Annotated in this window: 65 protein-coding genes and 5 tRNA genes (2 of these 70 cut by a window edge); 64 read left to right on the top strand and 6 right to left on the bottom strand. The window is 39.4% G+C overall.

Features of this window, described 5'->3' with window-relative positions; all coding sequences use genetic code 11:
• From SH603_RS09245 to SH603_RS09220, 6 genes are all read left to right on the top strand, one after another.
• A protein-coding gene (locus tag SH603_RS09245; protein ID WP_321533879.1) for a deoxynucleoside kinase crosses the window boundary here: on the top strand, window positions 1-502 show its 3' portion. It extends 140 nt beyond the left edge of the window; the window shows 502 of its 642 coding nt (coding positions 141-642); the start codon falls outside the window, past its left edge; the stop codon is at window positions 500-502.
• A gap of 65 nt (window positions 503-567) precedes the next feature.
• Window positions 568-640: transfer RNA gene (locus tag SH603_RS09240), tRNA-Val, on the top strand.
• A gap of 7 nt (window positions 641-647) precedes the next feature.
• Window positions 648-730: transfer RNA gene (locus SH603_RS09235), tRNA-Leu, on the top strand.
• A gap of 90 nt (window positions 731-820) precedes the next feature.
• Window positions 821-892 (top strand) — tRNA-Gly (locus SH603_RS09230).
• A 5-nt stretch (window positions 893-897) separates the two neighbouring features.
• A tRNA-Arg gene (locus SH603_RS09225) sits at window positions 898-971 on the top strand.
• Between the two features lie 45 nt (window positions 972-1,016).
• Window positions 1,017-1,090: transfer RNA gene (locus SH603_RS09220), tRNA-Pro, on the top strand.
• Window positions 1,091-1,227: 137 nt separating this feature from the next.
• Here the strand turns inward: SH603_RS09220 and SH603_RS11390 are convergent.
• A complete protein-coding gene (locus tag SH603_RS11390) occupies window positions 1,228-1,833 on the bottom strand; it encodes an alpha/beta hydrolase (protein WP_225436710.1) in 606 nt (201 codons plus the stop codon).
• Entirely contained in the window at window positions 1,781-2,188 is a 408-nt protein-coding gene (locus tag SH603_RS11385) for an alpha/beta hydrolase (protein ID WP_225436709.1), read from the bottom strand. The genes SH603_RS11390 and SH603_RS11385 overlap by 53 nt, the downstream gene beginning before the upstream one ends.
• A gap of 292 nt (window positions 2,189-2,480) precedes the next feature.
• On the opposite strand from SH603_RS11385, the gene adhP reads away from it, so the two are divergent.
• The 8 genes from adhP (at window position 2,481) to SH603_RS09175 (ending at window position 17,772) form a co-directional block, all read left to right on the top strand.
• On the top strand, window positions 2,481-3,509 hold the full coding sequence (gene adhP, locus SH603_RS09210) for an alcohol dehydrogenase AdhP (protein WP_019253136.1): 1,029 nt from the start codon (window positions 2,481-2,483) through the stop codon (window positions 3,507-3,509).
• Between the two features lie 166 nt (window positions 3,510-3,675).
• Entirely contained in the window at window positions 3,676-4,143 is a 468-nt protein-coding gene (locus tag SH603_RS09205) for a CtsR family transcriptional regulator (RefSeq protein ID WP_003664589.1), read from the top strand.
• 14 nt (window positions 4,144-4,157) lie between these two features.
• On the top strand, window positions 4,158-6,650 hold the full coding sequence (locus tag SH603_RS09200; protein WP_321533878.1) for an ATP-dependent Clp protease ATP-binding subunit: 2,493 nt from the start codon (window positions 4,158-4,160) through the stop codon (window positions 6,648-6,650).
• Window positions 6,651-6,936: 286 nt separating this feature from the next.
• Entirely contained in the window at window positions 6,937-7,539 is a 603-nt protein-coding gene (locus tag SH603_RS09195; RefSeq protein WP_169472423.1) for a TetR/AcrR family transcriptional regulator, read from the top strand.
• Between the two features lie 227 nt (window positions 7,540-7,766).
• Window positions 7,767-11,384, top strand: a complete 3,618-nt coding sequence (locus tag SH603_RS09190; protein WP_321533877.1) for a DNA-directed RNA polymerase subunit beta — start codon at window positions 7,767-7,769, stop codon at window positions 11,382-11,384.
• Window positions 11,385-11,427: 43 nt separating this feature from the next.
• On the top strand, window positions 11,428-15,063 hold the full coding sequence (rpoC, locus tag SH603_RS09185) for a DNA-directed RNA polymerase subunit beta' (RefSeq protein ID WP_321533876.1): 3,636 nt from the start codon (window positions 11,428-11,430) through the stop codon (window positions 15,061-15,063).
• A gap of 69 nt (window positions 15,064-15,132) precedes the next feature.
• On the top strand, window positions 15,133-16,308 hold the full coding sequence (locus SH603_RS09180) for a DUF998 domain-containing protein (protein WP_153700587.1): 1,176 nt from the start codon (window positions 15,133-15,135) through the stop codon (window positions 16,306-16,308).
• A gap of 177 nt (window positions 16,309-16,485) precedes the next feature.
• Window positions 16,486-17,772: an ISL3 family transposase gene (locus SH603_RS09175; protein ID WP_321533875.1), complete on the top strand. Its 1,287-nt coding sequence runs from the start codon at window positions 16,486-16,488 to the stop codon at window positions 17,770-17,772.
• Window positions 17,773-17,868: 96 nt separating this feature from the next.
• On the opposite strand, the gene SH603_RS11330 is transcribed toward SH603_RS09175, so the two are convergent.
• Genes SH603_RS11330 through SH603_RS09165 form a run of 3 tightly spaced genes read right to left on the bottom strand, consistent with a single transcriptional unit; the run spans window position 17,869 to window position 19,622 of the window.
• On the bottom strand, window positions 17,869-18,327 hold the full coding sequence (locus SH603_RS11330; RefSeq protein ID WP_328518095.1) for a prepilin peptidase: 459 nt from the start codon (window positions 18,325-18,327) through the stop codon (window positions 17,869-17,871).
• A gap of 44 nt (window positions 18,328-18,371) precedes the next feature.
• Complete coding sequence (locus tag SH603_RS09170; protein WP_003668074.1) at window positions 18,372-19,340, bottom strand: IS30 family transposase; 969 nt, start codon at window positions 19,338-19,340, stop codon at window positions 18,372-18,374.
• A 42-nt stretch (window positions 19,341-19,382) separates the two neighbouring features.
• Complete coding sequence (locus SH603_RS09165; protein WP_321533874.1) at window positions 19,383-19,622, bottom strand: prepilin peptidase; 240 nt, start codon at window positions 19,620-19,622, stop codon at window positions 19,383-19,385.
• Window positions 19,623-19,889: 267 nt separating this feature from the next.
• On the opposite strand from SH603_RS09165, the gene rpsL reads away from it, so the two are divergent.
• From rpsL to fusA, 3 genes are all read left to right on the top strand, one after another.
• Window positions 19,890-20,309, top strand: a complete 420-nt coding sequence (gene rpsL / locus SH603_RS09160; RefSeq protein WP_003664576.1) for a 30S ribosomal protein S12 — start codon at window positions 19,890-19,892, stop codon at window positions 20,307-20,309.
• 20 nt (window positions 20,310-20,329) lie between these two features.
• Window positions 20,330-20,800: a 30S ribosomal protein S7 gene (gene rpsG / locus SH603_RS09155; RefSeq protein ID WP_003668788.1), complete on the top strand. Its 471-nt coding sequence runs from the start codon at window positions 20,330-20,332 to the stop codon at window positions 20,798-20,800.
• A 138-nt stretch (window positions 20,801-20,938) separates the two neighbouring features.
• Window positions 20,939-23,026 carry an elongation factor G gene (gene fusA, locus SH603_RS09150; RefSeq protein ID WP_113897338.1) on the top strand — a complete coding sequence of 696 codons (2,088 nt, stop codon included), beginning with the start codon at window positions 20,939-20,941 and terminating at the stop codon, window positions 23,024-23,026.
• Between the two features lie 171 nt (window positions 23,027-23,197).
• Here fusA and SH603_RS09145 read toward each other — a convergent pair whose 3' ends face one another.
• A complete protein-coding gene (locus SH603_RS09145; RefSeq protein WP_321533873.1) occupies window positions 23,198-24,484 on the bottom strand; it encodes an ISL3 family transposase in 1,287 nt (428 codons plus the stop codon).
• Window positions 24,485-24,835: 351 nt separating this feature from the next.
• Between SH603_RS09145 and SH603_RS09140 the strand changes: the two genes are divergently transcribed.
• From SH603_RS09140 to gatB, 47 genes are all read left to right on the top strand, one after another.
• Window positions 24,836-25,966 (top strand): IS30 family transposase, encoded by a 1,131-nt coding sequence (locus SH603_RS09140; RefSeq protein ID WP_013923736.1) that lies wholly within the window; start codon window positions 24,836-24,838, stop codon window positions 25,964-25,966.
• A gap of 135 nt (window positions 25,967-26,101) precedes the next feature.
• Window positions 26,102-27,067 (top strand): IS30 family transposase, encoded by a 966-nt coding sequence (locus SH603_RS09135; RefSeq protein WP_321533872.1) that lies wholly within the window; start codon window positions 26,102-26,104, stop codon window positions 27,065-27,067.
• Between the two features lie 278 nt (window positions 27,068-27,345).
• On the top strand, window positions 27,346-27,654 hold the full coding sequence (rpsJ, locus tag SH603_RS09130) for a 30S ribosomal protein S10 (protein WP_003664569.1): 309 nt from the start codon (window positions 27,346-27,348) through the stop codon (window positions 27,652-27,654).
• A gap of 48 nt (window positions 27,655-27,702) precedes the next feature.
• Window positions 27,703-28,362, top strand: coding sequence for a 50S ribosomal protein L3 (gene rplC, locus SH603_RS09125; RefSeq protein WP_003664567.1), 660 nt, complete (start codon window positions 27,703-27,705; stop codon window positions 28,360-28,362).
• Window positions 28,363-28,383: 21 nt separating this feature from the next.
• The gene (rplD, locus tag SH603_RS09120) at window positions 28,384-29,007 is read left to right on the top strand and encodes a 50S ribosomal protein L4 (RefSeq protein ID WP_003664566.1); all 624 of its coding nucleotides are present in this window, start codon (window positions 28,384-28,386) and stop codon (window positions 29,005-29,007) included.
• Window positions 29,007-29,303, top strand: coding sequence for a 50S ribosomal protein L23 (rplW, locus tag SH603_RS09115; RefSeq protein ID WP_169471686.1), 297 nt, complete (start codon window positions 29,007-29,009; stop codon window positions 29,301-29,303). Before rplD ends, rplW begins: the two co-directional genes overlap by 1 nt.
• A 24-nt stretch (window positions 29,304-29,327) precedes the next feature.
• Window positions 29,328-30,173: a 50S ribosomal protein L2 gene (gene rplB / locus SH603_RS09110; RefSeq protein ID WP_003664563.1), complete on the top strand. Its 846-nt coding sequence runs from the start codon at window positions 29,328-29,330 to the stop codon at window positions 30,171-30,173.
• 40 nt (window positions 30,174-30,213) lie between these two features.
• Complete coding sequence (gene rpsS, locus SH603_RS09105; protein ID WP_003664560.1) at window positions 30,214-30,492, top strand: 30S ribosomal protein S19; 279 nt, start codon at window positions 30,214-30,216, stop codon at window positions 30,490-30,492.
• A 17-nt stretch (window positions 30,493-30,509) separates the two neighbouring features.
• On the top strand, window positions 30,510-30,857 hold the full coding sequence (gene rplV, locus SH603_RS09100; protein ID WP_003664558.1) for a 50S ribosomal protein L22: 348 nt from the start codon (window positions 30,510-30,512) through the stop codon (window positions 30,855-30,857).
• A gap of 12 nt (window positions 30,858-30,869) precedes the next feature.
• On the top strand, window positions 30,870-31,535 hold the full coding sequence (gene rpsC, locus SH603_RS09095) for a 30S ribosomal protein S3 (RefSeq protein ID WP_003664556.1): 666 nt from the start codon (window positions 30,870-30,872) through the stop codon (window positions 31,533-31,535).
• 3 nt (window positions 31,536-31,538) lie between these two features.
• Complete coding sequence (gene rplP / locus SH603_RS09090; protein ID WP_003664555.1) at window positions 31,539-31,973, top strand: 50S ribosomal protein L16; 435 nt, start codon at window positions 31,539-31,541, stop codon at window positions 31,971-31,973.
• Window positions 31,963-32,169: a 50S ribosomal protein L29 gene (rpmC, locus tag SH603_RS09085; RefSeq protein ID WP_003664552.1), complete on the top strand. Its 207-nt coding sequence runs from the start codon at window positions 31,963-31,965 to the stop codon at window positions 32,167-32,169. Before rplP ends, rpmC begins: the two co-directional genes overlap by 11 nt.
• 24 nt (window positions 32,170-32,193) lie before the next feature.
• Window positions 32,194-32,460, top strand: coding sequence for a 30S ribosomal protein S17 (gene rpsQ / locus SH603_RS09080; RefSeq protein WP_003664551.1), 267 nt, complete (start codon window positions 32,194-32,196; stop codon window positions 32,458-32,460).
• A 69-nt stretch (window positions 32,461-32,529) separates the two neighbouring features.
• The gene (gene rplN, locus SH603_RS09075; RefSeq protein ID WP_003664550.1) at window positions 32,530-32,898 is read left to right on the top strand and encodes a 50S ribosomal protein L14; all 369 of its coding nucleotides are present in this window, start codon (window positions 32,530-32,532) and stop codon (window positions 32,896-32,898) included.
• A gap of 35 nt (window positions 32,899-32,933) precedes the next feature.
• Complete coding sequence (gene rplX / locus SH603_RS09070) at window positions 32,934-33,242, top strand: 50S ribosomal protein L24 (RefSeq protein WP_003664549.1); 309 nt, start codon at window positions 32,934-32,936, stop codon at window positions 33,240-33,242.
• 28 nt (window positions 33,243-33,270) lie between these two features.
• Window positions 33,271-33,813, top strand: a complete 543-nt coding sequence (rplE, locus tag SH603_RS09065; protein WP_003668784.1) for a 50S ribosomal protein L5 — start codon at window positions 33,271-33,273, stop codon at window positions 33,811-33,813.
• Between the two features lie 15 nt (window positions 33,814-33,828).
• Entirely contained in the window at window positions 33,829-34,014 is a 186-nt protein-coding gene (locus tag SH603_RS09060; protein WP_003664547.1) for a type Z 30S ribosomal protein S14, read from the top strand.
• 32 nt (window positions 34,015-34,046) lie between these two features.
• Window positions 34,047-34,445: a 30S ribosomal protein S8 gene (rpsH, locus tag SH603_RS09055; RefSeq protein WP_003664546.1), complete on the top strand. Its 399-nt coding sequence runs from the start codon at window positions 34,047-34,049 to the stop codon at window positions 34,443-34,445.
• Window positions 34,446-34,474: 29 nt separating this feature from the next.
• Window positions 34,475-35,011: a 50S ribosomal protein L6 gene (gene rplF, locus SH603_RS09050; RefSeq protein WP_321533871.1), complete on the top strand. Its 537-nt coding sequence runs from the start codon at window positions 34,475-34,477 to the stop codon at window positions 35,009-35,011.
• 62 nt (window positions 35,012-35,073) lie between these two features.
• A complete protein-coding gene (gene rplR / locus SH603_RS09045; RefSeq protein WP_003664543.1) occupies window positions 35,074-35,430 on the top strand; it encodes a 50S ribosomal protein L18 in 357 nt (118 codons plus the stop codon).
• A gap of 21 nt (window positions 35,431-35,451) precedes the next feature.
• Window positions 35,452-35,961, top strand: a complete 510-nt coding sequence (rpsE, locus tag SH603_RS09040) for a 30S ribosomal protein S5 (protein WP_261296139.1) — start codon at window positions 35,452-35,454, stop codon at window positions 35,959-35,961.
• Between the two features lie 15 nt (window positions 35,962-35,976).
• Window positions 35,977-36,159 carry a 50S ribosomal protein L30 gene (rpmD, locus tag SH603_RS09035; protein WP_003664541.1) on the top strand — a complete coding sequence of 61 codons (183 nt, stop codon included), beginning with the start codon at window positions 35,977-35,979 and terminating at the stop codon, window positions 36,157-36,159.
• A 31-nt stretch (window positions 36,160-36,190) separates the two neighbouring features.
• Window positions 36,191-36,625 carry a 50S ribosomal protein L15 gene (gene rplO / locus SH603_RS09030; protein ID WP_003664540.1) on the top strand — a complete coding sequence of 145 codons (435 nt, stop codon included), beginning with the start codon at window positions 36,191-36,193 and terminating at the stop codon, window positions 36,623-36,625.
• A 1-nt stretch (window position 36,626) separates the two neighbouring features.
• Window positions 36,627-37,943, top strand: coding sequence for a preprotein translocase subunit SecY (gene secY / locus SH603_RS09025; protein ID WP_003664539.1), 1,317 nt, complete (start codon window positions 36,627-36,629; stop codon window positions 37,941-37,943).
• A gap of 5 nt (window positions 37,944-37,948) precedes the next feature.
• Window positions 37,949-38,602, top strand: coding sequence for an adenylate kinase (locus SH603_RS09020; protein WP_306038491.1), 654 nt, complete (start codon window positions 37,949-37,951; stop codon window positions 38,600-38,602).
• Between the two features lie 133 nt (window positions 38,603-38,735).
• Window positions 38,736-38,954, top strand: coding sequence for a translation initiation factor IF-1 (gene infA, locus SH603_RS09015; protein WP_003664537.1), 219 nt, complete (start codon window positions 38,736-38,738; stop codon window positions 38,952-38,954).
• A gap of 36 nt (window positions 38,955-38,990) precedes the next feature.
• Window positions 38,991-39,110 (top strand): 50S ribosomal protein L36, encoded by a 120-nt coding sequence (gene rpmJ, locus SH603_RS09010; protein WP_003664535.1) that lies wholly within the window; start codon window positions 38,991-38,993, stop codon window positions 39,108-39,110.
• A gap of 31 nt (window positions 39,111-39,141) precedes the next feature.
• Window positions 39,142-39,507, top strand: a complete 366-nt coding sequence (gene rpsM, locus SH603_RS09005) for a 30S ribosomal protein S13 (RefSeq protein ID WP_003668778.1) — start codon at window positions 39,142-39,144, stop codon at window positions 39,505-39,507.
• Between the two features lie 34 nt (window positions 39,508-39,541).
• Entirely contained in the window at window positions 39,542-39,931 is a 390-nt protein-coding gene (gene rpsK / locus SH603_RS09000; protein ID WP_003664532.1) for a 30S ribosomal protein S11, read from the top strand.
• Between the two features lie 85 nt (window positions 39,932-40,016).
• Window positions 40,017-40,961 (top strand): DNA-directed RNA polymerase subunit alpha, encoded by a 945-nt coding sequence (locus SH603_RS08995; RefSeq protein ID WP_003664530.1) that lies wholly within the window; start codon window positions 40,017-40,019, stop codon window positions 40,959-40,961.
• Window positions 40,962-40,995: 34 nt separating this feature from the next.
• Window positions 40,996-41,379, top strand: a complete 384-nt coding sequence (gene rplQ, locus SH603_RS08990; RefSeq protein ID WP_003664528.1) for a 50S ribosomal protein L17 — start codon at window positions 40,996-40,998, stop codon at window positions 41,377-41,379.
• Between the two features lie 219 nt (window positions 41,380-41,598).
• Complete coding sequence (locus SH603_RS08985; RefSeq protein WP_169471754.1) at window positions 41,599-42,426, top strand: energy-coupling factor transporter ATPase; 828 nt, start codon at window positions 41,599-41,601, stop codon at window positions 42,424-42,426.
• Window positions 42,402-43,265: an energy-coupling factor transporter ATPase gene (locus SH603_RS08980; RefSeq protein ID WP_169471755.1), complete on the top strand. Its 864-nt coding sequence runs from the start codon at window positions 42,402-42,404 to the stop codon at window positions 43,263-43,265. Before SH603_RS08985 ends, SH603_RS08980 begins: the two co-directional genes overlap by 25 nt.
• Window positions 43,262-44,065 (top strand): energy-coupling factor transporter transmembrane component T family protein, encoded by an 804-nt coding sequence (locus SH603_RS08975; RefSeq protein WP_169471756.1) that lies wholly within the window; start codon window positions 43,262-43,264, stop codon window positions 44,063-44,065. Before SH603_RS08980 ends, SH603_RS08975 begins: the two co-directional genes overlap by 4 nt.
• Before the next feature lie 21 nt (window positions 44,066-44,086).
• Window positions 44,087-44,857 (top strand): tRNA pseudouridine(38-40) synthase TruA, encoded by a 771-nt coding sequence (gene truA, locus SH603_RS08970; RefSeq protein ID WP_321533870.1) that lies wholly within the window; start codon window positions 44,087-44,089, stop codon window positions 44,855-44,857.
• 105 nt (window positions 44,858-44,962) lie between these two features.
• The gene (gene rplM / locus SH603_RS08965; protein WP_003672672.1) at window positions 44,963-45,406 is read left to right on the top strand and encodes a 50S ribosomal protein L13; all 444 of its coding nucleotides are present in this window, start codon (window positions 44,963-44,965) and stop codon (window positions 45,404-45,406) included.
• A 7-nt stretch (window positions 45,407-45,413) separates the two neighbouring features.
• Window positions 45,414-45,815, top strand: coding sequence for a 30S ribosomal protein S9 (rpsI, locus tag SH603_RS08960; protein WP_003668771.1), 402 nt, complete (start codon window positions 45,414-45,416; stop codon window positions 45,813-45,815).
• Between the two features lie 115 nt (window positions 45,816-45,930).
• Entirely contained in the window at window positions 45,931-46,704 is a 774-nt protein-coding gene (locus SH603_RS08955; RefSeq protein ID WP_035157140.1) for a (S)-acetoin forming diacetyl reductase, read from the top strand.
• A 149-nt stretch (window positions 46,705-46,853) separates the two neighbouring features.
• Window positions 46,854-47,480, top strand: a complete 627-nt coding sequence (locus SH603_RS08950) for a glycoside hydrolase family 73 protein (protein WP_318635932.1) — start codon at window positions 46,854-46,856, stop codon at window positions 47,478-47,480.
• 17 nt (window positions 47,481-47,497) lie between these two features.
• The gene (locus SH603_RS08945; RefSeq protein ID WP_065867966.1) at window positions 47,498-48,073 is read left to right on the top strand and encodes a xanthine phosphoribosyltransferase; all 576 of its coding nucleotides are present in this window, start codon (window positions 47,498-47,500) and stop codon (window positions 48,071-48,073) included.
• Between the two features lie 16 nt (window positions 48,074-48,089).
• Window positions 48,090-49,223, top strand: a complete 1,134-nt coding sequence (locus SH603_RS08940) for an ATP-grasp domain-containing protein (protein WP_003668764.1) — start codon at window positions 48,090-48,092, stop codon at window positions 49,221-49,223.
• Window positions 49,224-49,379: 156 nt separating this feature from the next.
• Window positions 49,380-51,653, top strand: coding sequence for a DNA helicase PcrA (gene pcrA / locus SH603_RS08935; protein ID WP_003664509.1), 2,274 nt, complete (start codon window positions 49,380-49,382; stop codon window positions 51,651-51,653).
• 18 nt (window positions 51,654-51,671) lie between these two features.
• Complete coding sequence (gene ligA, locus SH603_RS08930) at window positions 51,672-53,714, top strand: NAD-dependent DNA ligase LigA (RefSeq protein ID WP_169472748.1); 2,043 nt, start codon at window positions 51,672-51,674, stop codon at window positions 53,712-53,714.
• A 3-nt stretch (window positions 53,715-53,717) separates the two neighbouring features.
• Window positions 53,718-54,833: a CamS family sex pheromone protein gene (locus SH603_RS08925; protein WP_019253117.1), complete on the top strand. Its 1,116-nt coding sequence runs from the start codon at window positions 53,718-53,720 to the stop codon at window positions 54,831-54,833.
• A gap of 151 nt (window positions 54,834-54,984) precedes the next feature.
• Window positions 54,985-55,302: an Asp-tRNA(Asn)/Glu-tRNA(Gln) amidotransferase subunit GatC gene (gene gatC / locus SH603_RS08920; protein WP_003674852.1), complete on the top strand. Its 318-nt coding sequence runs from the start codon at window positions 54,985-54,987 to the stop codon at window positions 55,300-55,302.
• Window positions 55,302-56,774 (top strand): Asp-tRNA(Asn)/Glu-tRNA(Gln) amidotransferase subunit GatA, encoded by a 1,473-nt coding sequence (gatA, locus tag SH603_RS08915; protein WP_169472747.1) that lies wholly within the window; start codon window positions 55,302-55,304, stop codon window positions 56,772-56,774. The genes gatC and gatA overlap by 1 nt, the downstream gene beginning before the upstream one ends.
• 1 nt (window position 56,775) lies before the next feature.
• On the top strand, window positions 56,776-57,671 hold the 5' portion of the coding sequence (gene gatB / locus SH603_RS08910) for an Asp-tRNA(Asn)/Glu-tRNA(Gln) amidotransferase subunit GatB (RefSeq protein ID WP_003664499.1). Its footprint extends 529 nt past the window's final position; 896 of the gene's 1,425 nt are visible here — the first part of the coding sequence; the start codon lies at window positions 56,776-56,778; its stop codon lies off the right edge, out of view.

Here is a 57,671-nt window from a genome sequence, read left to right as displayed (position 1 = left end):
ATATGGCTTCTTATTACAGATTTACTTTTTAAACAAACGTCTTGCTGAGATTAAAGATTCATACTCAAATGACTTAAATGTTTTGGACCGTTCAATCTTTGAAGATGCTTTATTGTTCAAGTTAAACGCGGATATGGGCCGGGCTACGGAAACGGAGTCAAATATTTATTCTTCATTATTAGGTAATATGATGGAAGAATTGCCAGAGCAACCACACCAAAAAGCCCCTAACCTTTTAATTACAATTAGGGTTTCGTTTGAAACAATGCTTGAACGGATTAAGAAACGGGGACGTTCATTTGAACAAATTGCTAATGATCCTTCCTTATATTCATATTATAAAAATTTAAACGAACGTTATGTTCAATGGTATGAGGATTATAATGAAAGCCCTAAGATGGTTATTGATGGCGATAAATATGATTTTGTTGAAGATCCGGCTGCAGCTAAGAAGGTCTTAGCCATGATTGATGAAAAATTAATTGAATTAAATCTTAAATAGAATTTGACAAAAAAGTATATAGATGATATATTAAATAGGCTGATTTATATAGCAAGCCTATTTATGGAGGATTAGCTCAGTTGGGAGAGCATCTGCCTTACAAGCAGGGGGTCACAGGTTCGAGCCCTGTATCCTCCATTAATTTGCGGATGTGGCGGAATTGGCAGACGCGCAAGATTTAGGATCTTGTATCATTTTGATGTAAGGGTTCAAGTCCCTTCATCCGCATTTAATATTTTTTGAAAATTCTTGTTGACATTGATGAGATTTTCGTGTAATATTAATAACCGTTGATAGGGAATAACTTATCAGAGACATGCGGAAGTAGTTCAGTGGTAGAACATCACCTTGCCATGGTGGGGGTCGCGGGTTCGAATCCCGTCTTCCGCTTATATGCACCCATAGCGCAATTGGATAGAGTGTCTGACTACGAATCAGAAGGTTGAAGGTTCGACTCCTTCTGGGTGCACTAATTATAATAAGCGTGACAGTTTAACTGTTACGCTTATTTTTTCGGAATTTAGCTCAGCTTGGTAGAGCGCTGCGTTCGGGACGCAGAGGTCGCAAGTTCAAATCTTGTAATTCCGATAAGTTAAAAAGACTGTTATCCTATTCTATAATAGAAGAGATAGCAGTCTTTTATTATTAACTTCCGAAAACAGTTAGAAAGAAAATACCAACCAGCGCTCCATAATTGAGGCGCTGGCTGGCATTTTGTCGTTTGATTATGCGTTGAAACTGTCTTTTATAAACTTTGCAATTTGATCTACTGGAATTTTTTCCGGATTATCATAAAGATCAATATGCTCGCAGTCTTCTACGATCAATTTTTGCTTTGGTTGGTTAGCGAGGTAATAAGCTCTCTCAGAATAAGAGCGGGAGTGAGCATTGTCTCCATAAACAAATAGGATTGGTCGTGGTGAAATTTCCTTAATATAGTCTAATGCAGAAAATTCAAGCATTGCTAAATTAGAAGTGGTTGTTGCGGTTCCACGTGCATTGGGATGGAAGCCACGTTTAAGAGCGTAAAAACGAAGCCATTCATTTGTTAATTCATCATGATTTGGTAAATCGTCAATACTATCATATGGTTCTTCTGGGAAGGAAGGGTGATAGTCAGGCTGCCCATTTTCAAAATCATCCCACCGTTGCTTTGATAATTGATTTTTAAGCTGGAATAATTGTTCAGGAGCAAGATTAGCCATTTCACGAATATCTGTCATATCATACATTGAAATTGTTACAACAGATTTAATTCGCGTATCAACAGCCGCAGCACTAAGAGCAAACCCAGCTCCCCCCACTGATACCGATAACACTAATTTGTTCACGATTGACATGCTTTGCTTTTGTGCCTAGATAATCAACTGCGGCACTAAAAGATTCTGCATATAAGTCTGGAGAAGCAACATGACGCGGTTCGCCAGCTGATTCGCCCATGTATACTTGATCAAATGCGAGAGTAGCAAAACCTAATTGAGCAAACGTATTTGCATAAATTGCTGCTGCCTGTTCTTTTGTGCTTCCATAAGGTGCCCCGATTACAATGGCTGGTAACAGTTTGTCTTCTTCTAGATTCTTAGGGGTGTAGATATCAGCAGCGATTGCCGTTCCATAACGATTATTGTAACGAATATGTTGCCGCTCTACATTTTCACTTAGCTTGGTGATATATCCATAAGACATTATTATACTCACTCCTTTGTCTAATTGATTAAATTATAACATCCATTATTAATAGAGAGCGTCTAAAATTATAACAGTAAAGCTTTAGTGATGATTAGTAAGTGATTTACTTTACAATATGAATAGAATTGATTTACTGGACTTTATTGTTGTTATATCAGTACTTTAATAAAAAAACAAAACTATTTATTTCGGCAAATGTGCAAATTTTCACTTTAAATTTGTCTAGGAGTTATGGTACTATAAGCATTGTAAAAAGTAATTTGTTTATTAATAAAGGAGATCTTACCTTATGAAAGCTGCTGTTATTAATGATCCAGTAGACGGTTTTGTTACTGTTAAAGATGTTCAACTTCGGGATTTGAAGCCCGGTGAAGCTTTAGTTGACATGGAATATTGTGGTCTTTGTCACACTGATTTACACGTTGCTGCTGGGGACTTTGGTAAGAAGCCCGGTCGTATTATCGGTCACGAAGGGGTTGGTCGTGTATCTAAGGTTGCCCCTGGCGTTACTTCCTTGAAAGTTGGCGACCGTGTATCAATTGCATGGTTCTTCAAGGGCTGTGGACACTGTGAATATTGTTTAACTGGTCGTGAGACTCTTTGTCGTAACGTTCTTAATTCAGGTTACACTGCTGACGGTGCGATGGCTGAACAATGTATTGTACCAGCTGACTACGCTGTTAAGGTTCCAGAAGGTCTTGATCCTGTTGAAGCTACTTCATTAACTTGTGCTGGTGTTACGATGTACAAGGCATTGAAGGTTGCTGACATCAAGCCAGGTCAATGGGTATCAATCGTTGGTGCTGGTGGTTTAGGTAACTTGGGTATCCAATTTGCGCACAACGTATTTGGTGCTCATGTTATCGCTGTTGATGGTAATCCTGATAAGCTTGAAGCCGCTAAGAAGAATGGTGCTGAAATTTTAATTAACCGTCATGACGGTGATGTTGATAAGCAAATTCAAGAAAAGGTTGGCGGTGTTCACGCTGCTGTAGTAACAGCTGTTTCCGCCTCTGCATTCGACCAAGCAGTTGATTCACTTCGCCCAGATGGTAAGCTTGTTGCCGTTGCGCTTCCACAAGGTGACATGAAGCTTAACATTGCTAAGACTGTTCTTGATGGTATCATTGTTGCTGGTTCATTAGTTGGTACCCGTCAAGACTTAGCTGAATGTTTCCAATTTGGTGCAGAAGGTAAGGTTCACCCAATCGTTAAGACTCGTAAGTTAAGCGAAATTAATGATATGATCCAAGAGCTTAAGGATAACAAGGTTGTTGGTCGTAATGTTGTTGATTTTGTTCACAACGATAACGATTAATTAAAAAAGTTAGTTCATATTTAATTCTCTAAAAGGCTAGTGTTGCACTTGAATGCTTCACTAGTCTTTATTATTTCCTTAAATGTATGGGTATAGAAGTAGGCTATCGCTCTAAAAGTGTGTTAAAATAATGGTCAAGATTAGTCAAAAGAGCCGAGGTGATATAATGGAGAATAAAAGTATTTCAGATATTATCGAAGCATACTTAAAAGAAATACTTGGTGACTCAGCTCAGGTCGAGATTCGTCGTTCTGAGATTGCTAACCAGTTTGATGTAGTACCGTCACAGATTAATTATGTTATTAAGACGAGGTTTACTATTCAAAATGGTTATTTAGTGAAAAGTAAGCGTGGGGGCGGCGGGTACATTCGAATCGAGCGAGTTAATTTACTTGATGATGTAAATGTGCTAAACTCACTTATTCAAGCAATTGGCGACTCGGTTCGTGAACGTGATGCTTTTGATATCGTTCGAACGTTATATGAAGAAGACGTGATTACCAGACGTGAAGGAGATCTTATGCTTGTTGCATTATCTAAACAAGCGCTAGCAGTTAATGATAGTAAGGTTGAAGACCAACTTCGCGCCCGGATATTAGTATCATTCTTGAATCGACTTCGCTATGAAAGTTAAAAGGGGGATTGTACATGGATAATATGTTCACGCCAAGTGCAAAGCATGTTCTAGCAATTGCACAAGAACAAGCAAAATACTTTAAACACCAAGCAGTAGGGACTGAACACCTTTTGCTTGCCCTCTCAATGGATAAAGATGGGATTGCTAATAAAATATTTGAACAATTTTCTATTACAAACGATGATATTCGTGAAGAAATTGAACGCTTAATTGGCTATGGAACGATGGAAAATCTGGGAGCTTCAGATTATCTCCCATACTCACCAAAAGCAAAGCAAGTATTATCGTTAGCAGGAAAAGAAGCCCAACAAATGCATGCATTGAAGATTGGCACTGAACACTTATTATTAGCCTTAATCGCTGATGAAAGTGTCCTATCTTCACGGATTTTATATAGTCTAGATGTTGTACCGCGACAGATGAGAAAAGTAATCTTACGGCGGTTAGGGATTGCTGATAGTCAGCAACGCAATTCTAGTCGTCAATCGTCTCGTCGGCGGGTCCAACAAACTGGTACACCAACATTAGATAAACTAGCTCGTGATATGACAGAACTTGCTCGGAATGGCCAGCTTGATCCTGTAATTGGTCGAAATAAGGAAGTTAAACGTGTGGAGCAGATTCTTAGTCGTCGTACCAAGAACAATCCTGTGCTGATCGGTGAACCTGGTGTAGGAAAGACAGCGATTGCTGAAGGACTTGCTCAGCGGATTGTTGAGGGGAAAGTCCCAGCTGAATTGGCTAATAAACGTTTAATGATGCTAGATATGGGATCATTAGTTGCGGGTACCAAGTATCGAGGAGAATTTGAAGATCGCCTTAAGAAAGTGATTGATGAGATTCAAAATGATGGGCATGTGATTCTTTTTATTGATGAACTCCATACCTTAATTGGTGCTGGTGGTGCTGAAGGAGCAATTGATGCATCTAATATTTTGAAACCAGCCTTAGCACGAGGCGAGTTGCAAACAATTGGTGCTACTACCCTTGATGAATATCAGAAATATATAGAATCTGATGCGGCACTTGAACGACGCTTTGCTACTGTTCAAGTTGATGAGCCGACTACTGACCAAACCCTGCAAATCCTGCGAGGACTACGACCGAAGTATGAGGAGCACCACCATGCTAAGATTACTGATGAAGCGCTGGAAGAAGCAGTTAAATTGTCGGATCGTTATATTTCAGATCGTTTCTTGCCGGATAAAGCAATTGATCTTATTGATGAATCGGCAGCTATGGTTCGGATTGATGCTGAAGATAAGAAAAATCATCAGCCTTCATTAGAAAGTCAGTTAGAAGATTTGCAAACCCAAAAAGAAGAAGCAATTGATAATCAAGACTTTGATCGTGCAGCTACTCTTCGTCAACAAGAATTAGCACTAAAAGATAAGATTGATCGCAAAAAGCAACGCGCTCAACAAAAGGATTCTCATAACTATAAATTGAAAGTAACTGGTGAAAACATTGCACAAGTTGTTGCTGAATGGACAGGAGTTCCTTTAACTCAATTGAAGAAGAGCGAGAGTGAACGATTGGTTAACTTGGAAAAGGTTCTGCACCAACGAGTAATTGGTCAAGATGAAGTAGTTACCGTAGTCGCTAAAGCAATTCGGCGTGCAAGAAGCGGTCTTAAGGATCCTAGTCGGCCGATTGGTTCCTTTATGTTTTTAGGACCAACTGGGGTAGGAAAAACAGAGCTTGCCAAGGCATTGGCTGCTGCAATGTTTGGCTCGGAAGATAATATGATCCGGATTGATATGTCAGAATATATGGAAAAATATAGTACTAGTCGCTTGATTGGTGCCGCTCCAGGATATGTCGGTTATGACGAGGGTGGACAATTAACTGAAAAAGTACGGCAACATCCATATTCAGTTGTCTTATTAGATGAAGCCGAAAAGGCACATCCGGATGTGTTTAATTTATTACTTCAAGTTTTAGATGATGGTTACTTAACTGATGCAAAAGGTCGGCGCGTTGATTTTAGAAATACCATTATTATTATGACTTCTAACCTTGGAGCAACTCAGCTTCAGGATGAAAAAGAAGTTGGTTTTGGGGCAAAAGATATGTCACAAGACTATAATGCGATGGCTGCGGCGATTAAGCAACAAATGAGGTTATACTTCCGACCGGAATTCCTTAATCGGATTGATGAAACGATTATTTTCCATTCATTACAAAAGAAAGAACTTCATCAAATTGTTAAACTCATGGTTAATGATTTAAATAAGCGGGTAAGCGAGCAAGGTATTAACTTGAAAGTTACGCCTGCTGCAATTGATGTAATCGCAAAGCTTGGTTACAATCCCGCTTATGGGGCTCGTCCGCTTCGTCGTGCTTTACAAGATCATGTTGAAGATGATTTGAGTACTGGCCTCCTTAGTGGTGAAATCAATGTTGGGGATGACGTAACAGTAGGTGCGCATCAAGGTAAAATTACTTTTAAAGTAAAAAAGTCGGATGAAGATAAAGCTGTTGAATTAAAATTGAATAAATAAAAGAAACGGTAAATTATTCTGAAAGTGCAGAGTAATTTACCGTTTTTGCATTCTAGCTTCGTTAAATTTGAAATGCACAAATAAATGTTTCGCATTTTATACCGCTTAAAATCAACTATAATCGTCACCTTTGTTCTCTAATGATAATAGAAGAAGGAGCTACCAAATTGCATTCATTTATCACATTTGATGATTATTTTTCTAAAACGGTTGTCAAAAGATAAGTTATAGTCTTATAATGTGTTTATCAGATAATTAATGATTAAAAATAGGGGATGAACAATAAATGAAGCGAGCGGAACAATTAGAAAAGACAAGACAAGCAATCTTAAAAACCGCTACAAAATTATTTTTACAAAAGGGATTTGGTGAAACTTCAACACGGGATATTGCCAAACAGATTGGAATTACTCAACCGGCTTTATACCACCACTTCAGCGATAAAGAGGTTTTATATCTGGATGTAATGACAAATTTATGTGGAAAAGTTCGCCAAGATATTAATAAAGTAATGCGTAAACATGATTTGTCACCGAATGAACAATTATGGCAAATTACCAAGGCATTAAAAAAACATCATCCATTAAGTGTTTATGACCAATACAATCAAGCGATGCGTCTATTATCGAAAAGTGCACAGCAAAAGCTTAATATGATTTTTACGATGGATTATCTAGAACCGATTGCAGCATTCTTCCGTCAACCGGATGTAGGGTTGCGCCCTGACATTCTTCCTAAAGAAGCTGCTGAATTATTTATTGCCGGATTAACTCCAATTTTTGGTACTTCTCAATTAATTGGTGGCCATTCAATTACACCAGAACAACGTGACCAATTAATCCTAGATTGCATTGTTAACGGTTTATCAAATTGGGGCGGAAAAAATTAAAAAATATAAAAATAATTGTTGACAAAAATTAATAGAACTTGTATACTTTAATAGTATGTAATTGTGAGTTCATTTGAACCTGGTGATCTATTGTCCATCAGATTCTGCATAAAAGCCAAAGACAGTCGTTGAACTGTTTTTGGATTTTTTTTGCCCAAAAGTCGTATTTTAGGCAAATTGTAATCAAATTGTAACATTTAAATGAGCTCGCGGAATAAATTAGAGAGGTGAACAGTTTGGCTGGACATTTAGTTAAATACGGTAAACACCGTACCCGTCGTAGCTACTCGCGAATTAAAGAAGTTCTCGAATTGCCAAACCTTATTGAAATCCAAACCGATTCTTACAATTGGTTTATGGAAAAAGGTTTACGGGAAATGTTTGATGATATTATGCCAATTGATGATTTTCAAGGAAAGCTTTCTTTGGAATTCGTTGACTATCAACTTTTAGAACCTAAGTATACTGTTGACGAAGCTCGTGAACACGATGCTAATTACTCAGCACCACTTCATGTTACGTTACGGCTAACTAACCATGAAACTGGTGAAATTAAGTCTCAAGATGTATTCTTTGGTGACTTCCCACTAATGACTGACCAAGGTACATTCATTATTAATGGTGCCGAACGGGTTATTGTTTCACAATTAGTTCGTTCACCAGGGGTCTACTATAGTGAAGAAAATGATAAAAATGGTCGGCCAAACTACGGTGCTACCTTTATTCCAAACCGTGGTGCATGGTTAGAATACGAAACTGATGCTAAGAATGTTTCATATGTTCGAATCGACCGGACTCGTAAGTTGCCAATGACTGAATTAATTCGTGCATTGGGCTTTGGCTCTGACGATGAAATTATTGATATGTTCGGTGGCGATAGTGAGACATTATCATTAACCTTGGATAAAGATGTTCACAAGAACGCTGAAGATTCTCGGGTTGAAGAAGCCTTAAAGGACATTTATGAACGGCTTCGTCCTGGTGAACCCAAGACTGCTGATTCAGCACGGAGCTTATTAACAGCTCGTTTCTTTGATCCAAAGCGTTATGATATGGCACCAGTTGGTCGTTACAAGACAAACAAGAAGTTGATGCTTAAGTACCGTTTACTTGGACAAACTTTAGCTGAAACTTTAGCAGATCCTGATACTGGTGAAGTATTAGCGCAAAAGGGTGATACGGTAACTAAGGAATTGCTTAATAAGCTTGAACCTTACTTAGACCGTGATGACTTTAAGACTATTACTTACACTCCATCAGATGAAGCGGTTGTAACTGAACCAGTTAAGTTACAAAAGATTTTAGTATATTCTAAGACTGATCCTGATCGAGTTGTACCTATTATTGGTAACGGTCATATCCCATTAGAATACAAGCACATTGAACCAGCTGATATTCTTGCTTCCTTAAACTACTTCTTTAACTTACAAGAAGGTATTGGTAGTACAGACGATATCGACCACTTAGGTAACCGTCGTATTCGTTCAGTTGGTGAATTACTTCAAAACCAATTCCGGATTGGTCTTGCACGGATGGAACGGGTTGTTCGTGAACGGATGTCAATTCAAGATCCTGACACTGTTACCCCACAGCAATTGATTAATATTCGTCCAGTGGTTGCTTCTATTAAAGAATTCTTTGGTTCATCCCAGCTTTCTCAGTTCATGGACCAAACCAACCCATTAGGTGAATTAACTCATAAGCGTCGTCTTTCAGCGCTTGGTCCTGGTGGTTTGACTCGTGACCGGGCTGGATATGAAGTGCGGGACGTTCACTATACTCACTATGGCCGGATGTGCCCTATTGAAACGCCAGAAGGTCCTAACATTGGTCTTATTAACAGTCTTTCATCTTACGCACGGGTAAATAAATATGGATTCATCGAAACTCCATACCGTCGTGTTTCCTGGAAGGATCACAAGGTAACTGATAAGATTGATTACTTAACCGCTGACGAAGAAGATAACTTCATCATTGCTCAGGCTAACACGCCATTAAATGATGATGGTTCATTTGTTGACGATCAAGTAATGGCTCGTGATAAGGATGACTACATCGAAACCAGTGTTGAAAACATTGATTACATGGATGTTTCTCCTAAGCAAGTTGTTTCTGTTGCCTCTGCATGTATCCCATTCCTTGAAAACGATGACTCCAACCGTGCGTTGATGGGTGCTAACATGCAACGGCAGGCTGTTCCGTTGATCAATCCTCATGCTCCATTGGTAAGTACTGGTATTGACTACAAGGCTGCCCATGACTCTGGGGTTGCAATGATTGCTAAGAAGCCAGGAACGGTTGAGTATGTAGATGCTCGTGAAGTACGGGTTCGTGAAGAAGATGGAACACTTGATACTTACAAGTTAATGAAGTTCCGTCGTTCAAACGGTGGTAAGAACTACAACCAACGCCCAATTGTTAAGGTTGGCGAACATGTTGATGCTGATGACGTATTAGCTGATGGTCCATCAATGGAACAAGGTGAATTAGCTCTTGGACAAAATCCATTAATCGCCTTCATGACTTGGCAAGGATACAACTTCGAAGATGCCATCGCTATTAATGAACGACTAGTTAAAGACGATGTTTATACTTCTATCCACATCGAATCATACGAATCTGAAGCACGTGAAACCAAGCTTGGACCTGAAGAAATGACGCGGGAAATTCCAAACGTTGGTGACGATGCTTTGAAAGATCTTGATGAAAACGGGATTGTTCGTGTCGGTGCCGAAGTTCATGATGGAGATATTTTAGTAGGTAAGGTTACTCCAAAGGGAATGACTGAATTATCTGCCGAAGAACGCCTTCTTCACGCTATCTTTGGTGAAAAATCACGTGAAGTTCGTGATACTTCATTACGTGTTCCTCATGGTGGTGGCGGAATCATCCAAGATGTTAAAGTCTTCACTCGTGAAAATGGGGATGAACTATCACCAGGTGTAAATACAATGGTTCGTGTTTACATTGCACAAAAGCGGAAGATCCAAGTTGGGGATAAGATGTCTGGACGTCATGGTAACAAGGGTACTGTTTCTATCGTTGTGCCAGAAGAAGATATGCCATATATGCCAGATGGAACTCCTATTGATATTATGCTTAGTCCGATGGGTGTGCCAAGTCGTATGAACATTGGTCAGCTTCTTGAATTGCACCTAGGAATGGCTGCTCATCGTCTTGGGATTCATATGGCTACTCCAGTATTCGATGGTGCATCTGATAAAGATGTGTGGGATGCTGTTCGTGAATCTGGATTCCCAGAGGACGGTAAGACAATTCTTTATGACGGTCGTACCGGTGAACCATTTGAAAACCGGATTGCTGTTGGTTCAATGCACTATCTTAAGTTAGCTCACATGGTTGATGATAAGATTCACGCTCGTTCAACTGGTCCTTACTCACTTGTTACTCAACAGCCATTAGGTGGTAAGGCACAATTTGGTGGACAGCGTTTCGGTGAAATGGAAGTTTGGGCTCTTGAAGCTTATGGTGCTGCCTACACTCTTCAAGAAATCCTTACTTACAAGTCAGATGATACTGTTGGTCGTGTTCGGACTTATGATGCAATCATCAATGGTCAACCAATTCCTAAGCCAGGTGTTCCAGAATCATTCCGTGTTCTTGTTAAGGAATTACAAGCATTAGGTCTTGATATGAAGGTTCTTGATGGTAACAACAAGGAAATTCAGTTAAAGAACATGGACGAAGATGATGATGAAGTTGTAAATGTTGATGCATTAGCTAAATATGCAGAAGAACATAAAACAGACGATAAGAAGAACGAAGAAGAAAACAAGTCTGAAGCAACTTCAACAACTACCGATGACAAAACTAATCAAAATTAATATTTAGGTTGCTACGGTTTACTGAAAGAAGGAGGAACATCCTTTGATTGATGTCAATAAATTTGAAAGTATGCAGATCGGTCTGGCATCTCCAGATAAGATCCGTAGTTGGTCATATGGGGAAGTTAAAAAGCCCGAGACTATTAACTACCGGACATTAAAGCCAGAAAAGCAAGGTCTGTTTGACGAACGAATCTTTGGCCCAACCAAGGATTACGAATGTGCGTGTGGAAAGTACAAGCGTATCCGTTACAAAGGTCGTGTTTGTGACCGTTGTGGTGTTGAGGTTACTAGTGCAAAAGTTCGTCGTGAACGGATGGGGCACATTGAATTAGCTGCTCCTGTATCTCACATTTGGTACTTTAAAGGAATTCCAAGTCGAATGGGACTTGTATTAGATATGAGTCCACGTTCGCTTGAAGAAGTTATTTACTTTGCTTCATATGTTGTTCTTGATCCAGGTGATACTCCACTTGAAAAGAAACAACTTTTAACTGAAGCAGAATATCGTGATAAAAAAGCAGAATATGGTGACCGGTTCAAAGCTGAAATGGGAGCTGCTGCTATTCAAAAACTTTTAGCTGATGTTTACTTAGAAAAGGAAGCTGCTGAATTAAAGGAAGAATTGAAAGAAGCTACTGGTCAAAAACGGACTCGTGCTATTCGTCGTCTTGATATTCTTGAAGCTTTCATTAAGTCAGGAAACAAGCCTGAATGGATGGTTATGGATGTAATTCCAGTTATGCCACCTGACTTGCGGCCAATGGTTCAACTTGAAGGGGGACGTTTTGCTACCTCCGATTTGAATGATTTATATCGGCGGGTTATTAACCGTAATAACCGGTTGAAGCGACTTCTTAAATTACAAGCACCTGGAATTATTGTTCAAAATGAAAAACGGATGCTTCAAGAAGCTGTTGATGCATTAATCGATAATGGTCGCCGCGGACGTCCAGTAGCTGGACCAGGTAACCGTCCATTGAAGTCACTTTCTCACTTACTTAAGGGGAAGCAAGGACGTTTCCGTCAAAACTTACTTGGTAAGCGTGTTGATTACTCTGGCCGTTCCGTTATTGATGTTGGTCCATCATTGAAGTTGAACCAAATGGGATTACCAGTTCCAATGGCGCTTGAATTATTTAAGCCATTTATTATGCATGAATTGGTAAAGCGTGGTCTTTCTGCTAACGTTAAAGCTGCTAAGCGTAAGATTGATCGCAGTGATGATGATGTCTTTGATGTATTGGAAGATGTTATTAAGGAACACCCAGTTCTATTGAACCGGGCACCTACTCTTCACCGGTTAGGTATCCAAGCGTTCGAACCAATCTTGGTTTCTGGTAAGTCAATGCGTCTTCACCCATTAGTATGTTCAGCATATAACGCTGACTTTGATGGGGATCAGATGGCTATTCACGTTCCATTATCTGATGAAGCTCAAGCGGAGGCACGTTTGTTAATGCTTGCTGCCCACCATATTCTTAGTCCTCGTGACGGAGAACCTATTGTTTCACCATCACAGGATATGGTTATTGGTAACTACTACATGACTACTGAAGATAAGGGTCGTGAAGGTGAAGGAATGATCTTCAAGGATACTGATGAAGCTGAACTTGCTTACCGCAATGACTATGTTTCATTACAAACCCGTGTTGGAGTTCAAGTATCTGCATTCCCTGAAAAACCATTTACTGATGAACAACGAGGCAAGATCATGGTGACAACTGTTGGTAAGCTTCTTTTCAACCGAATTATGCCAAAAGATTTTGCTTACATTAACGAACCAACAGATGCAAATATTCAAAATGGTGTTGATGATCGTTTCTTCCTTGAACCTGGTCAAGATATTCATGAATACCTTGAAAATGCACCATTAGTTCCACCATTTAAGAAGGGCTTCTTATCTGACTTAATTGCTGAAGTATATAAGCGTTACAAAGTTACAAAGACGTCCCAATTCTTAGACCGTATTAAGGACTTAGGTTACTACGAATCAACTATTTCTGGTCTAACTACTGCTATGTCTGATATTCATGATTTACCAGAAAAACCAGAAATTCTTGATAAGGCACAAAAGCAAGTTGCTTTAATTACTAAGCAATTCCGTCGTGGTTTAATTACAGACGACGAACGTTATGAACGAGTAATCGGTGCATGGAACGATGCTAAGGATGAAGTTCAAAACAAGTTAATTGAACACATGGATATCCATAACCCAATTAACATGATGTCCGACTCTGGTGCGCGGGGTAACATTTCAAACTTTACTCAGTTAGCCGGAATGCGTGGATTGATGGCATCACCAAACGGTAAGATTATGGAATTGCCTGTTAAGTCAAACTTCTATGAAGGACTTTCAGTGTTGGAAATGTTTATTTCATCACACGGTGCTCGTAAAGGTATGACTGATACAGCCTTGAAGACTGCCAATTCAGGTTACTTAACTCGTCGTCTTGTTGATGTTGCGCAAGATGTGGTTGTTCGTGAAAAAGACTGTGGTACTGATCGCGGACTTGAAGTTACTGCTATTACAAACGGTAACGAAATGATTGAACCACTTTATGATCGAATCATGGGTCGTTACACTATGAAGTCTGTCTTTGATCCTAAGACTGGTGAAAAGATTGTTGGTAAGAATGTCCTTATCGACGAAGAAATGGCTCAAAAGATTGTCGATGCAGGCGTAAAGAAGGTAACTATTCGTTCAGCATTTACTTGCAACACTGAACATGGTGTATGTGAACGTTGTTATGGACGAAACGCAGCTACTGGTGACCGTGTAGAAGCTGGTGAAGCTGTCGGAACTGTTGCTGCTCAATCAATTGGTGAACCAGGTACTCAGTTAACTCTTCGTAACTTCCACACTGGTGGAGTTGCTGGTAACGATGATATTACTCAAGGTCTTCCACGTATCCAAGAAATTGTTGAAGCACGTAATCCTAAAGGTCGTGCAACAATTACAGAGGTTACTGGTGAAGTTGTGTCTATCGAAGAAAATCCTGCTGAACGGACGAAGGATATTACGATTAAAGGTGAGACTGATACCCGAACTTACACCCTTCCAATTACAGCACGGATGAAAGTTGCTGAAGGTGATTTCATTCACCGTGGGGCACCACTAAATGAAGGTTCGATTGATCCTAAGGAATTAATCCAAGTTCGTGATGTTCTTTCTACTGAAACTTACCTCTTATCTCAAGTTCAAGGTGTTTACCGGATGCAGGGTATTGACTTGTTAGATAAGCACGTTGAAATTATGATTCGTCAAATGATGCGGAAAGTTCGTGTCATGGATCCAGGTGATACCGATCTTCTACCGGGTCAATTAATGGATATCAGTCAGTTCCGTGACGCCAACAAGGATACCTTAGTTGCTGGAAATATTCCTGCAACAGCTCGTCCTGTTATTCTTGGTATTACTAAGGCTGCCTTAGAGACAAACAGTTTCTTGTCAGCTGCTTCGTTCCAAGAAACTACACGTGTATTAACTGATGCTGCTATTCGTGGTAAGAACGATCCATTAGTTGGATTGAAAGAAAATGTTATTATTGGTAAGATTATTCCTGCAGGTACTGGTATGAGTGCTTACCGGAACATCAAGCTCAAAGAAGTTAGTGTAGCTGCTTACTCAATTAAAGATATTGAGGCTAAGTTAAAAGAAGAAGATAAGCAAAACTAATTTATAAAAAAGGCAATGGTTAACCTGTGAAGGGGCCATTGCCTTTTTAGTTTAAAATGAGGTGATTACTTGGCAAAAAAATATCAGATAGAAATTCCTGACTCAGCATTTAAAAAGACAGATTTTTCTACGAATGAAGAACTTTCTCTTAGTGTTAATCATAAGCAAATTAACATTCGTCCAATAAATGTGAGTGATCAACTACCTAAAATTAGTATTTTCTGGTATGTGATTCCTTCAATTATTTTAGCTGCAATATTTTTAGCTTTTTTTAGTGCTAGAAAAATTAACACAGTCCCGATAACAGGTGATGATTATTCCATTGCCAATGGTGCTTTAATCTTAGGAGTATGCAGTGGAATTCTATCGTTTTTGATAACATTTATTATTACTAAAATTCTCGGAAAAGGGCCTAGCAAGGATTTTCATTGGCGGAGTTTGCCAACAATTACGATTGCATGCGGCCTAATCATTGCATTTTCGCTATCGGCAATTTTTTGGCTGTTCGGTCAGATGTTTAAGGATGCGCGGTTTGATATTTATACTGCAACTGCTTTTATATTTGTAATTATTGCGGCAATAAACTATATTATGATTAATTTGGCGTTAACATTATCGTCAGGAGTTATCACCAATTTATTAACAATAATGATTATTGGTGGAATGCTTTTCTCAATGTTGACGAATTCTAAACGAGACTGGTGGCGTTATAATTTCAGTTTTTTAGGAACAGCGAAAAATTCCACAAGTCTGCAATTTAATATAACTTTGATTTTTACTGGATTGTTAATGATTGCTTTAGTTGATTACTTATTTGTAAATATTCAACGCCGGTATCACGGTTATAAAATTCAAGTATTGCGGTGGCTGTTAATTATGTTAGCTATCTGTATCGCTTCTATTGGTCTTTTTCCCAATAATCCAGAATTTCATGTTTTACATGACCGAATTTCAATGTGGCTTGTTTATATTATGCTAATTCTGATTGTAGTTATTAGGTGGGTTCTACCTGAAGTTACTAAACAATTTTTGGTGATTTCTTATACGATTGGAGCCGTAATGAGTATTGAATATATTGTTTTTAAGTTAACTAACTATCTTTCCTTAACAGCATTCGAATTGTTTGAATTTGGCTTAGCCTTTTCTTGGTTGCTTTTATTACTACAAAATATTGAAAATCTCGCTCAATTTGGGCAAAACTTATTTGTAGTAAAACTCAAACCGGTAAAAGATGATACTAATTAAACATTGTAAAAGACTAGGGTATCCTGGTCTTTTATTTTTGGCTCTACAATATCTGGTGTTGATATAGAAATATCACTTTCTATACCAATACTAGATTTTTTGTTTTTAAACTAAAAAAGAGGCATGCCCTCTGATACAATGAAATCGCCAAATCACATAGTAAAGAAGGTAACCTCCATGGATAATGATACAAGGACTCTCCTCAATTTAACAGACCCTCATTTAAATTTTCCTCATCATTGGCTTAAATATAAATCAATTAAAAACGTTCAGGTGGCACAAATATCCTGTACCCTTTCTTATATCCCGCGTGCTTGTCCAAATTGTAGCGTTATTAATCGTGGACAAATCTTAAAATATGGTTTTTATCAAGCTAAACACAAATATGGACAATTTAGGGCTCAACCATTAATGTTGCTTGTTAATACTCAACGTTTTCAATGTCCTGACTGCCATACAACATTTAATGCGACTAGTTATCTTTTTGAAAAGCAACGAACAATTAGTCGTGATTTAAGGCGTGAAATTATTCTTCGGTTAACGCGAATTCAAACAATTAAAGATATTGCCCATGATTTGTTTATCAGTGAAGCTTCGGTCCAGCGGGTCCTTTTGGACCTCGCTGATCAATACAAGCCGAATTTAAACTATCTACCGGAAACACTATGTATTGATGAATTTAAATCAATGCGGAGCGCTAAAGGTAAGATGAGTTTCATCGCCGTTGATGGTGATCGGAGTTGCTTATTTGAGCTCCTTGAAGATCGGCGATTACGTAGTTTATTTAAGCATTATCAACAGTTTACACGTGCTGCCCGTTGCCGGGTAAAATATCTGGTAATGGATATGAACGCTGCTTATGATCAACTAGTTAAAACCGTTTTTCCTTGTGCTCAAATCATCTATGATCGCTTTCATATTGCCAAACACCTTAATGATACGATGAATCATGTGCGAATTCATGTCTTCAATCGTTTGCGAAAAGGTGATTCTGCGGAGCAGAAACAAGCTCGGCGCCTTAAACGTTATTGGCGGCTATTTCTTCAAGATCGGGAAAATTTAAGTACAAAAGTTTATTACGAAGGACGTTATTTTAATCGCGTTGTTAATTCCATTATGATCTTAGACTTAATGTTAGCGTATGACCAAGAATTAAGAGCCACCTATAATTTTATTCAATCCTTGAAGCGTGCTTACAATCAACGTGATTTTACAACTTTCTTTCAATTACTTAAACTCCGGCCAGACAGTGTCAGCCATTATACAATCCACCGTTGTCAAGTTTTAGCGCGCTATAAAGAGGAAATTAAGCGTGGCTTTGAGACGAAGTTCTCAAATGGTCGAACCGAAGGGATTAATAATCGAATTAAAACTATCAAACGAGTTGCCTGTGGTTATCGTTACTTTACGGCATTTAAAACGCGGATTTATTTAATTATTGGCCACCAAATTCAAACTAACTAAAAAGAACCGCCACGAATGACGATTCTAACTAGACCAATTTAATTGGCGAAAATTCATATTTGCGTATCAACACTACTTGACGTAGAGCCTTATTTTTTAACAGCCTTGTATAAAAAGACACAGAATAGTAACAAGGGATAGGGCCGGGATAAATGGTAGTTTCTTTTTTCTTGTAAATACAAAGATAAATAGCATAATTAAAGAGCTCCATTGGATAATTAAAAGTGTTTGATACCATCCCCATATCAGACATGTTACAAACAAAAATTCAATATCACCAATTCCTAGTGTCTTAGTAAAAGTAGCAAACAATAGTAAACTGACTACTAGAATGCAGGCAAAAATCAAATTATAAAAATAATTTTGTGGAATAGATAGTAAGGCAATCGGAAACAGTCCCAATAGTGAATAAGAATAGATTACATGACTAAAAAAATCAGTAGAAGTTAAAAAGATTAAGCTAGTGAAGAAGAGAAGAATGATTAAGTCATGAATAGGTTCATAAATGAGGAAAGTAGTAAAAGCAATACCAGATAAAAATTCAATTACTGGCAAATATAAACTAATTTTTTGTTTACAACCTGAAATGTCAATTTAAATTAGAAAAAAGGTGAAAGTTGTTCTTCTGTGACATGACTCAAGAATACTTCTAATGGTGTACGATAATTTAGAGATTTTCGTGGGATATTGTTGCGACGATGCATTAGCTGAGTGACTAGTTCGTCTGGTAAATCGCGAAAATCTAGCTTTTTACTAAGACCATCACGACGCAAGAGGCCGTTATTATTTTCGTTTAACCCTCGTTGATTGGGAGCACCGACTTCCGCAAAATAGGTGTGAAGATCATACTTATTGGCTATTTCTCGCCATCCAGCAAATTCTTTCCCGTTATCAAAAGTAATTGATTTAACAAAGTGACGTGGCAGTTTAGCGAGCCATTGATCAAGCTGGCAATTCACTGCTTCGTCTGTTTTATGATGAATATTAAGGACAATCATTACTTTGGATTGTCGCTCTACTAGCGTCATTACCGCTCCGCGGTGAGCTTTACCTTGAACTGTATCAGCTTCAAAGTGCCCAAATTCATGTTGGTAATGCGGAAAATCACGATATCGTTGATAGATACTGCGTCCTAATTGGCCAGCTTTACCACGATGTTCCACATAGCCATTGGGATGGCGTTTTCCTTTCATCGGTAGCTGTTTAACGGAAAAGCCATACTGATTGCGGGCAAACATGCGATAAAGGGTGCGCATACTGCAGCTAATTGGGTGTTCATGACGACCAATAATAGTATCAGGAGTCCAACCTGCCTTGATTTGCGCATGGATATAGTTAACTTCGATAGTTGGCAGTTGGGTCTGCTTCCGACCACAACGACGCTTATGTCGCTGATAAGTCTGAAGATATTGGTCGATGGTTTTACCGTCGTTGAGGAAACGATAAACACGATAGATGGTTTCTTGACTACGCTGAAGTAATTTAGCAGCCCGATAAGCTTTAGTACCTTGATACCAAAAATCAGCTATGAGAGTTAATTCACGTGTGGTAAGATGTTTATAGGTCATTTGTGATTGCCTTTCTTTTGATTAGGAATATTCAAAAGTCTATCACAAATGGCTTTTTACTTTTTCTAACTTAATTTTACAAACGACGCAAAAATAACATTGACCGTGAAGGATGATAAAACTAAAAATAGGGATAAGATGCCACCATAGCAAAATAGAATGGCAATTATCACAATATGATCGCTGAGGAATGGTTAAAGAGTGGTTATTACCAAGACGATAGCAACAAGAAGTAATAAATGAAGCAACAGAAGCACCAAATAAAAATGATAAAAATAACATAAAAAACCTCCCAATAAATAAATACGTGATTTTTAATAAAATTCACTTTTAAATTAACGATTTAAAAGAAATCGATGATGATACGTTGACATTCATTTCTGAGCATGATAGTCTATTTAAGGTGCTTTTTTAGCAACGGAGTGTCTGTCGTTGGGCAGATGCGTCAACGAAGGCACAAAAATTGTATAAATACAAACAGGACTTTTTTTATTCATAAAAAAGAACCGCCTGGATGTGTGGACTTAAATTAAGGAAGGGGAAAAAATAATGCCAACCATTAACCAATTGGTACGTAAAGGCCGTAAGAGCCACAAGGGCAAGTCAAAGTCACCAGCTCTTGGTTATGTTTACAACACTTTCAAGAAAGAAGAAATTAAGACTCCATCACCACAAAAGCGTGGAGTTGCTACTCGTGTGGGTACTATGACTCCTAAGAAGCCTAACTCAGCTTTACGGAAGTACGCCCGTGTACGTCTTTCAAACTTAATCGAAGTTACTGCTTACATTCCTGGTATTGGACACAACCTCCAAGAACACTCAGTTGTTTTAATTCGTGGTGGTCGTGTTAAGGATTTACCTGGGGTTCGTTACCACATCATCCGTGGTACTCTAGATACTGCTGGTGTTGAAGGCCGTATGCAATCACGTTCTAAGTACGGTGCTAAGAAGCCTAAGGATAAGAAGTAATTTTAAGGAGGAGTTAAGTAATGCCACGTAAAGGACATGTACAAAAGCGTGAAATTTTACCAGATCCAATGTACAACTCAAAGTTGGTTACTAGCTTAATTGATCACTTAATGATTGATGGTAAGCGTGGAACTGCTACTAAGATTTTATACGCTGCTTTTGATGAAATTAAGAACGAAACTGGTAATGATCCAGTTGAAGTATTCCAACAAGCAATGGAAAATGTTATGCCTGTCTTGGAAGTTAAGGCTCGTCGTGTTGGTGGTTCTAACTACCAAGTTCCGATTGAAGTTCGTCCAGACCGTCGTACTACATTAGGTCTTCGTTGGATTGTTCAATACGCACGTTTGCGCGGTGAACATACAATGGTTGAACGTCTTGCACGTGAAATCATCGATGCTTCAAACAATACTGGAGCTTCAGTTAAAAAGCGTGAAGATACGCACCGTATGGCAGAAGCCAACCGTGCATTCGCACACTACCGCTGGTAATAATCACTGTCATTTGATTCTGGTTATTTAACTAGTTTCAGTGAAGGGGTGACGTTTAAACATCGATTACGTCACCCCTTTTTGAAAATAATGGTAAAATAAGTATAACCATATTTCGGAAGGAGATACTCTTTTAAGATGGCTAATAAACGTGAATACCCACTTGCTAAAACTCGTAACATCGGTATCATGGCACACATCGATGCTGGTAAGACGACTGCAACTGAGCGGATTCTTTACTATACTGGTAAGATCCACAAGATTGGTGAAACCCATGATGGTGCTTCACAAATGGACTGGATGGATGAAGAAAAGGAACGTGGTATCACTATTACTTCTGCAGCTACAACTGCTGTTTGGAATGACCACCGTATCAATATTATTGATACCCCAGGACACGTGGACTTCACTGTCGAAGTTGAACGTTCACTCCGGGTTCTTGATGGTGCCGTAACTGTTCTTGATGCGCAAGCTGGTGTTGAACCACAAACTGAAACCGTTTGGCGTCAAGCTGACGATTTTGATGTTCCTCGGATTGTTTTTGCTAACAAGATGGACAAGGTTGGGGCTAACTTTGATTATTCTGTCCAAACTATTAAAGACCGTTTGAACGTTACTCCTCTTCCTATTCAAATGCCAATTGGTGCTGAAGATGACTTTATCGGTTTAGTTGACCTTGTTAAGATGGTTGCCTATGTTTATGACGAAGATAAGCTCGGTACTAACTGGGATACTGTTGAGATTCCTGATGATATGAAGGAAGAAGCTCAAAAGCGTCATGACGAAATGGTTGAAACATTAGCTGATATTGACGATAACTTAATGGAAAAGTACCTTGAAGGTGAAGAAATTTCTGTTGATGAAATCAAAGCAGCTATTCGTAAAGGTACTTTGGAAGAAAAGATCTTCCCTGTATTAGCTGGTTCAGCTTACAAGGATAAAGGTATCCAAATGATGCTTGATGCTGTTATCGATTACTTGCCATCACCACTTGATGTTAAGCCTTTCGTTGCACATGATGCTGAAGGAAATGAAGTTGAATTAACTGCTGGAGACAACAAGCCTTTCGCAGCCTTGGCATTTAAGATTGCTACTGACCCATTTGTTGGTCGTTTAACATTCTTACGTGTCTACACTGGTTCACTTCAATCAGGTTCATACGTTCTTAATGCCACTAAGGGCAAGCGTGAACGTGTTGGTCGTTTACTTCAAATGCACTCTAACCAACAACAAGAAATTCCAGAAGTGTTCTCTGGTGATATCGCTGCCGCTATCGGTTTAAAGAATACTACTACTGGTGATTCTTTAACTGATCCTGATAATCCACTTCAACTTGAATCAATGGACTTCCCAGAACCAGTTATTCAAGTTTCTGTTGAACCTAAGTCTAAGGCTGACCAAGACAAGATGGACAAAGGACTTCAAAAGCTTGCTGAAGAAGATCCAACCTTCAAAGCTGAAACTAACCCTGAAACTGGTGAAACATTAATCGCTGGTATGGGTGAATTACACTTAGACATCATTGTTGAACGTCTTCGTCGGGAATTCCATGCTGAAGTTACTGTTGGTAAGCCACAAGTTTCTTACCGTGAAGCATTTACTAAGCAAGCAAGTGCTCAAGGTAAGTTCGTTCGTCAATCTGGTGGTAAAGGTCAATATGGTGACGTATGGATCGAATTTACACCACTTAAAGAAGGGGAAGGATTCGAATTTGAAGATGCCATTGTTGGTGGTGTTGTTCCTCGTGAATTTATCCCTGCTGTTGAACAAGGATTAAAGGAAGCTATGCAAAATGGTGTTCTCGCAGGTTACCCACTTGTTGACATGCATGCTAAGCTTTATGATGGTAGTTACCACGAAGTCGACTCTAGTGAAGCTGCCTTTAAGGTTGCTGCATCATTAGCACTTAAGAATGCTGCTAAGAAAGCAGATCCTGTTATCCTTGAACCAATTATGAAAGTTGACATTGTTGTACCACAAGACAACATGGGTGATGTTATGGGTCAAGTAACAGCTCGTCGTGGTACCATTGATGGTATGGAAGAACGTGGTAATGCTCAATTAATTCACTCATTTGTTCCACTTTCTGAAATGTTTGGATACGCTACTGCATTGCGTTCAGCAACACAAGGTCGTGGTACCTTCACTATGACTTTCGATCACTACTCAGCTGTTCCTAAGTCTGTTCAAGAAGATATTATTAAGAAAAACGGTGGCAATAACTAATTATTGACATTGTGATCTCAAATCCATCAAAGAGCTACAGTTTGATTACTGTAGTTCTTTTTTGTTTGATAATAAAAATTCAGGCTCTACGTCAAGTAGTTTTGATACGCAAATATGAATTTTCGCCAATTAAATTGGTCTAGTTAGAATCGTCATTCGTGGCGGTTCTTTTTAGTTAGTTTGAATTTGGTGGCCAATAATTAAATAAATCCGCGTTTTAAATGCCGTAAAGTAACGATAACCACAGGCAACTCGTTTGATAGTTTTAATTCGATTATTAATCCCTTCGGTTCGACCATTTGAGAACTTCGTCTCAAAGCCACGCTTAATTCCCTCTTTATAGCGCGCTAAAACTTGACAACGGTGGATTGTATAATGGCTGACACTGTCTGGCCGGAGTTTAAGTAATTGAAAGAAAGTTGTAAAATCACGTTGATTGTAAGCACGCTTCAAGGATTGAATAAAATTATAGGTGGCTCTTAATTCTTGGTCATACGCTAACATTAAGTCTAAGATCATAATGGAATTAACAACGCGATTAAAATAACGTCCTTCGTAATAAACTTTTGTACTTAAATTTTCCCGATCTTGAAGAAATAGCCGCCAATAACGTTTAAGGCGCCGAGCTTGTTTCTGCTCCGCAGAATCACCTTTTCGCAAACGATTGAAGACATGAATTCGCACATGATTCATCGTATCATTAAGGTGTTTGGCAATATGAAAGCGATCATAGATGATTTGAGCACAAGGAAAAACGGTTTTAACTAGTTGATCATAAGCAGCGTTCATATCCATTACCAGATATTTCACCCGGCAACGGGCAGCACGTGTAAACTGTTGATAATGCTTAAATAAACTACGTAATCGCCGATCTTCAAGGAGTTCAAATAAGCAACTCCGATCACCATCAACAGCGATGAAACTCATCTTACCTTTAGCGCTCCGCATTGATTTAAATTCATCAATACATAGTGTTTCCGGTAGATAGTTTAAATTCGGCTTGTATCGATCAGCGAGGTCCAAAAGGACCCGCTGGACCGAAGCTTCACTGATAAACAAATCATGGGCAATATCTTTAATTGTTTGAATTCGCGTTAACCGAAGAATAATTTCACGCCTTAAATCACGACTAATTGTTCGTTGCTTTTCAAAAAGATAACTAGTCGCATTAAATGTTGTATGGCAGTCAGGACATTGAAAACGTTGAGTATTAACAAGCAACATTAATGGTTGAGCCCTAAATTGTCCATATTTGTATTTAGCTTGATAAAAACCATATTTTAAGATTTGTCCACGATTAATAACGCCACAATTTGGACAAGCACGCGGGATATAAGAAAGGGTACAGGATATTTGTGCCACCCGAACGTTTTTAATTGATTTATATTTAAGCCAATGATGAGGAAAATTTAAATGAGGGTCTGTTAAATTGAGGAGAGTCCTTGTATCATTATCCATGGAGGTTACCTTCTTTACTATGTGATTTGGCGATTTCATTGTATCAGAGGGCATGCCTCTTTTTTAGTTTGAAAACAAAAAATCTAGTATTGGTATAGAAAGTGATATTTCTATATCAACACCAGATATTGTAGAGCCAAAATTCAAAAAGTATTTTAATGAGTTTCATCAAAACGTATAAATTACTTTTTAATACATCAGAAAAATTAATGGTATTTTAGTATCTCTAATTTTTGGTGGATTATAGAATGAAGTTAGCCACCCAGTTGGTGGTAAATAAAAAACGCCATTCGGCGTGACATCAGGTATCATATTAAGTGAACCAAACCTATATGAAAGGATGTCCGTCAAATGACGCACTTAAATGATACCATGTCTACTAGTTTATTGACTACTCATAAAAAGAATGCTCATCTTACTAAAGAAGAACGTGTGATGATTGCGACTTTAAAGTCGCAAGGACTTTCCAATCGCGCAATTGGTCGCCAATTAGGAGTTAATCATCAAACAATTAATAACGAGCTCAACCGTGGTACGGTCCGCCAACTTCGTCGTCAAAAATCTAATGGTAAGATTTACGAATATTCTTACTACATCTATAGTTATGAAGCTGGTCAGGCCACATATCTTGAACATCACCGCCATTCTGGTCGTCGTCGCTTATATTATTCTTCAAAGCAATTTTTACGATTAGCTGATCAGCTAATGCTTGGTGAGTTTGACGACCACCATTACTCCCCACAAGCGGTTATTTATAAGGCTCGAGATTTAATGAATGATGGCACCCTGATCCCAAAGTCGGTTGTAACTTTATATCAATGGATTAATGAGGGTGTGCTTCGTACGTCCAATTTAGACCTCTTTGAAAAACCTAAACGTAAGCATCATCGAACTCATCCGCAAGCTAAAAGGTGCTTAGGGCCTAATATTGCTCAACGACCTCAAACTGCGGACCAACGGTCCGAAATTGGCCATTGGGAACTAGATACAGTTCAGGGACAGAAAAACGGTAATGACAGTGTTGTACTAGTAATGACTGATCGCCTTTCACGAGTTAATATCACGAGTAAAATTGCTGGTAAAACTGCGCATGCAGTAAATCAGTTCTTTATAAATTTACGCCAGAAAATGGGCACAGATGCTTACTATCGCATCTTTAAGACAATAACCTCTGACAACGGTTCAGAATTTAGTGAGTTAACACAAGTTCACGATCATGTTTTCTATGCTGATCCGTATTCCCCTTGGGAACGTGGATCCAATGAGATCAATAACCGGTTTCTCCGCAAGGAGATTACCAAAGGTGAAGCTATAAATAACTATAGTAGTGCTCAGATCATAGCGACTAATGATTGGATGAATCACTATCCACGAGCTATGTTTAATGGACATTCGTCAATGGATATCTATCGTAAGGCCTTCTACCAAGAGATATCACAGCTCCATCAACCAATAATCAATTGGTCAGTATTATTTATTTGAGTCCAGTGGCTAACTTATTCTTGAAATTTAGGATCTCTAATTTTTAACGCCGTTTGTAAAATTAAGTTAGAAAAATAGAAAAGCCATTTGTGGTAGACTTTTGAATACCCCTAAACAAAAGAAAGGAAACCACAAATGACTTACACCCATCTTACCACAAACGAGCTGACAATCATCGCCCATTCTTTCGTGCAAAAGCTTAAAGCGTACCGAGTGGCCCAAATGATCAACCGTTGCGCCGAAACCGTTTATCGCGTTTATCGTTACCTGGAAACCGGTGCCTCAATTGCTGATTATCAAGATCACTATATGCGCAATAAGCAACGTTGTGGCCGAAAACGTACTCAGTTGTCACTGGCTGAACTCACTTATATCAACGACAAAATTGCCCAGAGGTGGACGCCTGATACCATTATTGGGCGCGCTGAGCGCCCAATTAGTTGTAACCGGCGAACTCTTTACCGGATGTTTGAACGTGGCCAGTTCGGCTTCGATGTCCGTTCCTTGCCGATGCGAGGTAAGCGGCACCCGAATGGCTATGTCGAGCGCCGCGGGAAGGCTGGCCAATTGGGGCGAAGTATTCACGAGCGTGCCAAGGACTTTCCGCACTATGCCACTGAATTTGGGCCCCTTGAAGCTGATACCGTCCAAGGCAAAAAGCACCAAGGGGCGGTAATGACCCTGACCGAACGCCAATCGAAGGTCGAAATTGTACTCAATGTGCACGAAAAGACGGCTAATGCGATTAACCAACACTTAAGTCAGTGGCTTCGGAAATTCCCGCGGCACTTCTTCAAATCGATTACCTTTGACAACGGAAAAGAATTCGCCGGCTGGCGCGAGATTGCCAATCAATTTGACCTTCACACTTACTTTGCTGAGGTTGGTGCTCCCAATCAACGAGGGCTGAACGAAAACAACAACGGTCTTTTACGCCGGGATGGCTTAACGAAACAGCTAGATTTCCGCAATCTTCCTGATGAATTGGTAACCCAACTGATGAGTAAGCGAAATAACCTGCCCCGTAAATCACTAGGCTATCGAACTCCATATGAAGTATTCATGTCTTACGTCACTGATGAGCAACTATTTTCTTTCTAACTTAAATTGACATTTCGGGTAACTAATTTAGGGAGAAAATTTTACAAAAATATTTCAATTGAAAATATTCTAAAATTTCCCTTGATCTAATTACGTTTCTTTAGTATTATGGATAGGTGCTTGAGCTTTGGAGGTAGATTTGCCTTACCCCCTATTAAGTGAAAGCTGCGAAGCGTTGATACGGAAGGTTGCGACACACCCGGCCGCTTTGCCACAGGATGTGGCGGTAATTTCCGCGGAGCTAGTCAAATTTCAAATCTGACGAAGGAGGGAACATAATGGCAAAACAAAAGATTCGTATTCGGTTAAAGGCTTATGAACACCGTATTTTAGATCAATCTGCTGATAAGATTGTTGAAACCGCTAAGCGGACAGGTGCTCAAATTTCAGGTCCTATTCCGTTACCAACTGAACGGACTATCTACACTGTTATCCGTTCACCACACAAATTTAAGAAGTCACGGGAGCAATTCGAAATGCGCACACACAAGCGTTTAATCGATATTGTTGACCCAACACCTAAGACCGTTGATTCATTAATGAAGCTCGATCTTCCTAGTGGTGTTGATATTGAAATCAAGCTTTAATTGTTAGAATAAGAATAATACATAAAACATAAAATTGGAGGTGTACTCATGACCAAAGGAATCTTAGGTAAAAAGGTTGGAATGACTCAAGTATTCACTGACAATGGTGAATTAGTTCCAGTTACTGTTATCGATGTTACACCAAACGTTGTAATGCAAATTAAGACCGTTGAAAACGATGGTTACAGTGCTGTACAACTTGGTTTTGATGACAAGCGGGAAGTTTTGAGCAACAAACCTGAACAAGGTCATGCAGCAAAAGCAAACACGACCCCTAAGCGCTTCATCGGTGAAATCCGCGATGCTGAATTAGGGGACATTAAAGTCGGAGACGAAGTTAAGGCTGACGTTTTCGCAGAAGGTGAAACTGTCGACGTTACGGGTACTACTAAGGGTCATGGTTACCAAGGTAACATCCATAAGGATAACCAATCTCGTGGACCTATGGCACACGGTTCTCGTTACCACCGTCGTCCTGGTTCATTGGGTGCCATTATCAACCGGGTTTTCAAGGGTATGAAGCTCCCTGGTCGTATGGGTGGCAAGACTGTTACCATGCAACACTTACAAGTTGTTAAGGTTGATCTTGACAACAACGTATTACTCATCAAGGGTAATGTTCCTGGTGCAAACAAGTCTTACGTAACTATTAAGAACTCAGTTAAGGCTAATACTAAGAAGAGCCTTAGCAAACAACACAACAAATAATAAGAAAGGAGGAAGTAAATAATGACTAGCGTTAATTTGTATAAACAAGATGGTAGCCAAAACGGTACTGTTGAATTAAACGATGCAGTATTTGGTGTTGAACCAAATGAAAATGTTGTATTTGATGCAATTTTGCGTCAACGTGCTTCATTACGTCAAGGTACACATGCTGTAAAGAATCGTTCTGCAGTTAGCGGTGGTGGTAAGAAGCCATGGCGTCAAAAGGGTACTGGTCGTGCTCGTCAAGGTTCTATCCGTTCTCCACAATTCCGTGGTGGTGGTATTGTTTTTGGACCTACTCCACGTTCATATAAGTACAGCCTTCCTCGTAAGGTTCGTCAACTTGCAATCAAGTCTGCCCTTTCCCAAAAGGTTCTTGATAACAGCTTTGTAGTAGTTGATGCATTAAACTTTGATGCACCAAAGACAAAGGAATTCGCTGATGTTATGGGTAACTTAAACGTTGCTGAAAAGACATTAGTTGTTGTTACTGATGACGACAAGAATGCTGCTTTATCAGCACGTAACTTAGCTAATGCTACAGTTGTTACTCCAGCAGGTGTTAACATCTTGAACGTTGTTGATAACCAAAAGATTGTTATCACTAAGTCAGCTCTTTCTCAAGTAGAGGAGGTGCTCGCATAATGGAAGCACGCGACATTATTTTACGTCCAGTAGTTACTGAAGCTTCAATGGCTGGCATGGACAACAAGCGTTACACTTTTGATGTTGATTTACGAGCAACTAAGACACAAGTTAAAAATGCTGTTGAAGAAATTTTTGGCGTTAACGTTGTAAAAGTTAACATTATGAATGTAAAAGGTAAGTTAAAGCGCCAAGGTCGTTACGAAGGATACACTAAGCGTCGTCGTAAGGCTATTGTTACTTTATCTGCCGACTCAAATGAAATTAAGTTGTTTAACGACAACAACGAAAACTAATCATTAAAAAAGGAGGAAAAAACAGTGGGAATTCGTAAATATAAAGCAACCACTAACGGTCGCCGTAATATGAACGGTTACGACTTTGCTGAAATCACGAAGACAACACCTGAAAAGTCATTATTGGCTCCGTTAAAGCACACTGCTGGTCGTAACAGCTATGGTCACATTACTGTTCGTCACCGTGGTGGTGGTACAAAGCGTCAATACCGTATTATTGACTTTAAGCGAATTAAAGATGATGTTCCAGCAACTGTTAAGGCAATTGAATACGATCCAAATCGTACTGCAAACATTGCTTTACTTGTTTACGCTGATGGTACTAAATCATACATCATCGCACCTAAGGGCTTGAAGGTTGGCATGACCGTTCAATCTGGTCCTGATGCTGATATCAAGGTTGGTAATGCTCTTCCTTTAAAGAACATTCCAGTTGGTACTGTTATTCACAATATTGAATTAAAACCAGGTAAAGGTGGTCAACTTGCTCGTTCAGCTGGTGCCTCAGCTCAATTACTTGGTAAGGAAGAAAAATACGTATTAGTACGTCTTTCTTCTGGTGAAGTTCGTATGGTCCTTGCTACTTGCCGTGCTACTATCGGTACTGTTGGTAATGATGAACACGCCTTGATTATTAAAGGTAAGGCTGGTCGTACTCGTTATGCTGGTCAACGTCCACACGTTCGTGGTTCTGTTATGAACCCTAACGATCACCCACATGGTGGTGGTGAAGGTAAGCAACCAGTTGGTTTACCATCTCCTCTTTCTCCATGGGGTAAGAAGACTGTTGGTAAGAAGACCCGTTCACACAAAGCTCGTTCAAACAAGTTCATTGTTCGTGGTCGGAAGCGCGGTCCACATACTCGTTAATATTTATATACGTTCTAATACCCGAGAGGAGGTACACTAAATGGGTCGTAGTTTGAAAAAAGGACCTTTCGCTGATGCTTCATTACTGAAGAAGGTTAAGGAGCAAGAAGGTTCTGAAAAGAAGACTGTCATCAAGACATGGTCACGTCGTTCTACCATTTTCCCAAGTTTTATTGGTTACACATTTGCAGTATATGATGGTCGGAAGCACGTGCCAGTTTACGTACAAGAAGACATGGTTGGTCACAAGTTAGGTGAATTTGTTCCTACTCGGACTTTCCATGGTCATGCTTCTGATGACAAGAAGACAGGTAAGTAAGGAGGGTGAAATAACATATGGCTGAAAACATTACGTCAGCTAAGGCTACTGCCAAGATGGTACGGGTTTCTGCTCGTAAGGTTCGTCTTGTATTAGATGCCATTCGTGGCAAGAGTGTTGCCGAAGCATTTGCTATTTTGAAGTTCACCCCTCGTGGTGCCGCTTCAGATGTTGAAAAAGTATTAAAATCTGCTGTTGCAAACGCTGAAAACAATTTCGACTTAGATCGTGCTTCATTGGTTGTAAGTGAAGCCTTTGCTAACGAAGGACCAACTCTTAAACGGTTCCGTCCTCGTGCTAAGGGTTCTGCTTCTCCAATTAACAAGCGGACTAGTCATATTACAGTGGTTGTTACAGAACGATAGGAGGAATGAATAGTGGGTCAAAAGATCAATCCTAATGGTTTTCGTGTTGGGGTCATTCGTGATTGGACTGCAAAGTGGTACGCTGACAAGGACTTTGCTGATTACCTTAACGAAGACCTTCGAATCCGTAAGTATATTGAAAAGCGACTTGCTGATGCCTCTGTATCAACCGTTGAAATTGAACGTGCAGCTAACCGCGTAAACGTATCAATTCATACTGCCAAGCCAGGAATGGTTATTGGTAAAGGTGGTTCAGAAGTTGAAGCACTTCGTAAAGAACTTAACAAATTAACTGGTAAACGTGTTCACATTAACATTGTGGAAATTAAGAAGCCAGATTTAGATGCTCACCTTGTTGGTGAGAGTATTGCACGGCAATTAGAAGCTCGTATTGCTTTCCGTCGTGCTATGCGTGGAGCAATGCAACGTGCTATGCGTGCTGGAGCTAAGGGTATTAAGACTCAAGTTGCTGGTCGTTTGAACGGTGCAGATATGTCACGGATCGAATCATACTCAGATGGTACTGTTCCATTGCATACACTCCGTGCTGATATTGATTATTCTTGGGACGAAGCTAACACTACATACGGTGTTCTTGGCGTAAAGACTTGGATTTACCGTGGTGAAGTACTTCCTACTAAGAAGAACTCAAACAATGATGAACAAGGAGGGAAGTAACACATGTTAGTACCAAAACGTGTAAAGCACCGTAAGGTTCAACGTGGTCATATGCGCGGTGAAGCTAAGGGTGGTAAAACTGTTACTTTTGGTGAATTTGGTTTACAAGCTCTTGATTCACATTGGATTAGCAACCGTCAAATTGAAGCTGCTCGTATCGCTATGACGCGTTACATGAAGCGTGGTGGGAAAGTTTGGATTAAGATCTTTCCACAACTCTCATACACTAGTAAAGGTGTTGGGGTCCGGATGGGTAACGGTAAAGGTGCTCCTGAAGGATGGGTTGCTCCAGTAAAACGTGGCAAGGTAATGTTTGAAGTAGGGGGCGTTTCTGAAGAAGTCGCTCGTGAAGCTTTACGTCTTGCCGGTCACAAGTTGCCAGTTCGCACTAAGATCGTACAACGTGAGGAAGTAGGTGGACAATCTAATGAAAAGTAAAGATTATGTACAAGAACTGAATGGATTAACCACTGATAAGCTACTTGACCGTGAAAAGGAACTGAAGGAACAATTGTTTAACTTACGTTTCCAATTAGCAACCGGCCAGTTGGAAAATACTGCAAGTCTTAAGCAAGTACGCAAAGATATTGCACGGGTTAAGACAGTTCTTCGTCAACAAGAATTAAACAAATAAGAATACGAAAAGGAGGATTAGCGCATGAGTGAAGAACGTAATGCACGTAAGGTTTACCAAGGCCACGTTGTTTCTGATAAAATGGATAAGACTATCACTGTTGTAATTGATACTTACAAGAGTGCACCTATCTATGGTAAACGTGTTAAGTACTCAAAGAAGTACTATGCTCACGATGAAAATAACGAAGCTAAGACCGGCGACACTGTACAAATTATGGAAACTCGGCCATTATCAGCTAAGAAGCGTTTCCGTCTTGTAAAGATTGTCGAAAAAGCTGCTACCCTTTAATTTAGCAGATAACTCTAAAAATTATTCGTATTCTAATTCTTATTTGTAAATGGAAGGAGGACATTAACCGTGATTCAACAAGAAAGTCGGTTGAAGGTCGCTGATAACTCCGGTGCTCGTGAAATCTTAGTTATTAAGATTTTAGGTGGTTCCCGAGTTAAAACAGGTAATATTGGTGACATCATTGTTGCTACTGTAAAGCAGGCAACACCAGGTGGCGTTGTCAAAAAGGGTGACGTTGTTAAGGCCGTTGTTGTACGGACTAAACATGGTATTCACCGTAAGGATGGTTCATACATTAAGTTTGATGAAAATGCCGCTGTTTTAATTAACAACGACAAGAGCCCTAAGGGTACCCGTATTTTTGGCCCAATCGCTCGTGAGCTTCGTGGAGACGACTTCATGAAGATCGTTTCATTAGCTCCAGAAGTTCTCTAAAGATTTTACCGAAAATAAGGAGGTGCACAATCAACATGTTCATTAAAACAGGTGATAAGGTTCGCGTAATCGCTGGTAAGGATAAGGGCAAAGAAGGTACTATTAAAAAGGTACTTGCGTCTCAAAACCGCGTTATCGTTGAAGGTGTAAATATCGTTAAGAAACACCAAAAACCAAGCAACTCAAATCCTAATGGTGGCGTTATTGATACAGAAGCTGCAATTAATGCTTCAAACGTAATGCTGATTGATCCTTCAACAAATGAACCAACTCGTGTAGGTTACAAGTTCGTTGATGGTAAGAAGGTTCGTGTTGCGAAGAAGTCAGGTAAGACACTTGACTAATTTTTAAGGAAGGGAGGAATAACTTCTAATGGAAAACCGTTTGAAAGCTAAATATGAAAATGAAATTCGTCCAGCATTGATTGAAAAGTTTAACTACTCTTCAGTTATGCAAGCACCAAAGATTGACAAAATCGTTTTAAACATGGGTGTTGGTGATGCAACTACTAACTCCAAGAATCTTGACGAAGCTGTTGAAGAACTCGGCTTGATTTCTGGTCAAAAACCTTTAATTACTAAGGCAAAGAAATCAATCGCTGGTTTCCGTCTTCGTGAAGGTATGTCAATTGGTGCTAAGGTAACCTTACGTGGTGAACGTATGTATGATTTCTTAGATAAATTAGTTAATGTGGCATTGCCACGGGTTCGTGATTTCCATGGTGTAAGTAACAAGGCATTTGATGGTCGTGGTAACTACACTCTTGGTATCCATGAACAATTAATTTTCCCAGAAATTGATTATGATAAAGTTAACCGAGTTCGTGGTTTAGATGTTGTTATTGTAACAACTGCACAAACTGACGAAGAATCCCGCGAATTACTTGCTCAACTCGGTATGCCGTTTGCTAAATAAAGGAGGTTCCACAAATTGGCTAAAAAATCAATGATTGCTAAGTGCAACCGTCCAGCTAAGTTCTCAAGTCGTGAATACACGCGTTGTGCACGTTGTGGACGTCCGCACTCTGTTTACCGTAAATTCCACCTATGCCGGATTTGCTTACGAGAACTTGCCCACAAAGGACAAATTCCTGGTTTGAAGAAGGCTAGCTGGTAAACAAAAAAACCGACAAAAGGAGGAAAACATCGATGTCTATGAGTGATCCAATTGCAGATTTCTTAACTCGTATTCGTAATGCTAACATGGCTCAACACGAATCAGTAGAAGCACCTGCATCAAAGATGAAGAAGGACATCGCTGAAATCTTAAAAAACGAAGGTTTCATTCGCGATGTTGAATACGTTGATGATAACAAGCAAGGCATCATCCGTGTGTTCTTAAAGTACGGTAATGACGGTCAACGTGTTATTTCTGGCTTAAAGCGTATTTCTAAGCCTGGTTTACGTACATACGTTAAGTCAGATGCTGTGCCTAAGGTTCTTAACGGATTAGGTATTGCTATCATTTCAACATCTGAAGGTGTTGTTACTGATAAAGTTGCTCGTGCCAAGAAAATTGGTGGCGAAGTTATCGCTTACGTTTGGTAAAAAACGAATATTAGATAGGAGGTGCAAAGATGAGTCGTATTGGTTACAAAGAAATTGATTTGCCAAGTGGTGTTGAAATTTTTCAAGATGGTAATGTAGTTACTGTTAAAGGTCCTAAGGGTACTTTATCTCGTGAAATTTCACCATTAATCAAAATGACTATTGATGGTAACGTTGTAAAGTTTGATCGTGATGCTGATACTAATAAGTTAAAGATGTTACACGGAACTACTCGTGCTAATGTTAACAACATGGTTGAAGGTGTTGTTAATGGTTACAAGAAGGTTCTTAAGCTTGTCGGTGTTGGTTACCGTGCTCAACTCAAAGGTAACAAGTTGATTTTAACTGTTGGTTACTCAAACCCAGTTGAAATGGATAAGCCAGAAGATGTTGAAATTAACGTACCTGACAATACTACTATCGAATTAAGCTCAATTAACAAGGAACACCTTGGGAATTTTGCTGCTGAAGTTCGTGCTGTACGTTCACCTGAACCATACAAAGGTAAGGGTATTCGTTACGAAAACGAACACATTATCCGTAAGGAAGGTAAGACTGGTAAGTAATCTGAAAAGATTATTTAACATTCTTTTATTTAATAGAATTAATATAATAAGAGGTGACTGTTGTGATTTCTAAACCAGACAAGAACAAGATCCGTCAACGTCGTCATTTACGCGTTCGCGGTAAGATTTCTGGTACTGCGGAGCGCCCACGCTTAAGTGTTTACCGTTCAAACAAAAACATTTACGCTCAATTAATTGATGACGTAAAGGGTGTGACGCTCGCAAGTGCCTCCACAAATGATAGTGAAGTAAGTGGAAAGACTAAGACTGAACAAGCTAGTGGTGTAGGAGCATTAATTGCTAAACGCGCTAACGAAAAGAACATTACTGAAGTTGTGTTTGATCGTGGTGGATACCTTTACCATGGACGTGTTCAAGCTTTGGCTGAAGCTGCTCGCGAAAACGGACTTAAATTCTAAAAAAAGGAGGAATAACCTGCAATGGCATCATCAGAATTCATTGATCCAGCAAAGTTGGATTTAGACGATCAAGTTGTAGCCATCAACCGGATTACTAAGGTTGTAAAGGGTGGACGCCGTATGCGTTTTGCTGCTTTAGTAATTGTTGGTGACCGTAAAGGTCATGTTGGTTTTGGTACTGGTAAGGCTCAAGAAGTTCCAGAAGCTATTCGTAAAGCTCAAGCAGCTGCTGAAAAGAACTTGATTACTGTTCCTATCGTTGGAACTACTATTCCACACGAAGTTATTGGTGTATACGGCGGTGGAAAGATCATGTTAAAGCCAGCGGTTGAAGGTTCTGGAGTTGCTGCCGGTGGTGCGGTTCGTAATGTTATGGACCTTGCCGGTGTTGCGGACGTTACTTCTAAACGTCTTGGCTCTAACACACCTATTAACGTTGTTCGTGCAACGTTTGAAGGTTTGAAGCAATTAAAGAACGCTGAAGAAGTTGCAAAGTTACGTGGTGTTTCAGTAGACCACTTAGCAGAATAAGGAGGGCACTAAATTATGGCTCAAGTAAAAGTTACCTTAATTCACAGTGTTGCCCACCGACAACCTACTCAACGTCGTACTGTTAAGGCATTGGGATTAGGTAAGATCAATAGCTCAGTTATCTTACCAGATAATGCGGCAACACGCGGTCAAATTTTTAAGATCGCTCACTTGGTTTCTGTTGAAGAAGTTAAGTAATTAAAATTAAATAATAAGGAGGTGCCTACTAATGAAGTTAAACGAATTGAAGCCAGCTGCTGGTTCTCGTTCTAAGCGTCTTCGTAAGGGTCGTGGACTTTCATCAGGACACGGTTTTACATCTGGACGTGGTACTAAAGGGCAAAAGGCTCATGGAAAGACCCGTTTAGGATTTGAAGGGGGTCAAATGCCACTTTACCGGCAAATTCCAAAGCGTGGATTTACCAACATTAACCGGAAAGAATACGCAATTGTTAACTTGGCATCATTAAACAAGTTTGATGATGGTACAGAAGTTACTCCACAATTATTGATGGAAAGTGGCTTAGTTAAGAACTTGAAGAGCGGCATCAAGATTCTTGGTAGCGGTAAGCTTGAAAAGAAATTAACTGTTAAGGCTAATAAGTTTTCTGCTTCTGCAGTTTCTGCAATTGAAGCTGCCGGTGGTAAAACTGAGGTGATGTAGTTTGTTCACAGCCGTCAAAAATGCATTCAAGGTAAAAGATATCCGTAAAAAGATTTTCTTTACATTGTTTGTATTGATTGTCTATCGGATTGGGGCAGCGATTACCGTTCCTGGAGTTAACGCTGCTGCTTTGCAGGAAATCTCCTCAACCGGTTTAGCATCAATCCTCAATACCTTTAGTGGTGGTGGATTGGAGAATTACTCTTTATTTGCAATGGGAGTGTCTCCATATATTACTGCGCAAATTGTTGTTCAACTATTACAAATGGATATTGTTCCGCGTTTTGTTGAATGGAGTAAACAAGGAGAAGTAGGACGGCGAAAACTTAATCAAGCAACCCGATGGTTAACGATTGTACTTGGATTTATTCAATCAATCGGTATTACCGCCGGGTTTAATGCATTGAGTACTATTCGTTTGGTTAATCACCCTGGTGTTCAAACGTATTTAACAATCGGTTTAATTTTAACTGCAGGTACAATGTTTGCTACTTGGATGGGAGACATGATTACTGAACGTGGCTTGGGTAATGGTGTTTCCATGTTAATTTTTGCTGGTATTGTTGCGCAAATGCCAGGTGGAATTCGTCAGTTATGGGATGACCAAATTGCTGGTGAATCTGGTTCTGCTTTGTGGATGGGAATTGGATTTGTTACTCTTGTTATTGTTGCAATTTTAATTATTGTAGCGTTTGTTACATGGGTCCAACAGGCGGAAAGACGTCTACCAATTCAATACACAAGACGGACCACTACTTCACCATCCAGTAGTTATCTTCCCTTGAAGATTAACGTATCAGGTGTTATTCCTGTTATTTTTGCTGGTTCTTTTATCTCAACCCCACAAACTATTCTTATGGCTTTCCAGCAAAACCATGGTGGGGATAGTTGGTATCAAATCATGACGACCATTTTTAACATGCAATCTGGTCCTGGGATCGCACTGTATGTATTTTTGATTGTTGTATTTACCTTTTTCTATGCCTTTGTTCAGGTTAACCCAGAAAAACTTGCTGAGAATTTACAAAAGCAAGGAAGTTATATTTCTGGAGTACGTCCTGGAAAGGGTACACAAGACTATATTTCTTCATTGTTAATGCGATTGAGTACAGTAGGTTCATTATTCTTAGGATTAATCTCCTTAATTCCGTTAATTGCAAGTAACGTATGGAACCTAAGTCAGTCAATTGGGTTAGGTGGTACAAGCTTACTGATTATCGTACAAATTGCTTTAGATGTTGTTCGACAGTTAAACGGACTAACAATGAAGCGCGAATATATTGGATTTATTCGAGAACCTAAAGGAGGAAATGACTAATGAGTATGAATCTTGTATTAATGGGTCTTCCAGGTGCCGGTAAAGGTACTCAAGCTCAAAAGATCGTTGAAGAGTTTCCAATTCCTCATATCTCAACTGGAGATATTTTTCGGGCAGCCATGAAGAATGAAACTCCCATGGGAATTGAAGCTAAGAAATATATTGATAAAGGTGAACTTGTTCCGGATGAAGTTACTAACGGTATCGTTAAGGAACGGTTAGCTCAAGATGATACTAAAGATGGCTTTATGCTGGATGGATTTCCTCGTAATCTTAACCAAGCAGCAGCTTTGGATGAGATGTTAGCAGAGAGTAATCGGCATCTTGATGCTGTGATCAATATTCACGTTGAACCGGATGTATTGGTAGAACGTTTAAGTGGACGTTTTATTTGTCGTAACTGTGGAGCAACATATCATAAACTTTATAACGCTCCTAAAGTTGAAGGCACATGTGACGTTTGTGGTCATCATGAATTTTATCAGCGTGATGATGATAAGCCTGAAACGGTTAAGAATCGTCTAGATGTTAATATTAAGTTGAACACACCACTGGTAGACTATTACCAAAAGAAAGGTGTTTTGCACGAAATTAATGGTGAACAAGATATCGATAAAGTTTACGAAGATATCAAGAAAGTATTAACAAACCTAAACTAGATAATAGTTATCTCTTGCGAAGTTTGTAAACATATGCTAAACTATGCAGGGTTTATCTATCTGAGTAGTGGGAAGTTTTATACTTTCCACCATTTTTACGTAATATCTAGAATAGGTAAGGAGGTACTATTTCGTGGCAAAAGCCGATGTAATTGAAGTAGAAGGTAAAGTAACTGAAACTTTGCCTAATGCAATGTTTAAAGTTGAATTGGAAAATGGAGCAGAAATTTTAGCACATGTTTCTGGCAAAATTCGGATGCACTACATTAAAATTTTACCAGGAGACCGTGTTAAAGTAGAGATGTCTCCATATGACCTTACAAAGGGTCGGATTACTTTCCGGTTCAAGTAGTTATTGATCATTTACTCTCAATAGGAGGATTTTAGAATGAAAGTAAGACCATCTGTTAAAAAGATGTGTGAGCACTGCAAGATCGTTAAGCGTAATGGTCGTGTTATGGTTATTTGCTCTGCTAACCCAAAGCATAAGCAACGTCAAGGTAAGTAATTTATTTTATAGAGAAATGGAGGTGTAGCTCATGGCTCGTATTGCAGGTGTCGATTTACCTCGTGACAAGCGAATCGTAATCGGCTTAACATATATTTTTGGTATTGGTGATTCTACTGCTAAGAAGATTCTTGAAAATGCTGGTGTATCAGAAGATATCCGTGTTCGTGATTTGACTCCAGATCAAGAAGAAAAGATTCGTGCTCAAGTAGATCAAATTCAAGTTGAAGGTGATTTACGGCGTGAAGTTTCAATGAACATCAAGCGTCTTCAAGAAATTGGATCATACCGTGGTATGCGTCACCGTCGTGGCCTACCTGTTCGTGGTCAACATACTAAGAACAATGCTCGTACTCGTAAGGGTAAGGCTGTAGCTATCGCTAATAAGAAGAAGTAATTTAACTTTATAAAAAAGGAGGTTAGTACTAGATATGGCAACCAAAAAAGGTACGCGTAAGCGTCGTGCAAAAAAGAATGTTGAAACTGGTGTTGCACACATTCACTCAACATTTAATAACACTTTGATCATGATTACTGACGTTCAAGGTAACGCTGTAGCATGGTCCTCAGCTGGTGTTTTAGGCTTTAAGGGAAGTCGGAAGTCCACTCCATTTGCTGCTCAAATGGCTTCAGAAGCTGCTGCTAAGCAAGCTATGGAACATGGTATGAAGACTGTTGAAGTTGAAGTTAAGGGCCCAGGTTCAGGTCGTGAAGCTGCTATCCGTGCACTTCAAGCAACTGGATTGGAAGTTACTGCTATTCGTGATGTAACACCTGTTCCTCACAATGGTTCTCGTCCTCCAAAGCGTCGTCGTGTTTAATTGACATTGCTGGAGACAATTATTTCCATCAATTGCCTTTTTGTCTCAAATACGAACCACGTTTTGAAAGGGGTACAAGGATAGAATGATCGAATTTGAAAAGCCAAATATTCACAAAGTTGAAGAAACAGATAACTACGGTAAATTTGTCGTAGAACCACTTGAGCGCGGTTATGGAACCACTCTCGGTAACTCGTTAAGACGTGTATTAATTGCATCTTTGCCAGGTGCAGCGATTACGAGTATGCAAATTGATGGTGTTTTACATGAATTTAGCACTGTTGAAGGTGTAACTGAGGATGTTACGCAGATTATCCTAAATCTAAAGAAAGTTTCTTTGAAGCTTGATTCAGAGGATCAAAAGAATCTTGAATTAGATGTTAAAGGACCTGCTGAAGTAACTGCAAGTGATATCCAGGGTGATAATGAAGTTACAATCTTAAATCCTGATCTGCATATTGCAACTGTTGCTGATGGCGCAGAATTACACATCAAGTTAACTGCTGATAAGGGTCGCGGTTACCTTTCTGCTAACGATAATAAGGCCCGGATGGATGATTTAGCAATTGGTGTTTTACCGATTGATTCCATCTATACCCCAATTGAACGTGTAAATTACACTGTTGAAAATGCACGGGTTGGTCAGCGTAACGATTATGATAAGTTGACGCTGGATGTTTGGACTGATGGTTCATTAACACCAACTGAAGCAGTTAGTCTAGGTGCGAAGATTTTGACTGAACACTTAGCTATGTTTGTCGATTTAACAGAAACAGCTCAAAATGCTCAAGTGATGGTTGAAAAAGAAGAAACACACAAAGAGAAAATGCTTGAAATGACTATTGAAGAGCTTGATCTCTCTGTACGTTCTTACAATTGTTTGAAGCGAGCTGGTATCAATACTGTTAAGGAATTAACTGATCGAACAGTGTCTGATATGATGAAGGTTCGGAACTTAGGACAAAAGTCGTTAGAAGAAATTAAACTTAAATTAAATGATCTTGGTGTTTCATTTCGCCAAGACGACTAATTAGTATACCAATTGCAAAGGAGGGAACCACTTTATGAGTTACCGTAAATTAGGACGTACAAGTTCACAACGTAAGGCTTTATTACGTGATTTAACTACAGATTTAATCGTTAATGGTCGTATTACCACTACTGAAGCACGTGCTAAGGAAGTTCGTAAGACTGCTGATAAGATGATTACGCTTGCTAAGCATGGTGATTTAGCTTCTCGTCGTAAGGCTGCCGCTTTTGTACGTAATGTTGTTGCTGATGTTAAGGAAGATGGCGATGATATTCGTGTACAATCTGCTCTTCAAAACCTTTTTGAAGAACTTGCTCCAAAGTATGCAGATCGTAACGGTGGTTACACACGCATCTTGAAGACTATGCCTCGTCGTGGTGACGGTGCACCAATGGTTATTCTTGAATTAGTGGACTAATTAATTCGTTCACATAAACTAAATACGTAATAAAGAATCACTATCATTGATAGTATAGAGCGTTACGATGGTGGGGAAACCCTAGTCTAGCTTGAATGCGGGAAACCCTCGCGCACTTCAATGGTAAGTGATTTTTTATTTTAAATTTAATTTTGATAGATAATTCTGTGGACTTTGCTAAAATATACTTATTAACTAAAATTGAAAAGAGGAAATACTGTGACTGGAATAAAAATTCGAAAGCTTGTATTTACATATCCAGACAGTAAATACCCCGTTTTAAACAATATCAATCTAGATTTTGAACCATTTTCTTGGACAGCAATTATTGGTCATAATGGTAGCGGAAAGAGTACATTAGCCCGATTAATTGATGGATTACTCAGTCCTACTGCTGGATCGATTGAAGTTGACGGAATTCAAGTTAACGAAAGTTCTTTAGGTCAGATTCACCAGCAAATCGGATTCGTTTTTCAAAACCCTGAAAATCAATTTGTTGGAGCAACTGTTGCTGACGATGTTGCATTCGGACTTGAAAACCGACAAGTAGCTCGAAATGAAATGGAAGAAAAGATTGATAAAGCTTTAAAGATGGTGGGAATGAGTGATTATAAAAACACAGCTCCTATTAATCTCTCAGGAGGACAAAAGCAACGGGTAGCACTTGCAGGAATCCTTGCATTAATGCCTAAGATAATAATCCTTGATGAGGCTACTAGTATGCTTGATCCTTTAGCACGGCAAGGAATTTTGTCTTTATTGCGAAGATTAAAAAATGAATATAATCTTTCAATTATTTCGATTACGCATGATCTTAAAGAAATTGAGCTAGCGGATAAAATAATTGTGTTAAATGATTCGCAAGTTGTAAAGCAAGGTACTCCATCCGAAATTCTTAAAGATAAAGAATTATTACTTGAAATTGGAGTAGGAGTTCCTGCGAGTCAGCAACTGCAGAAATTATTGGTTGAACGAGGAATTAATATTCCAAATAGATATTTAAATTTAGAGGAGCTAAAAAATTGGCTAAAGCAGCAATTACAGTAAAAAAACTCCACTATACATATCCTAATTCTACTAATGAAGCCTTACATAATGTCTCATTAACAATTAAAGAGCAAGAATTTGTTGCTATTATTGGACAAACCGGAAGTGGAAAGTCGACATTGGTTTCATTAATTGATGGATTAATAAAGCCCAGTAGTGGGGAACTTAATGTAGCAGGTTTAGAAATTAATGCAACGACAAAAGCTGAATATTTAAGTAAAATCCACCATCAAGTCGGTTTTGTATTCCAATTTCCTGAACAGCAACTATTTGCAGAAACAGTTGCGGAGGATATTGCTTTTGGGCCTCATAATTTAGGGTGGCCTGCAAAAAAAATTGAAAAAGCAGTTGATGAAGCATTAAAAATGGTGGATTTGCCCTTAGAATTAAAGTCACACTCCCCTTTTGCACTTTCTGGAGGACAAATGAGGCGAGTAGCGATTGCTGGCGTTTTAGCAATGGATCCCCAAATTTTAATTCTTGATGAACCAACAGCAGGACTGGATACTCAAGCAACTAATGATTTACTTAAACTTATTAAAGATCTTAACGAGAAGGGAACAACGATTATAATGGTTACTCACCAAATGGAGCAGGTAGCCTATTATGCTAACCACGTAATTGCAATGAGCAATGGGCAGGTTGTTTCGGATACTACTCCTCAGCAATTATTTAGGGATGCTCAACGATTAAAAAAACTATCATTGACTCTGCCTGTTTCCGTCGAGGTTGCGCAATTCCTTAGTAAAGATGGTATCACCTTAAAAAATACAGAACCGCTTACGCTTGATGTGTTAGCAGATGAAATAGCAGAAGCGATGAGGAGAAAAAGAAAATGAATAATAAAATCGTATTTGGTAGTTATGTACCAGTAAAATCGATCCTCCATCGTCTTGATCCACGAATAAAACTAATCATGTGTATTATTTACGTTATTTTAATTTTCTTCGTGAATAATTTTTTAGCTGCTATATGGCTTTTATTAGCGCTCCTTGCGGCAATTAAGTTAAGTAATGTTGGTTTAAGACAATATTGGCAAGGGATTAAGCCGTTGTTTTTAATTATTTTGATAACAGTAGCGTTTCAAATTTTATTTAGTAGTGGCGGAAAGACGTATTGGCATTGGGGAATTATGGCAATAACCCGTGATGGCCTTATTAATTCATTAATTATTTCTTATCGGTTTATTGTGATTATTACTGCCTCAACTGTCTTAACTGCCACTACGCAAACTTTTCAAATTGCAGATGCCTTGGCATGGTTAATGAAACCATTACAAGTGATTAAAGTTCCTGTCAACCAGATTACGTTAATGCTTTCCATTGCATTACGCTTTGTTCCAACTATTATGGATGAAACTAATAAAATTATGAAAGCTCAGCGGGCCCGCGGGATTAATTTTAACGCTGGAAATCTTTTGACACGGATTAAACATCTAGTTCCGATTCTTATCCCATTGTTTGTCAACTCGTTTAAGCGCGCTGAAGAACTAGCAACGGCAATGGAAGCACGAGGGTATGATCCTAATGCACCACGGACTCATTATCGTCAATTAGTTTGGCATAAAAATGATGTTTGGGCTGGCTTGGCGCTATTGATTGTGACAGTTGGTCTAGTTTGTATTCGAATATTTTTCTAAATTAATATAAGGAAGTAAACAATGTATCGTTATAAAATAACCTTTGCTTATGATGGAACCAATTTTTCCGGTTTTCAAATTCAACCAAATAAGCGGACAGTTGAACAAACACTAAAGAATGCAGTAAATAAAATTGCTAAGCACCCAACTCCTGCTATTTCCGTTATCGGCTCAGGAAGAACAGATGCAGGGGTGCATGCTCTTAATCAGGTTGCGCACTTTGATATTCCCTATCATTTAAGTAATGAATCTATGAGAAAGGCCCTCAATAGCATTTTGCCACTGGATATTTTAATTAAGAAGGCCGAATTAGTGGATAATGATTTCCATGCGCGATACAGTGCTCATCGTAAGACTTATAGTTATCGAGTTGATCAGGGAGAATTTGTGAACCCATTCAAACGCAACTATACTTCTCATTTTAAATATCCCCTTAACTTAGAAAAGATGAGAAAAGCAGCTATTGATTTGGTTGGAACTCATGACTTTACAAGTTTTGTTGCATCGGGGAGTCAAGCAAAAAGCAATGTTCGGACGATTGAGAATATCACAATTAGACGAGACGAACTAAGAAATGAGGTTGTCTTTGATTTTACTGGTAATGGTTTTCTCTATAATCAAGTCCGCATAATGGTTGCTTTTCTCTTAGAAATCGGGAGCAATCAGCGGCCAGTAGATGACGTGTCGCGAGTCCTTGAAGCAAAGGATCGGACATTAGCACGGATGACGGCTCCAGCGAGTGGTTTGTATTTAGTTAATGTAGATTATGGAACAAATGATGAAAAGGATTGACGAAAGTACTAGAAGAAGGTATACTAGCCATTGGTATTTCTTTTCCATCTAATAACTCGGTACACTATTATATGTAAAAGAAAAACAAAATTGGAGGACTTAATCGTGAGAACGACATACATCGCAAAACCTGGTGAAGTTGAACGCAAATGGTACGTTGTCGATGCTAAGAATGTCCCAATGGGTCGTTTAGCATCTGCAGTAGCATCAATTTTGCGCGGTAAGAACAAACCAACATTTACTCCACACGTTGATACTGGTGATTACGTTATCGTTATCAACGCTGCGCAAGTTAAGTTAACTGGTAAGAAAGCATCTCAAAAGATGTACTACCGTCACTCAAACTACCCTGGTGGTTTGAAGCAACGGACTGCTGGTGACTTCCTTGCAAAGGAACCAGAGAAGTTATTGGAAACTGCTATCAAGGGTATGCTTCCACACAACTCTCTTGGTCACAAGCAAGGTTTGAAGTTACATGTTTATGCTGGTGAAGACCACAAACATGCTGCACAAAACCCAGAAGTTTTAGACATTACTAACTTAATCTAAGGAGGGAATGGAATTGGCTCAACAAGTACAATACAGTGGTACTGGTCGGCGTAAGGATGCAACCGCACGTGTTCGCTTAGTACCAGGTTCAGGTAAGATTACGATGAACGGCAAGGCAATTGAAGACTACATTCCATTTGCCAACTTACGTGCTATCGTTAACCAACCATTTGCTGTTACTAAAACAGAAGGTCAATACGACGTTTTAGCTAACGTTAATGGTGGTGGATTCTCTGGTCAAGCAGGTGCAGTACGTCACGGTATCGCCCGTGCACTTCTCGCTGTTGATCCAGACTTCCGTGACGCTTTAAAGAAGGCTGGTCTCTTAACTCGTGACCCTCGTATGAAGGAACGTCGTAAGCCAGGTCTTAAGAAAGCTCGTAAGGCTGCTCAATTCAGTAAGCGTTAATATTTCGATTATCGCTTCCAGAGACATCAGTATTTTGCTGGTGTCTTTTTTATATTTAAACGGAATTTAATATACGGTATAATAAATGGTAACTAATATAAAGGAGGGATTACTAATGACTAAAAAGGTAGCATTAGTAACTGGAGCAAGCCAAGGAATTGGTAAGGCAATTGTAGAAAGATTGGTTAAGGATGGTTTTGCAGTTGCTCTTGTAGCATTAAACGAGGCAAAGCTCCAACAAGTTGCTGATGAAATTAATAATAATGGTGGAGAAGCATTACCACTTGTGGCTGATGTAGCAAATAGGGAAGAAGTATTTGCAGCTGTTGAGAAAACAGTCGAACATTTTGGAGATCTTAATGTAATCGTTAATAATGCTGGATTAGGTCCTACGACTCCAATCGATTCAATTACACCAGAACAATTTGAAAAAGTATATGGCGTAAATGTTGCTGGAGTTTTATGGGGAATTCAAGCTGCCCACAAGGCATTTAAGGAGCTTGGGCATGGTGGTAAGATTATCAATGCTACATCGCAAGCTGGTGTTGTTGGTAATCCTAATCTTGCACTTTATTCTGGGACAAAATTTGCTATTCGAGGCATTACGCAGGTAGTAGCCCAAGATTTGGCAACTGAAGATATTACGGTAAATGCTTTTGCACCAGGAATCGTTAAGACACCGATGATGTATGATATTGCACATCAAGTTGGTCAAAACGCTGGTAAGAGTGATGAATGGGGAATGGAAACTTTTGCTAAGAACATTGCAATGAAGCGTCTTTCTGAACCAGAAGATGTTGCTAATGTGGTAAGTTTCTTAGCTGGTCCTGATTCAAATTACGTTACTGGACAGACAATTATTGTTGATGGTGGAATGCAATTCCATTAATATTTAATGCTAGTAGCAACAAGCGCAACTGGAAAAGAATTTTTCAGCTGCGCTTTTTTAACTTCTTCTAAAAATATTACGATAAATTAACCCAAACGAGATGGATTTTGCTACAATTAATAACTAGTAGAAAAGAGGAGGCTAAGCTTGTGGCAAAACGGAAGCGGAGAAACAAAAACTGCCATACGGGTAGAAATTGGATTATTAGCATTCTTGCTGTTATTGTTATCTTTTTGGGTGTTTACGTTGGGCACCATTTTTACCGAATCTGGAATCAGCAACGAATTGAACAAGAGGCACGGGAAAAGGATCGCCGAGCGAAGCAATTATTTATTCAGCAAGTTGCTCCTGAAGCCCAGGCAATGCAAAATACTTATCATGTCTATGCATCAATTACGATTGCCCAAGCGATTCTTGAATCTCAATGGGGAACGAGTCAGTTAGCATCACAATACCATAATTTATTTGGAATTAAGGGAACGGGAACAAATTCACGAGTAATGACAACCAAAGAATACATTAATGGTAAGTGGATCGTTACTAAGGGGCGGTTCCGTGTTTATGATAGTTGGAGCGACTCTATTAAGGATCATACGCGATTGATGTTAAATGGGACAGACACCAATCAACAAAATTATGATCGAGTTGTTCAGGCGACTAATTATCAAGAAGCAGCTCGTGGATTACAAGAAGCAGGGTATGCGACTGATCCTGATTATGCACAAAAATTAATTTCTGTGATTAAGGCATATAAATTATATAATTATGATAAGTAATATAGAGGGGTACGAAAATGAAAGAGCTAGAAGAAAAAATTAAGGAATATGGGACTGTTTTACCAGGTAATGTTTTAAAAGTGGATGCCTTTTTGAACCATCAAGTTGATCCTCAATTAATGTTGCATATCGGTCAAGAATTTGCCAAACTTTTCGCTAATGAAGGTATTACTAAAATTTGGACAGTTGAATCATCAGGAATTGCGCCAGCTGTAATGACCGGGTTAGAAATGAATCTTCCAGTTATTTTTGCTCGTAAGCATAAGAGCCTTACTCTTAACCAAAATATGTATACTGCTGATGTATATTCATATACTAAGAAAACAACCAATCGGATTTCAATTTCTAAAAAGTATGTAGATGCTGACGATAAAATTTTAATGATTGATGATTTCTTGGCTAATGGTCAAGCAGTAGAAGGTTTATTAGAAATTGCCGATCAAGCAGGGGTTCAAGTAGCTGGTGCAGGAATAGTTATTGAAAAGAGCTTTCAACCTGGAGCTGGTGAACTAAAAGAACGTGGAATTCGTGTCGAATCATTGGCACGAATTCAATCATTGAGTGATAATAAAGTTGAATTCGTAAAAGACTAATAAGGGAAGTGATAAAATGGGCAGAGATGCTATTTATCCAGGTAGTACTTTAGGAATTATTGGAATTAATCGCAATGGGGCTGCACTTATTGCGGCAGCGAAAAAGGCAGGCTTTAATGTTGGGGTGTATGTGGATCGTTCTCAGCCATCAGTAACTAAAATGGCTGACTTTACAATTGTAGGGGCAATGAACGATCGGGCAAAACTAACTCAGTTTGGAGAAGCGTGTGATGCAATTATTTATCAAACCCCTAATGTCGATTCTCGCGTCCTGCACTTTTTGAGTCAATATGCGGTGATTCCCCAGGGGATTAATGCTCTTGAAATTGTTCAAGACCGGTTAATGGAACGGGCTTTCTTAGATCAAGTAAATATTAATATTGCTCCATATGTGACGGTGGTTAGTTTAGATGATGTTTACCAATCAATTGATTCCATTGGCTATCCTGCGCTGTTAAAACCCATTCAACGAGGAATTGGGGAAAATTCAATGCTGATTGAGCGCCAATCGGATATTACTCGCGCCGCTGATTTTATTGATACTGGTACATATTTACTAGAATCGTGGATTGAACATACAAATGAATATACGATGACAGCGGCAACTGATGGAAAAGATACAGAGATTTTTCCCCTTGCTCAGCTTCATTACAATGACAAGCGCCAGTTGATTTCTGTTGCGACACCGGCAAATATTCACGATGATATGTTAAAAGAGATGCAGCGGATTGTAAAAAGTGTTGCAGCATCTCTGGAGTATCGGGGTGTATTTTCGGTTAACTTTTATGTTACTTCTACTGGTACCCTTTATGTAAAGAATATTGAACCAGGGTTAACGTCGATTGCTAATATTTATGATGTCACGGCAAATGTTGACCAGTATGAAGAACAATTAAGAAGCGCTGTTGGAATGCCCCTGCATGTTATTACGCCATTACAAATTGGTTTGTTGATGGTCGTTCGTAATTATCAATCACGGGCAATTCAACGGCAATGGTTGCTGAAGAATAACTGGCAATTTAGGTTCTTTAATGATGTTGGGGATGACGATCAAGCAATTTTAGGCTTTGTCTGGGTAACTGGCGGCGATAACTTAGCAGCCTTAAAGAATCAGGTTGACGATACTGAAGTTTGGAACGACCAAGCTTGATCATGAAATTATAAATTAAGCGTACAAGATTACGAGGGACTGGGGATGAAATCGCAGTCTCTTTATTTTTCCTAACATATGTTCGATTTTAGCACCAAATGAGATCCTAATTTGGTATAATATTAGCCGATAAAAATTTAGAGAGGATGGAACAGCGTGAATAACGGGCAAGCATTATTAGAAGGAATGAATGATAAGCAATCCGAAGCAGTATTAACTACAGAGGGACCATTATTAGTAATGGCCGGTGCTGGATCAGGAAAGACACGGGTTCTTACACACCGGGTTGCTTACTTAATTGAAGAAAATGGTGTATTACCATGGAATATTTTAGCGATTACTTTTACCAACAAGGCTGCGCGCGAAATGAAAGAGCGGGTCGGTAAATTGCTTGGTGAAAGTGCTAATGAGATTTGGGTATCGACTTTTCACGCATTATGTGTTCGAATCCTCCGTCGTGATATTGAAAAAATCGGCTATAATCGTGCCTTTACGATTGCGGATACAAGTGAGCAACGGACGTTAATGAAGCGGATTTGCGCAGAATTAAATATTGATACTAAAAAATTTGATCCCCGCAGTATATTAAGCGCGATTTCTAATGCTAAAAATGCTTTGTTGACGCCAGATGACTATAGTAAAGAAGCTAATAGTATGTTTGAAAACATGGTCGCGCGTGCATATAAGCTTTACCAACAAGAGTTAGAAGCTAATCAAGCATTAGATTTTGATGATCTGATTATGAAGACCATTGAGTTATTGGAAAGTGATCAAGAGACGCTTGAATTTTATCAAGATAAGTTCCACTACATCCATGTTGACGAGTACCAGGATACGAATGATGCCCAATACCGGTTAGTTAATTTATTAGCGCAAAAGTACCAAAATTTGTGTGTGGTAGGGGATGCAGATCAGAGTATTTATGGTTGGCGTGGAGCTAATATGAACAATATTTTGAATTTTGAACATGATTATCCCCAAGCCAAAACAGTAATGCTTGAGCAAAATTATCGGTCAACGCAAACAATTTTAAATGCGGCAAATGAAGTTATTGCTAATAACCTTTATCGAAAAAAGAAGAATCTGTGGACAGAAAATGGTCAAGGGGATAAAATTTCGTATTACCGCGCGCAAAATGAACATGATGAAGCGCAGTTTATTGTTTCAAAGATTAAAGAAGAACAAGAAAAGCATGGCTATCACTTTAATGACTTTGCAATTCTTTATCGGACTAATGCACAGTCACGGATGGTTGAAGAAACTTTCTTGAAGAGTAGTATTCCCTATACGATGGTTGGTGGCCATAAATTCTATGACCGGCGTGAAATTCGTGATATTTTAGCATATTTGACCTTAATCGTTAATCCTGCCGATTCAATGAGCTTTGAACGAGTTGTTAATACGCCCAAACGAGGAATTGGTTTAACTAGTGTGGAACATCTTCGCAATTTCGCTAATGAAAATGGCTGGACATTATTAAAGGCAGCTCAAAATGTTGATACTGCTAGTGAAATTACTGCACGAACACGAAATAAAATTGATGAATTTGGTCAATTAATGGCTAACTTGACTAAACAAGCAGAATATCTAACATTAACTGATTTAACTGAACAGATTTTAGAGTTAAGTGGCTACAATAAAATGCTAAGTGATGATCGAAGCCTTGAAGCACAAGCTCGTCGTGAAAACCTTGATGAATTTAAGTCGGTTACACAAGAATATGATGAGCAGCATAAAGACGATGATGATCCTAACTTGCAAAAAATTATTAACTTTTTAGCTGATTTGGCCCTTGTCTCAGATCAAGATGATGTTGATGAACAAGCGCCAGCTGTAACTTTAATGACGTTACATGCAGCTAAGGGACTTGAATTTCCAGTTGTTTTCCTTGTCGGGATGGAAGAAGGTATTTTCCCATTATCGCGGGCTTTAATGGAGGATGACGAATTGGAAGAAGAACGTCGCTTAGCCTATGTTGGAATTACACGGGCAAAGAAGAAGCTTTATCTTACTAATGCCTTTTCACGGTTACTTTATGGTCGCATCCAGCGCAACCAACCATCACGCTTTGTAGAGGAAATTGATTCTGAGTTGTTACAGTTTGAAAATAGCCCATCAGGTAATAGCATTAAAGATAGTAAACTGCCATTTGATCGTGCTGCCGCGACCGCTACTACCTACCGTGACCAGCAAAAGCGGACATATCGCAGTGCTGGCAAGCGGGTTAAACCAATTACTAACACCGGAACTGGAGCCGATAAAGTTGGCTGGAAAACTGGCGATAAAGTTGAGCACAAAAAGTGGGGTCAAGGAACAGTGGTCAAAGTTAACGGTAGTGGCAATGATATGGAATTAGATATTGCCTTTCCAAGTCAGGGTGTAAAGCGGTTATTGGCAAGTTTTGCCCCAATTACGAAAGTACAAAAATAATGAAATGAGGCGGATGAGATGAGTGAAAAACAGACGCCAGTAAAAGAATTAACCCTTCAAGAAGCTCAAGATGAGATTAAGCCATTACGAGCAAAATTGACCAAGTGGGGAAAAGAATATTATGAACAAGACAATCCAACTGTAGAGGATCATGTGTATGATCGTGCTTATCAGCGATTAGTACAATTGGAAGAACAATTTCCCCAATTGGTTTCTGCTGATTCGCCAACCCAACGAGTAGGAGGAGCAACAGAAAGCCAATTAACAAAAGTTCGGCATGAAATTCCGATGTTATCGATGGGGGATGTCTTTTCGATTGAAGAATTGATGGACTTTAACCAACGACAACAGGAAAATCGGGAGGTCGAAGTTGAGCCCGAATATAATCTCGAACTAAAAATCGATGGTCTTTCTCTTTCACTTGTTTACGAGAATGGAAAATTAGTTCAAGGTTCTACGCGTGGCAATGGAACGATTGGTGAAGATGTTACTGCTAATGTCCGAACTATCAAGTCAGTTCCCGCAGAATTGCCAGAACCATTATCGATCGAGGTTCGGGGCGAATGTTATATGCCCAAAGCAGCTTTTGCGAAGTTAAATGCTAAACGCGAAGCAGAAGGATTGCCAGTTTTTGCTAATCCTCGGAATGCGGCAGCCGGAAGTTTGCGGCAACTAGATCCAAAAGTAACAGCGCAACGTGAACTAGATACATTTATGTACTATGTTCCTGAATATCAAAAGCTAGGCGTTAAGACCCAAGCAGAAGCACTTGATCGTATGCGAGAATTAGGTTTTAATGTTAATCCTAATAATCGGGTTGTTCATAACCGTGAAGAGATTGAGGAGTATATTGAAGAATATACTTCTCAACGAGACAAGCTCACTTACGGGATCGATGGAATTGTTGAAAAAGTAAACGACCTTGATACGGAAGTTGCCCTTGGGAATACAGTTAAGGTGCCACGCTGGGAAATTGCCTATAAATTCCCTCCTGAAGAGCAAGCCACGATTGTCCGTGATATTGTCTGGACTGTCGGACGGACCGGCAATGTAACGCCAACAGCAGTTATGGATCCAGTTCAATTGGCGGGCACAACGGTTAGCCGAGCTTCTTTGCATAATCCTGATTACTTGCGTGAAAAAGATATTCGGATTGGTGATACTGTTTATCTGCATAAAGCAGGTGACATTATTCCTGAAATTTCAAAAGTAAACCTAACTAAACGTCCCGAAGATTCAGTTAAATATGAAATTCCAACGAAGTGTCCGGTCTGTGGCTCAGAATTAGTTCATCTTGATGGGGAAGTAGCATTACGCTGTATTAATCCAATGTGTCCAGCGCAAATAAAAGAAGGTTTAGCACATTTCGCTTCCCGGAATGCCATGAATATTGATGGGCTTGGTCCTAGAATTATTGAACAGCTATGGGATAAAGAATTGATTCATGATGTTGCTGGTTTATATCGACTTAATCATGACCAATTATTAACTTTAGATAAATTTGGCGAGAAATCGACCGCTAACCTATTGACATCGATCGATAATAGTCGTAATAATTCTGTCGAGCGCTTATTATTTGGTCTTGGAATTCGTCATGTAGGTGCAAAGGCTGCTCGAATTATCATGGAACATTTCGGTGACCTTGATAGCTTAATGAAGGCCGATGCCGATGAAATTTCTGCGATTAGTGGAATTGGGCCAACAATTGGCGAAAGTATCGTAACTTATTTTGCTAATCAACAGGTTGTTAAATTAATTGACGAACTGCGAGAAGTTGGGGTAAACTTTGCTTATCTTGGCTCACGGTCAAATGCTAATCCTGATAGCGAATGGAATGGTCGGCGAGTAGTACTGACTGGTAAGCTAACTGAAATGACTCGTGGGGAAGCAAAATCATGGCTTGAAAACCACGGAGCTAAGGTAACCGGAAGCGTCTCAAAGAAAACAGATATTGTCATTGCTGGGGCTGACGCTGGTAGTAAGCTAACAAAAGCTCAAGACTTGGGTATTGATGTATGGAATGAACAGCAATTCAGCCAAGCAATGAAGGAGGAACAGTAAATCGTGAAGCGAAAGGCAAAAAAAATAGCCGTTAGTGCTGCCGTTTTGATGTGCACTGTCTTGCTTGCATCATGTGGTTTTGGCGGAAAGTCGTCATCGAAAAACTATTCAACGACTGGTTCAAGTAATGGTACTTATCAAGGTGTGATTAAAAATGGTCGTTACCGAACAAGTAAAGCTCGGGGGATAAATGTCTCACAAAATGATAATCAATATAACCTTAAAAGCTTTGAAAGTGGTTTGACTCAGGTTTCAAAACGAGTCTTTTCAACAAAAAGCTATATTTTCCAAGAAGGTCAATACCTTAGTAGTGGGACGATTGAAAACTGGCTTGGTCGAAAAACAAAGAGTAATCCTGAAGGGCTAAACCCGGCTCAAGGAAAGAAGAGCAATCCTAACCCAGTCTATATTCAACAAATTGAAGAGCAAGATTATATGCAAGAAAGTGGTAATTCCATGAAATTGCGGGGGATTACGATTGGTATTGGAATAAATTCCGAATATAATTACCAAACTAAGACAGGAGGACCCACTTTAACTAAGAAGATTAGTGATAGTGAGGTTCGTCGTCAAGGTGAAATCGCGGCACAAAAGGTTCTTCAACGAGTGCGGAAAAAGTCAGGAGTTGGAAACGTTCCAATCGTGATTGCACTATACAAACAAGCCCCAGATGATAGTTTAGTTGGTGGTACATTCTTTGCTTATAGCAAGAATAGTGGTAATACGATTAGTAGTTGGCGGAAGTTAAATTATAAGAATGTAGTCCTTCCAAAGGCTAGTGCATCAACAACTAATAGTTCTGATCAAACTGATGATGATAGTTTCTCAAACTTTAAAAGTCAGATTCAAAGTTTCTTCCCTAACTTGAGCGGAGTTACAGCACAAGCACAATATGAAAATGGAACTTTGTCGGGGATGCACATTACTGTTACTACTCAGTTCTATAGTCAAAGTGAAATTACTAGTTTTACCCAATATATTACCCGGGCAGCGAAGAAGTACCTGCCTAATGGGATTCCGATTGATATTAAGATTCAATCTGATTCAGAAATTCAAGCGGTTGTTTATCGGAATGCTGGTTCTGATAACTTCCAGTCACATATTTTTGATTCTTATTAAAGGTGAAAAAGGAGAATATCGATTCGTTACTAGAAAATGCGAACCGATAACTCCTTTTTTATTTCTACATGGATGAAATAGGAGCCTATTCTGTGCTAAAATTGTTAAATGTATATGTAGATTTTAAATTACTGGAAAAGAGGTAGAGAGAATGGCCAGTAAAATCACTGAGCAACAAGTAGAACACGTTGCTGAACTTGCTAAGCTTGAGTTCCCTAAGGATGAACTTAGTAAGTTTACCACTCAACTAGGAAACATTATTGATATGTTTGAAGACCTCGAAGCGGTTGATACCGATGGCGTTGAACCAATGACATCAGCAACCGATCGGGTAAATGTAATGCGTGAAGATAAGGCAGTTAAGAGTTCTAAAGACGAACAAGAAGCCTTGCTTAACAATGCTCCTGAAACTGATGGTGGCTACATCAAGGTTCCAGCAATTCTTGACGAAAGTGAGGACGGCGAATAATGGATTTTTACCAAACAAGCTTGAGTCAATTGCACGATGACTTGGTAAATAAGAAAATTAGTGCAACTGAATTAACCAAGGAAACTTTTGACCACATTAAGGGTAACGAAGATCAAGTTAAAGCCTTCATCAGCTTAAATGAGGACCAAGCACTAAAGCGGGCAGCTGAGATTGATGCAAAAGGCATTAGTGCTGATCAATTAACTGCAGGGGTTCCGCTTGCAGTTAAGGATAATATTTTAACTAAGGGCCTTACAACGACGGCTGCTTCTAAGATGCTTGAAAACTTTAACCCCGTATATGACGCGACAGTTGTTGAAAAGTTAAATGCCGCTGATTACATCAATGTTGGTAAGACTAACCTTGATGAATTTGCCATGGGATCATCTACTGAAAATTCAGCATTCTTTACGACTCATAACCCATGGGATCTTACACGGGTTCCTGGTGGTTCTTCCGGTGGTTCTGCTGCTGCTGTTGCGGCCGGAGATGTTTTAGGTGCGCTTGGTACTGATACTGGTGGTTCTATTCGGATGCCTGCTTCCTTTAACGGTGTCGTTGGGATGAAGCCTACATACGGTCGTGTATCGCGGTGGGGAATCATTGCCTTTGGTTCAAGTTTTGACCAAGTCGGCTGGTTGACCCAAAATGTTAAGGATAATGCCTTGTTGACCGCCCTCATCAGTGGAAATGATGAACGGGATATGACATCCTCACTTAAAGAAGTTTCAGACTGGGCAGCCCAATTAAACGAAAATACGAATGTTAAAGGCTTACGGATTGCTGTGCCAAAGGAATACTTTGATGGCTTAGACGAAGATGTTCAAGAAGTAATCAAGGCTGCTTTGGACCACTTAGAATCCCTCGGCGCAATTGTTGATGAAGTAAGTTTGCCACACACCAAGTATGGGGTTCCTGCTTACTACATTTTAGCCTCATCTGAAGCATCTTCTAACCTTCAACGTTACGATGGTATCCGTTATGGCTTCCGAGCTGCTGATGTTAAGAACTTGGAAGACGTTTATGTTCGTTCTCGTTCGGAAGGTTTTGGTGAAGAAGTTAAGCGGCGGATTATGTTAGGGACCTTCTCTCTCTCTGCTGGTTTCTATGATGCTTACTTTAATAAGGCCGCTAAAGTTCGCCGTCTTATTGCCCAAGATTTTGAAGACGTATTTAAGGATCATGATGTAATCGTTGGTGCTACTGGTGCTTCGACAGCATTTAAGATTGGTGCGGAGATTGATGATCCACAAACTATGTACATGAACGACGTATTGACTGTTCCCGTTAATATGGCCGGCCTTCCTGCAATGTCCATTCCTGCTGGCTTCTCTGCTAAAAATGGTATGCCAGTTGGTCTGCAAATCATCGGAAAAGCATTTGACGAACAAACAGTTTATAACACTGGATATGTCTTTGAACAGACAACTGATTTTCACAAGAAGACACCAAAGTTAGGAGGTCAAAACTAAGATGAACTTTCAAACAACAATCGGTCTAGAAGTCCACGTTGAATTAAAGACTAATTCAAAGATTTACAGTCCATCCCCCGTTGAATACGGTGACCAGCCTAACGCAAACACTAATGTCATTGACTGGGGTTACCCTGGTGTGTTGCCAAGCTTAAACAAGGGTGTCGTTCGTGACGGAATCATGGCTGGGCTTGCTCTTCATGCTCAAATTGCCCACCACATGCACTTTGACCGGAAGAATTACTTCTATCCTGATAACCCGAAAGCCTACCAGATTACTCAATCAGATACTCCAATCGCTCATGATGGTTGGATTGAAATTGAAGTAAACGGTAAGAAGAAAAAGATCGGTATCAAAGAAATGCATATTGAAGAAGATGCTGGTAAGAACACTCACACCAGCAAGTATTCATACGTTGACTTGAACCGGCAAGGAACACCGCTAATTGAAATTGTTTCTAAGCCAGATATTGCCTCGCCTGAAGAAGCAGTGGCTTACTTGGAAGCATTGCGTCAACGGATCCAATTTACGGGGATCTCTGACGTGAAGATGGAAGAAGGGTCCATGCGGGTTGATACCAACATTTCAATTCGGCCAATCGGTTCTGACAAGTTTGGGACCAAGACAGAAATGAAGAACATCAACTCCTTTAACTATGTTCGGAAGGCCCTCGCATTTGAAGAAAAACGGCATCAAAAAGTATTGATGGCTGGTGGACACATTGGTCAGGAAACTCGTCGTTATGATGAAGCGACTGGGGAGACTATTCTGATGCGGACAAAGGAAGGTTCTGATGATTACCGTTACTTCCCAGAACCAGACTTGCCACCAGTAAATGTTAGCGATGAATGGATTAGTGAAATTGAAAGCGAAATGCCAGAAATGCCTGGTGAGCG

The organism is Limosilactobacillus reuteri, assembly GCF_034259105.1.
GTDB lineage: Bacteria > Bacillota > Bacilli > Lactobacillales > Lactobacillaceae > Limosilactobacillus > Limosilactobacillus reuteri_G.
The sequence above is the reverse complement of the archived record's forward strand: the minus strand, read 5'-3'. Positions and strand labels throughout refer to the sequence as shown.

What these genes read in the sequence shown, in the direction of transcription:
- rpmC (WP_003664552.1), top strand. Translation starts at nt 31,963, where the DNA reads ATGAAAAGTAAAGATTATGTACAAGAACTGAATGGATTAACCACTGAT.
- rplF (WP_321533871.1), top strand. Translation starts at nt 34,475, where the DNA reads ATGAGTCGTATTGGTTACAAAGAAATTGATTTGCCAAGTGGTGTTGAA.
- rpsE (WP_261296139.1), top strand. Translation starts at nt 35,452, where the DNA reads ATGGCATCATCAGAATTCATTGATCCAGCAAAGTTGGATTTAGACGAT.
- SH603_RS09195 (WP_169472423.1), top strand. Translation starts at nt 6,937, where the DNA reads ATGAAGCGAGCGGAACAATTAGAAAAGACAAGACAAGCAATCTTAAAA.
- rpsM (WP_003668778.1), top strand. Translation starts at nt 39,142, where the DNA reads ATGGCTCGTATTGCAGGTGTCGATTTACCTCGTGACAAGCGAATCGTA.
- rpsS (WP_003664560.1), top strand. Translation starts at nt 30,214, where the DNA reads ATGGGTCGTAGTTTGAAAAAAGGACCTTTCGCTGATGCTTCATTACTG.
- SH603_RS08955 (WP_035157140.1), top strand. Translation starts at nt 45,931, where the DNA reads ATGACTAAAAAGGTAGCATTAGTAACTGGAGCAAGCCAAGGAATTGGT.
- rpsK (WP_003664532.1), top strand. Translation starts at nt 39,542, where the DNA reads ATGGCAACCAAAAAAGGTACGCGTAAGCGTCGTGCAAAAAAGAATGTT.
- rpsL (WP_003664576.1), top strand. Translation starts at nt 19,890, where the DNA reads ATGCCAACCATTAACCAATTGGTACGTAAAGGCCGTAAGAGCCACAAG.
- SH603_RS09135 (WP_321533872.1), top strand. Translation starts at nt 26,102, where the DNA reads ATGACTTACACCCATCTTACCACAAACGAGCTGACAATCATCGCCCAT.
- SH603_RS08975 (WP_169471756.1), top strand. Translation starts at nt 43,262, where the DNA reads ATGAATAATAAAATCGTATTTGGTAGTTATGTACCAGTAAAATCGATC.
- rpsG (WP_003668788.1), top strand. Translation starts at nt 20,330, where the DNA reads ATGCCACGTAAAGGACATGTACAAAAGCGTGAAATTTTACCAGATCCA.
- rplV (WP_003664558.1), top strand. Translation starts at nt 30,510, where the DNA reads ATGGCTGAAAACATTACGTCAGCTAAGGCTACTGCCAAGATGGTACGG.
- SH603_RS11385 (WP_225436709.1), bottom strand. Translation starts at nt 2,188, where the DNA reads ATGTCTTATGGATATATCACCAAGCTAAGTGAAAATGTAGAGCGGCAA.
- truA (WP_321533870.1), top strand. Translation starts at nt 44,087, where the DNA reads ATGTATCGTTATAAAATAACCTTTGCTTATGATGGAACCAATTTTTCC.
- SH603_RS09205 (WP_003664589.1), top strand. Translation starts at nt 3,676, where the DNA reads ATGGAGAATAAAAGTATTTCAGATATTATCGAAGCATACTTAAAAGAA.
- adhP (WP_019253136.1), top strand. Translation starts at nt 2,481, where the DNA reads ATGAAAGCTGCTGTTATTAATGATCCAGTAGACGGTTTTGTTACTGTT.
- rplE (WP_003668784.1), top strand. Translation starts at nt 33,271, where the DNA reads ATGGAAAACCGTTTGAAAGCTAAATATGAAAATGAAATTCGTCCAGCA.
- fusA (WP_113897338.1), top strand. Translation starts at nt 20,939, where the DNA reads ATGGCTAATAAACGTGAATACCCACTTGCTAAAACTCGTAACATCGGT.
- rplD (WP_003664566.1), top strand. Translation starts at nt 28,384, where the DNA reads ATGACTAGCGTTAATTTGTATAAACAAGATGGTAGCCAAAACGGTACT.
- rpsH (WP_003664546.1), top strand. Translation starts at nt 34,047, where the DNA reads ATGTCTATGAGTGATCCAATTGCAGATTTCTTAACTCGTATTCGTAAT.
- rpmJ (WP_003664535.1), top strand. Translation starts at nt 38,991, where the DNA reads ATGAAAGTAAGACCATCTGTTAAAAAGATGTGTGAGCACTGCAAGATC.
- gatA (WP_169472747.1), top strand. Translation starts at nt 55,302, where the DNA reads ATGGATTTTTACCAAACAAGCTTGAGTCAATTGCACGATGACTTGGTA.
- SH603_RS08995 (WP_003664530.1), top strand. Translation starts at nt 40,017, where the DNA reads ATGATCGAATTTGAAAAGCCAAATATTCACAAAGTTGAAGAAACAGAT.
- SH603_RS09170 (WP_003668074.1), bottom strand. Translation starts at nt 19,340, where the DNA reads ATGACCTATAAACATCTTACCACACGTGAATTAACTCTCATAGCTGAT.
- rpsI (WP_003668771.1), top strand. Translation starts at nt 45,414, where the DNA reads ATGGAATTGGCTCAACAAGTACAATACAGTGGTACTGGTCGGCGTAAG.
- rplW (WP_169471686.1), top strand. Translation starts at nt 29,007, where the DNA reads ATGGAAGCACGCGACATTATTTTACGTCCAGTAGTTACTGAAGCTTCA.
- SH603_RS08945 (WP_065867966.1), top strand. Translation starts at nt 47,498, where the DNA reads ATGAAAGAGCTAGAAGAAAAAATTAAGGAATATGGGACTGTTTTACCA.
- rpsJ (WP_003664569.1), top strand. Translation starts at nt 27,346, where the DNA reads ATGGCAAAACAAAAGATTCGTATTCGGTTAAAGGCTTATGAACACCGT.
- SH603_RS09200 (WP_321533878.1), top strand. Translation starts at nt 4,158, where the DNA reads ATGGATAATATGTTCACGCCAAGTGCAAAGCATGTTCTAGCAATTGCA.
- rplC (WP_003664567.1), top strand. Translation starts at nt 27,703, where the DNA reads ATGACCAAAGGAATCTTAGGTAAAAAGGTTGGAATGACTCAAGTATTC.
- SH603_RS09175 (WP_321533875.1), top strand. Translation starts at nt 16,486, where the DNA reads ATGGATAATGATACAAGGACTCTCCTCAATTTAACAGACCCTCATTTA.
- rplQ (WP_003664528.1), top strand. Translation starts at nt 40,996, where the DNA reads ATGAGTTACCGTAAATTAGGACGTACAAGTTCACAACGTAAGGCTTTA.
- SH603_RS09140 (WP_013923736.1), top strand. Translation starts at nt 24,836, where the DNA reads ATGACGCACTTAAATGATACCATGTCTACTAGTTTATTGACTACTCAT.
- rplP (WP_003664555.1), top strand. Translation starts at nt 31,539, where the DNA reads ATGTTAGTACCAAAACGTGTAAAGCACCGTAAGGTTCAACGTGGTCAT.
- SH603_RS08940 (WP_003668764.1), top strand. Translation starts at nt 48,090, where the DNA reads ATGGGCAGAGATGCTATTTATCCAGGTAGTACTTTAGGAATTATTGGA.
- SH603_RS09020 (WP_306038491.1), top strand. Translation starts at nt 37,949, where the DNA reads ATGAATCTTGTATTAATGGGTCTTCCAGGTGCCGGTAAAGGTACTCAA.
- rpmD (WP_003664541.1), top strand. Translation starts at nt 35,977, where the DNA reads ATGGCTCAAGTAAAAGTTACCTTAATTCACAGTGTTGCCCACCGACAA.
- SH603_RS09165 (WP_321533874.1), bottom strand. Translation starts at nt 19,622, where the DNA reads ATGTTATTTTTATCATTTTTATTTGGTGCTTCTGTTGCTTCATTTATT.
- rpsQ (WP_003664551.1), top strand. Translation starts at nt 32,194, where the DNA reads ATGAGTGAAGAACGTAATGCACGTAAGGTTTACCAAGGCCACGTTGTT.
- rplO (WP_003664540.1), top strand. Translation starts at nt 36,191, where the DNA reads ATGAAGTTAAACGAATTGAAGCCAGCTGCTGGTTCTCGTTCTAAGCGT.
- ligA (WP_169472748.1), top strand. Translation starts at nt 51,672, where the DNA reads ATGAGTGAAAAACAGACGCCAGTAAAAGAATTAACCCTTCAAGAAGCT.
- rplX (WP_003664549.1), top strand. Translation starts at nt 32,934, where the DNA reads ATGTTCATTAAAACAGGTGATAAGGTTCGCGTAATCGCTGGTAAGGAT.
- SH603_RS09145 (WP_321533873.1), bottom strand. Translation starts at nt 24,484, where the DNA reads ATGGATAATGATACAAGGACTCTCCTCAATTTAACAGACCCTCATTTA.
- gatC (WP_003674852.1), top strand. Translation starts at nt 54,985, where the DNA reads ATGGCCAGTAAAATCACTGAGCAACAAGTAGAACACGTTGCTGAACTT.